Here is a 57671-nt window from a genome sequence, read left to right as displayed (position 1 = left end):
GCAGTGATTAATACATAAAACAACCCAATGATTATTACTTGATCCCAATAAGTGATAAGATGTAATAACAAAATAATGGTGCCTAGTAAAAAACTAAAAGTTGCAATAATTAGCGCATTTCTGTTAACAGGTTGTATTATTTGCATGATGTAGAAATTAAAAATGTGGTTTGTATAGTGGATAATGATTGATCTAATAGCTTTTTGAAATCTAATTGATGGAATGTGTAAGCATTGCGGCCTTTTGTATAAGATGTTCTGAACATCTTGAATTTATCTGGATAGAATAGGGTTCCAATAAAAATTACAGTATACAAGTATGAACTTTTCTTACCATTACCGAAAAGATAATACTGCATGGATATTTCTTCAGGCACAGTAATTCCTGTTTTTGTTAAGACGTGAAACACGTCATGATTTTCTAGTTTAGGTTGAGGTGTGAAATCGTGCTGTAGCAAAAAACTTCCTAGATGAAATCCAAGACTTGTTTTAGGATATTTCAACAATTGTGATACCGATATATCCCAAGGTTCATCTTTTTTGAACCATTTCTGATATGGAATTTTGCTCCACTCGTATAAAATTTCTAATAAAATTGATCTCATTTAGTTTTTTAAAAGTACTTTGAAATTCAAAGTAAGTTGATAAAAAAATATAGCTATTGCTTTAATAATTTTTCAATAGCTTCTACGTGTTTTTTAAAAGCTTCACGCCCTTTTTTAGTGGCACTATAACGTGTGTTAGGTTTTCTGCCGATAAATGATTTCTCGACTATTATATATTCCTCTTTTTCTAAAGCTTTTGTGTGGCTAGCCAAGTTTCCATCAGTTGCCCCCAAAAGTTCTTTCAACATTTTAAAATCGGCATATTCATTAACCATAAGAATAGACATAATCCCTAATCGAATCCTATGATCAAATGCTTTATTTATGTTGTTAATTATGTTTTTCATTCGGTGCCCCAAAATTAGTTTAGGATTTTATACTTGTTTTCTAGCTATTGTTTCTTTAGTGAATCATCTATGTTTTTATTTTTTGCAATAAATAGTTTTTAGATCTTTTGACAATTTCATCTTACACTTTTCGAAAGTTAAATTTGACATGGATATAGCATTTTTGCCTTTTTTATAATCTTTGTAAAAAGTATTCCAATACTCTGGAAACATTATACCTGATGCTAAAAATAAAAGACAAAATATATTATAATTACCATTTCCAAATAAATAGGCTTGCATTCTTATTTCATCAATGGATGACATACTGTATCCTAATATAATATGTTTCATGTCATGTTCTTCAAATTTTGGAATGATTTTTAGATGACGACTATTAAGCATTTTAAAAACATCTTTTCCAATTGTTCCTTCTGGTAATAAACGCAATTCATGTAATTTTACTTGACTTTTAGATTGAAACAAATATTGCAATGGTTTAATGGCAATGAATATTTTTAAATTTTCCACAAAAGTTTCTCTTGCTTTAGATTGTTTGTTTATTTCTATTTGATTGAGATCGAGTATCATCATATTATTATTATCTATTAGATTAATCATGTGTAAAGTAAATTAAACTTCCATATATAATATGCATTACACCAAAACCAAGAACCCAAAACCAAAATCCAAAACCTGGATATATTGCACAAATCAAACCTAAAATAATCTCTGCATATCCTAAATATTTTACATTACCGATAGTATATTTTGAAGCATTCACCAGCGCAAGTCCATAAAAAATAAGCATTAAAGAACCTGTTAAACCATAATGATTACTAAAGATTTTGATCATAATATAAATCCCGCCTGTAATTAATGGCACTAAAAAGGCGGTGAGTAATCTTTTAGAAGTACCATTCCACAAAGTCTCATTATTTTTTTTTGCTTTTCTACTACTCAGGATAGCCGCTGTTACAATGCTTAGAAAGGCAATGACTACTAAATCAATTAAGATGTAATTAAAAATTTTTCCGTGAAGAATTAAATATTCCCTGCCACTAATGCTCACAAGGTAATAAGCAACAGCAGCACCTATAATAGCATAGATTCCTGCTAGGATTCCGGATAACCCGCTTAGAGAAAAAAAGCGTGATGACTTATTCATCAGATCTTTAATCTCTGTAATATCTTTTAAATAATCTTCTGTGCTCATATTAAAAGTACTTTGAAATACAAAGTAAAATTAAAAATTCCATTCTCGCAAATTTTTTATAGTAAAAATGAAATTAATTTTTGCTTTTAAATTGTGATTCTAAACTGCCTTTTGCTTCAAGATCCTTAAGAGCTTTTCCTATAATACCGGTAGCAACAAGGGTGCTGTAGTTTTTCCAAAACTCAACTTCGTAGGGAAGAGGGTAGTTAAACAAGGCATTAGAAAAATTATTTCTAAAAACTTTTTCATTGGAGAAAGGAGAGGTATTCTTTGTGTTAACAGTGTTTATTATTAATTCGGACTCTGTAGTTACATTGTATGCGTCGAATAAGTCACCTGTATTATTATAGTGATTAATAGACTTAATTCTTTTGAGATACCATTTACCTTTATAGTTAGAAAAGTTGACTTGAACTATATAGTCTTTGAGACTAGTGATACGAGTAAGAAAAATCTTTTTAAATTTTTCTTCTATAATTTTTGGAGTTTTTAGTTGTGTGGCAAATCGTTGATTTAATTTTTTCTTCGCCTTTTTTGTAAGTCTATATTTATATGCAATAATCGCTTTACTGTCTTCTTCTATGGTTATTTCGCCTGTGTAGCGTATAGCTACATTGTTAGAGTCTTTAGGTTTAAAAGAGATAATATAAACAGGTTTATTGTCATATACACTTCTACCATAGAGCGTAAAAAGATATTTACTATTAATTTTTGGATCTAAAAAATCTTCTTGTCTTTTTACTTTATCAGCACCAGTTAGTCTTAAGGGACCGCCACCTATTTCATTGTTTTCTAACCATTTTAAATTAGAGGTATCTATTGATTTTAATTTTTTAGATTGCTCCATAATTTTAAAATCTTGTAAGTTGTTACTTTTCCTCAAAGCAATTATTCTAGTCTGGTCTCTAGTATCAGCAACAAACTCTTTTGGTTCCGGAAAAGGTACCTTATTAATGTTTTGTTCTAAGCGATTAAATTGTATATAATTAGTGTTGGATAATAGATAATCAAAATTGGCGTCATATGGGGTATAATAGATAGTACTTGCCGCATCAGAAAACTTGGTGTAGCTATCATCTATTTTAGTCAATTCCCTATAATATGTTTCTAGTTTTACAGGTTGTTGGGCATAATTCTCAGGAATTAAAGAAATAGCCTGATCGATCAGCTCTTTATATTTATTTTTTGTGGTAACTACAATTTCATCTAATGACGTAGAAACAGATTTTAGAAATATTTTTTTAGAAGAATCTTTTAGTTTTTTAACAGAGATACTATTGTTTTTATAGCCTACAAAAGAGACAATAACTACCGAAGATTCGTATTTTTTACTAAGTGTTAGTTCGAATTTTCCTTCTTCATTAGTTATAGTTCCTATAGAAGTTCCTTTAATCAAAACATTTGTAAAAGGTAATGGATCTTTAGTGTCTTTATCAAAAATGGTAGCTTCTATTGTGTAAGTTCCTTGTTTGTTTTTTTGAGCATAAGATTGTATGTTTCCAAATCCAAGGAAGAGTAGATAAAACAAAAAGGACTGTACTAGGTTTTGAAGTTTCAATGTGATTAGATATCTTAGGGTTACTAATTGTAAATTATCTATTCTAAAAATACCATTTTTTATTGAAACCAGCAGAAGAGTATATTTTAAATCAGACAGAACCATTTAAATCGATGTTACTTCACTTACAAGTAATTATTGAGGCTACGTTACCAGAAGTTGAGTTGTTGTTTAAATGGAGAGTGCCTTTTTATTATGTCGGTAAGAGTCCAATTTGTTATCTAAATGTAACAAAAGGATATGTCGATGTTGGTTTTTGGGGAGCTCAATATTTTACATCTCACGTTGATAAACTAGTGGCTGACAAAAGAAAGTATGTGAAATCTTTTCGTTATCGAAAATCAGAAGAGATAGATGAACAAATCTTTGTAACAATTCTTCAACAGGCATATACCTACAGAAACGAAAAATTTATAACGAATTAATAATCTCCTTGCAGCAGAGTTACTAAGATATTTCAATAATTGGAATTGGATTTTTAGCTAATTTTCTCCACTTTTTTGATACCTCTCCGGCAGTTTCTTGTAGTTTTTTATTTGTAGTGTCTTTAACCGATTTTATATAGTCGTTTCTATGTTTTTCAGCTTTGGTTTTACATTTTTTTTCTAACGCTTTTTCTCCACCTTCTCTACCGATGTCCTTAGATTGCTTTCCGGTTTTTCCGTCAATATAATGATAGCTATAAGAACAAATTAAATCTCCAATACTAGATACAGTGCAATCTTTTTTAATCTTTAAACTACCAATTTCTTTAACTCGGGACGCTACAAGTTTAGGGATCACGGCTTCCACGTGAGCTGCATATTCTATGGCTTTTTGGGATAAGGTTTTAGCATATGGAGAGGCTGAAGGATGATTAGTGTGATTAGGGTCTTGAAATGCTCTCTCTTGGAATATAGTGAGATGTGTACTTGCGGCAATTAAAAAGTTTCCTAATGCTGCATTTGCATAACGTTTATCCTGAAATATAGATAGGATTTTGGTGTACAGCGTATGATTGTAAAATTCAAGCTTAGATTGCAGTGTTTCTTTAGGGGTTTTTGGATCTTCAGCGAGATTTATATACTCACCGGAAATATAATCAAGTACTCCGCTAAGTTCTGCGTATGTATCTGTAAGTGTCTTTTTGTCCAGTTCTTCGATAATAATTTTACGGATATTATCATAAATTACTTCCCAATTGGTATTTGCGCCATTAGGCCATATCATTGCGAGTAAAGCGGCTCCTAATACATTTAGTGGAGGAGGAGCCGCTCCCATAAGTGCATCAAGTAAAACCTTTACTCCAGAGGTCCAATCAGCATCTATTGCGTAGTTTTGTCCTGATAAAAGGGGTAAGTTTATTAAATCAGAAGGTAGTTCAATGGTATCTGCAGAAATATCTTTTAGTTCTCCATTCTCGACAATCAAATCGGGGCGGAAAAAGTACAGCGTAGATTTATTAGTAATTCGTTTTACAAAAGGAGTTCCTTTTTTGTAGTTTTTCCAATCTTCTAACAAATAAGAAGAGGTTTGACCATTCGGTATTATTTGTTCATTTATGCCTAATGGTAAGATCGCGTCAGTTTCTTGAAGAAAGCAATCAATTTGCAGTTTCAGTTTTTGCTGTATCTCCAATCCGTTTGGTACATTTTCGGTGGTGGCAACCTTTGGTTCTGAAGTTGCTTTACGATCAGAAGAAAGGGTTTGTACCATCTCTTTGATTTTTAAGGTTCTGATTTGATCATCGATGTCAGAAAAAGTAGTTGTCTTAATATGCAAGGGTTTGCATATTTTTTCGTTTACGTAATCTTCAAAATTATCTTTATCATTTATAGTGTTAAATACGATATGAACTTTACTGGACATGGTGTTGTTTTTTGCTAAAAATCACCTAAAAAAAACAGGTGTTACAGCACGTTGCTTTACTATAAAAATACACTAATTTCTGACTATATTGTTGAAGATTAGTAGCAAGTTGTCTGTTGGTTGTATATTTAGTAAACGATTGAGGATCGAGATTAGCTATAATTTTTTTGATATGAAGTCGAAAGCCTATAAATACAAATTATTATATCTTGAGACGAAATGTATCTCAATGATTAATTTTTCTGGTAACATATTTAAATGAAACTGTTTTGATTTAGGTAAACAGAATAGATGCTAGAATGGTATAGTTTTAATAGAAGTAACTATAGTTTATTTACGGTCTGTCTGATAGTAACCAGATTACTTAATAGTTTTTCTAAATATTGAAGATCTAACATGTTCGCTCCATCACTTTTTGCATTGGCAGGATCAAAATGAGTCTCAATAAATAGACCATCTACACCTGTTACAACTCCTGCTCGCGCAATAGTTTCTATCATATCGGGTCTACCACCCGTTACTCCACTAGATTGATTAGGTTGTTGTAGTGAATGTGTTACATCCAGTACGGTAGTTGCATACTCCTTCATAGTAGGGATTCCTCTAAAATCTACGATCATATCTTGATATCCAAACATAGTCCCTCTATCTGTTATCATCGCCAAGTCACTACCACTATCTTTTACTTTTCTAACGGCGTGCTGCATTGCTTCAGGACTCATAAATTGTCCTTTTTTGAGATTTACAGTTTTTCCAGTTTTTGCGGCAGCTACAACCAAATCTGTTTGTCGTACTAGAAATGCAGGGATTTGCAAAATATCAACATATTCTGCCGCCAGTGCAGCATCTTCATTCTCATGAATATCTGTTACTGTTGGAACATCAAAAGTTTCTCCGACTTTACGTAAAATCTTCAAAGCCTTTTCGTTTCCAATTCCTGTAAAGCTATCAATACGACTACGATTCGCTTTCTTAAAAGAACCTTTAAAAACATACGGAATTTTTAACTTAGCAGTGATCTCTACTACTTTTTCAGCAATTCGCAATGCCATTTCTTCTCCCTCAATGGCACATGGTCCAGCAAGAAGGAAAAAATTATTTGCATCAAGGTTTTTTAGATTTTTGATCTTAGAAAGTTCCATATCTATATTTTAAAAAAGCAAAGATATGCGTTTTAATAATCGTATGAAAAGTTTAAATCATTCAATAAGAAATTTTATAATCAAAATAATTTTAGAGCTTCAATTATTGGGTGCTCAGTTAGTTGTATTATAGGTAAATAGCTTTGTCTTACAAGTATAATACTTGAAAATATGTAAAGCTTCAAAAGAGGTATTTAAGTGTCTGATTTTGAAGCTTTTTTAATATTTTTAATTTAACATACAACCTGTCGAAATATAACGTACATTTGCAGCCTTAAATTCAGGCGTATATGACTGCTATAAAAAACATTGCTATTATTGCTCACGTAGATCACGGTAAAACTACCTTGGTAGACAAAATTATGTATCACTGTCAATTGTTTCGTGAAAACGAAAATACAGGAGACTTGATTTTGGATAATAACGATCTGGAGCGCGAAAGAGGAATTACAATAACTTCTAAGAATGTTTCTGTTACTTATAAGGGAACAAAAATCAATATTATTGATACACCAGGTCACGCCGATTTCGGAGGAGAAGTAGAGCGTGTATTAAATATGGCCGATGGAGTATTGCTATTGGTTGATGCTTTTGAAGGACCAATGCCACAAACACGTTTTGTATTACAAAAAGCAATTGATCTTGGTTTAAAACCTTGTGTGGTTATAAATAAAGTAGATAAAGAAAACTGTACTCCAGACGAAGTACACGAAAAAGTGTTCGATTTGATGTTCGAATTAGGAGCAGAGGAATGGCAGTTGGATTTCCCTACGGTATATGGTTCTGCTAAGAACAACTGGATGAGTGACGACTGGCAAAATGAAACGGATAATATTGAGCCATTATTAGATATGGTAATGGAACATATTCCTGCGCCAAAGATTGAAGAAGGAACATTACAGATGTTAATTACATCTTTGGATTTCTCATCATTTACAGGTCGTATCGCAATTGGCCGTTTGCAAAGGGGTACATTGAAAGAAGGTATGCAGGTTTCATTAGTGAAACGTGATGGTTCTATTAAGAAGACTAAGATAAAAGAGCTTCATACTTTTGAAGGTTTAGGAAGAATGAAAGTTGATCAAGTAGAGGCTGGAGATATTTGTGCATTGGTTGGTATAGAAGGATTTGAAATTGGTGATACAGTTGCTGATATAGAAAACCCTGAAGGATTAAAGGCAATTGCGATTGATGAGCCTACGATGAGTATGTTATTTACGATTAATGATTCTCCGTTTTTTGGAAAAGATGGAAAATTTGTTACATCAAGACATATTAAGGAAAGATTAGAGAAAGAATTAGAGAAAAATTTAGCACTTAGAGTTAATAAAACAGATAGTGCTGATAAATTTATAGTATTTGGTAGAGGCGTACTTCACTTATCCGTTTTGATCGAAACGATGCGTCGAGAAGGGTATGAGTTACAGATCGGACAGCCACAGGTAATTATTAAGGAAATTGATGGTGTAAAGTGCGAGCCGATTGAGGAGTTAACTATTGATTTACCAGAAAATGTGTCGGGTAAAGCTGTGGAGATGGTGACTATGAGAAAAGGAGAAATGCTAAGCATGGAAGCTAAAGGAGACCGTATGGTTTGTGAATTTATGGTTCCGTCAAGAGGTATTATTGGGTTGCGTAATCAATTATTGACCGCTACTGCAGGTGAAGCAATTATGGCACACCGTTTTAAAGAATATCAACCACTTAAAGGAGATATCCCAGGCCGTATAAATGGTTCATTGGTTTCTATGGAGAAAGGTTCTGCGATACCTTATTCAATTGATAAACTACAGGATAGAGGTAAGTTTTTTGTAGATCCTGGAGAAGATATTTATGAAGGACAGGTGATTGGAGAGAATTCTCGTGGAGATGATATGGCTGTAAATATTACTAAGACTAAGAAATTAAGTAATGTACGTTCTTCTGGTGCTGATGATAAGGCTAAGATTGTTCCCGCAATCAAATTTTCCTTAGAAGAAGCTTTAGAATATATTCAGAAGGATGAATATGTAGAAGTGACTCCTAATCATTTAAGATTAAGAAAAGTATTCTTAACAGAAGTAGAACGTAAAAGAAATAAGATCGTATAATCTAATTTCCAATTAATATACAATTAAAAAATCCCGAGGAAACTCGGGATTTTTTTTGAAATTTTTGGGGTAATTATGGTTTTGGGATCAATTCGTTTTTGAGGGGGTAATTTATTTATCTTCAATATTTTTTTCTTCCGGCAAATGTAAAGACTTAAAAAAATGTAAAACTTGTAAAATCGTTTAAAATAACGGTAAAATACTTATTTTGTCGATAAAATGCATTTACTTGTTTTCTTAGATAAAAGTTTCAAAAGTAGACTAATAAGGAATTTCATGTCATTTATAGTTCTCATATCCTTTTTAATACGTAACATCAAAAACTTTATCTTATAAATACTGTAGGGTGTGACTTTTATAATTTACGAGGTGTTACTTAATTTATCGTTACTAACTTAACAATCTAAGTATAAATTTTTAGTGTCATTTTGTAAGAAAATAAACCTGATTATTATTCTTACACCTTAAAAATAAGACTAATATTCCGAATACTCAAACAAATTAAGTATTTTCACTTTCCTAAATAATTATTTTGCAAACGTATACGATTAAGAGATATCATAAAGATGATTATGCTTTATGGAATAGTTTTATTGATAATTCTAAAAATGGTACATTTCTATTTCATCGAGATTTCATGGAATATCATTCGGATCGATTTCAGGATTTTTCTTTATTAATTTATGATGAAAAAAAATTAATAGCTGTTTTTCCTTCGAATGTAAAGGATGAAAAAGTATATTCTCATCAAGGACTTACCTATGGAGGGTTGGTGTTAGGAAATAGTATAGGAGGAGAAAAGATAAGAAATATTCTTTTAGATTTGGTTTATTTTCTTCGTTCTCAAAAAATCAGTAATTTATATATTAAATCAATACCGATTTTTTATCATCAAAAACCGTCTAATGAGTATACTTTTTTCCTCTCTGATACTGGAGCAGAGCTTTATCATAAAGATCTTAATCTTGCGATAGATTATAGTATACCGGCTAGTATTCATAAAAGTAAGCTTAAGCATTATGAAAAAAGAAAAGATATTGGTTTTCAAATAGAGGAGGTTGATAATCTTACTAATTTTTGGAATGAAGTATTAACTCCAAGATTATCAAAAAAACACAATACTAAACCGGTCCATACTCTAGAAGAGATACAGTTGCTGAAAAAGAAATTTCCAGAATCCATTATACAATTCGTTATTAGTTTAGATAACAAAATTCTAGCAGGAATTACTATTTTTAAAACAAGAGATGTAGTAAAGTCTCAATATGGTGCTATTACGGATCAGGGAGAAAAACATAGGGCACTTGATTTTCTTTTTATATCCTTGATTCATAGATACAGAGAAGAAGGATATAAGTTTTTTGATATGGGTACTGTAACGGATAATAATTTTGGGTTACTTAAACAAAAAGAAGAATTAGGATGTGAAATCTATATGCAAGATTTCTATAGATTAGACCTTTAGCCCTAACAATTCGTTTTCCAGGTTTCTGTGTACTTTTTTGCAATGGAGATGTAGTGATGTTCTTTTTCTATAAATGCTCTAGCATTTTTCCCTATTTCATAAATCTGATTAGGATTAAGAATAAGCTGCTCGAGGTTTTCCGCAATTTTAGCACTATCAGGAAATGTATCGATAGCTACAATATCTTTTAAGTTATAGTGTTTTTTAAAAGCATTTCCCGCACCGGTAAAAACTACTTTTCCCATAGCCATAGCTTCTAAAGCGTTATAACCTTGGTCGTGAGCTTGTGCTTGATCCAATATGATATGAGCAGATAAAAAATGTTTTATATATTCTTTATATGCCAGATCTTTGGTAGTAATCACTTCAATTTTATTCGAATACTTTTTGGTAATGATATCTAATGCTTCTTTAAAATACTTGTTTCCTTTCTTCATGTAATTTGCACTATTAATTCCGTGTAATATTTTTATTTTTCCATTATTTACAAAGGGAACAATCTCAATTTTATCAACATTTACTGGATTAGGGATAAGAGGTAATGTTTTTAATGTGTTTACATATGCAATACGATACTCTACACTTACTGGTATAACACCTTTGATATTCTCAAATACGAAATCGTGAATTTTTTTTTGTTTTTCAGATACAAATTTTAGCGTGTACCGATATGCTTTTTTTAAAGTCGGATTATCTAATAAAGGGCTAACTGTGCTATAAGGAAATTTTCCAGAAAGTAAATATGATATATACCTATAGTCATCTCCACAAGCAAGTAAAAAGACATTTTTATTCTTTTGAAATAGAAATGTTAAGAGTTTTTTTTCAAAATATGATCCAATATTAAAAGGAGTTTCGTTAATCAATTGTACGAAATCGTAGTTCTCTAGAGATGTTTGATTTCTCTTAAATCTAATAAAAGCCTCAATCGATGCAATATCAATAGAAGTAAGTTTAAAGATTAAATGCCGGATTTTATTGAGAAGAAAATTGTTTTTTATTGATCTTCCATCAATATTAATGTCTACAGGATATTTTTTAAAAACATCCCCATTACCAACAAGAGTAACCTGATGCCCGTTTTTTATCAAGCCTTCTTTAAGCGAATTATGTAACCGACTATATTCTCCTACTAGTAATATTTTCATTAAAGCAATATTAAACCTTTACTAAAGACTCTAAAAAAATTATCTCACCTTTTTAGGGGCTTACACAAAAAAAAATATCTTTGTCGTAAAGGTATTTTTAATACTTTAATAATTAAAACAGAATCTTATCGAATCCTTTTGTGCGCAAAAGATTAATAAGTGTAGTTAGATATTTTTTGATAATGACAAACCATAAACCGTCGATTCCTTTTTTAGATCTGTATAAGATTAATGGTCGTTATCACGAAAAACTAAAAAAACGTTTTTCTGATTTCTTAGATTCAGGAACTTATATTAGAGGAGGTTTTGTAACCAAATTTGAGCATGCCTATGCCCAGTTTTGCGGTACAAAATACTGTGTTGGAGTGGGGAATGGTTTGGATGCGCTTACACTTATTCTGAGGGGGTATATAGAATTAGGTAAAATAAATACCGGTGATGAGGTATTGGTAGCAGCAAATACTTTTATAGCAACTATTTTGTCTATTAAATACTCAGGACTTAAGCCTGTACTAGTAGAACCAGATATAAAAGAATTTAACCTTGATGTTCATCTAATAGAGCATTATATTACTAATAAAACTAAAGTAATTCTTCCAACACATTTGTACGGTCAATTAGCACAGATGAAAGAAATTAATAAAATAGCAAAGAAGAATAATTTATTAGTGATTAGTGACGCAGCTCAGGCACACGGAGCAAAAAGCGACAGTGGAATATCTGTAGGAAATCTTGGAGATGCTGCTTCTTTTAGTTTTTATCCAGCTAAAAACTTGGGAGCATTTGGAGATGCAGGTGCTGTGACTACTAATGATGGAGCATTAGCAGCTATTGTAAGAAGTCTAGGTAATTATGGTTCGTCAAAAAAGTATGAGAATAATTATTTAGGCGTGAACTCTAGATTGGATGAATTACAGGCTTCATTTTTGTTAGAAAAACTAAAAGACTTAGAGCAAGATAACCAACTACGAAGACAAATAGCAAAAAAATATTTGTTAGAAATTAAAAATAAAAAAATTCAATTACCATTTTGGGATGGTTCAGAAAATCATGTGTTTCATCTTTTTGTAATAAGAGTAGCAAATCGTCTTGAATTTTGTGATTATTTAGAAAAATCTGGGATAGGATACCTTATACATTATCCAATTCCTCCGCATAACCAAAACGCCTTAAAACAGTTTTCTGACCTTTCATTACCAATTACAGAAAGAATACATGAAGAGGTAGTAAGTATTCCTCTCAATATAGGATTAGAAAATCACCAAGTCGAGCAAATAATTATGATACTAAATCAATATTAATAAAGTGAATTCCTACTTTGAAAAATTGAAAAGCAATGTCTTAATTAAAGTTAGCTCTTTTAATGCGATTGGTGTTTTTGTAAAAATGATTACTGGTGTTATAAGTCTAAAAGTGGTAGCGATATTCTTAGGTCCTGAAGGGTTGGCTTTAATGGGGAATCTTCGTAATGTTTTAACTTCAATACAATCTGTAGGTACCTTAGGATTGTATAATGGCGTTGTGAAATATATAGCAGAATTTAAAAGTAATAAAGAAGAGTTAACAGCAATGTTATCAACTACGTATTTGTTTTGTCTTACAATTACTGTGATTTTATCCGCTTGGTTATATTTCGATCCAAGTTTTTGGAATGATCTGATTTTTGGAAATCAATATGACTATAGCTTTATTTTTGAAGCTATAGCAATCGCGTTACCTTTTTATTCGATCAATACATTATGTCTGGCAATGATCAATGGCTATTCTAAATATAAGATATATATAGGAATTAATATAGCTAGTAGTCTGATAGGTTTATTAGTTACTATCTTTTTGGTATGGGAGTATAGGTTGGAAGGAGCATTTATTGCGATCATAATAAATCCAGCAGTTTCACTTATAATAACAATAATAGTTATAACTAAACTCAAAAATTTCATTAAACCTTTACAGTTTACAAAGGTTTCTTTTAAATACATGAAAAGATTAAGTTCTTATGCTATAATGGCTTTGATATCTGCTACAGTTTTACCCGCAATTCTTATTAGAATTAGAAATACCATTATTAATACAGAAGGAGCAAAAGAAGCAGGATATTGGGAGGCTATACAAAGTATAAGTAGCCAATATATGTTTTTTATAACAACTTTATTAACGATTTATCTGCTCCCTAGATTAGCAGAAATAAGGAGGAGTAAAGATTTTAGAATGGAGGTCATAAATTTTTATAAGACTATCTTACCTGTATTTGTTATTGGGTTCTTGATTATCTATTTTCTAAGAAATATTATAATAAAAATTCTTTTTTCTAATGATTTTATAGCTATGGAGCCTTTGTTCTTGTGGCAATTGTTTGGAGATTTTTTCAAAATAACTTCTTTAGTAATAGCATACCAGTTCTTGGCTAAAAGAATGTTTTGGTATTATATAATTACAGAGATCATTTCGTTTGGGTTTTTATATCTGTCAAGTGTTTATTTGATAAATCAATTTGGTTTTATAGGTGCTTCTATGGCGTATTTTTTTAATTATGTCTTTTATTTTTTATTATTGATGCTGGTATTCAGAAAATCATTTTTTGGACCAGATAGGAGCATTTAGTCGTTTATTGAGGTTGTAATTCCTCGAGGTTATCTCGAAAATAGAATTTTTTTAAACACATCTTACCAATTTACTTGGAGGTGTTAGCTATAGAATGACTCAAAAAAATAACATAAAAGTTTGCATAGTAGTTTCTTCTTTAGGAGTAGGAGGAGCAGAAAGATCCAGCGCTATTTTATCAAAGATGTTAGTAAGTTTAGGTTATGATGTAACCATAATTAGTATTCTGGATGATATTGTATATGATTATAAAGGAAACTTGATAAATCTCGAATCACTAACTTCAGCTTATAGGGGATTACGAAAACGCTGGCGTAAGTTTATTATTAGTAGAAAGCTACTGAGTAATAATCAATTTGATTATATAATTGACGCAGCATCACGGCCGTTATGGTTTAAACAATGGTTTATTAATACTTTTGTATACCAAAAAACAGATACTGTATTTGTAGTCCATAATTATAACCTAAATAGTTATTTTCCTGATAATAAGGTTTTAGGTAAATATTTATATAAAAATTCATACGAATTGGTAGGGGTTTCTAAGGATTCGGTAATTCATTTTAAAGAAAAATATGGTCTGGAGCAAGGAAGGTGTATATATAATGCATTTGATGAAGCTCATTGGGATATGTTATCAAAAGCTAAAGTTGATATATTAGAAGAACCGTATATATTATCCTATGGTAGAATTTTAGATGAGTCTAAAAATTATAGCTTTTTAATCAGGACATATGCGCAATCAGACTTACCTAAAAAAGGCATAAAACTTTTTATAGTTGGTGATGGACCAGATAAAACAAAGATTCAAAACCTGGTTAATTCATGCGGGATACAAGAATATATAGTTTTTAAAGAATTTTTAGAAAATCCTTTTCCATATGTAAAACACGCATTGTTTACTACTTTGACCAGTAATTATGAAGGTTTTCCAATGGTTCTGATAGAATCTTTGGCTATGAGGACACCTGTAGTTTCGGTGGATTGTAAATCCGGTCCTTCAGAGGTTATAGTTACAGGTAAGAATGGTATCTTAGTGCCGTTCAAAGATGAACAGGCTTATACTGAGGCTTTGAATAAAATGATAGAAGATCAGGACTTTTACAAACGGTGTAAAGAAGGAACGATCACTAGTGTATGCAAATTTAGAATAGAAAATATAATTTCAGAATGGCAAGCAATACTTCCGTGCAAAAGATAAAAAACACAAATACCGTTGAGGATTGTAAGATTATTGAGATTCCTAAGATAAAAGATCCAAGAGGAAACATAGCGGTGGTAGAGAAAGATGTTATCCCTTTTGAAACAAAACGAGTGTATTATTTGTATGACGTTCCTAGTGATGCAAGTAGAGGAGGTCACGCGCATAAAAACTTGTGTCAATTTCTTATAGCATTAAGCGGAAGTTTCGATGTGATTTTACAAGATGGTAAAAAGGAAAAGAAAGTTACCCTTAATAAACCAAATAAAGGATTATTGATTAAATCGGGAATATGGAGAGGGTTAGAGAATTTTTCTTCCGGTTCAGTTTGCCTAGTATTGGCTTCCGAAGTTTTTGAAGAAGAAGATTATATCAGAAATTTTAACGATTTTTCATTATTCAAACGCGGATAATTTGATACCCGCATTTAAAATTAGTTTGTTCCTAATAATTTTAAAAAAGTGGTAAAGAAATTTAGGAGTAGCTAATAATATTTTCTGTTTCGTATTAAGGTTTTTATAATCAATCTCTTCTTTATACTTTTTAGCAGTTTTAGAATCTCCAGCGGATTTATAGAGCAAAGAAATCGCATATCTGTTTTGATCTAAATAGTTTTTTAAACTTGGATTGGTTTTCTCTTCTTTTTTGAACTTACTTAAATCTTGAAAGTTTCTTTTAAGTGTATCTGTATTTGAAATTCTATTATTTGCATCTAAATTATATGTGGCAGTAATATAGGTCGCCAGAGCAACTTTGTATTTAAGAGCAATTCTTATCCAGAGATCCGTGTCTTCTCCAGCTCCGTGTGTAATAGAGGTGTCAAAAACTCCAATAGTGTCCAGTGTTTTTTTAGGAACAGCACAAGCAGAAGTCCAGGCAATAGTGTCAATAGTGCTGGATTCAAAAAAGTCATCAACCATTATTAAAACGTTACCGTTTGCATCGATATTTTTGAAATTAGCTAAAAAGGTAGATTGCGCATTAAATCTTTTTTCATAAGAAGTAGTAAATAAACCTGCATTTGGAAATTTTTGATATAATCGGAATATTATCTCAAGATGATTCGGATACCAATAATCATCTGCGTCAAGAAAAGCAATAAGCTTTCCTTTAGCTTTTTCTACACCTAGGTTTCTAGCTTTAGAAACACCGTTGTTTTTTGTAGAAAAGCAATGTACTCTTTTATCATTATATCCGTTAACAATCCCTTCACTACGATCTGTAGAGCCATCATTAATAATTACAATCTCATAATCGGTATAGGTTTGGTTAAGAACGGATTGTAAGGTTTTAGCAATGCTATTCTCTTTGTTGTAAAGCGGAATTATAATGGAGAAAAAAGGCACTAGGTTTTATTTTTAGTTAAACAAAAGTAACCCAAACGATAGAAATCATAACATAAAATAGATGGATAAGATGAATTGAAATTTCTTTTGAGTAGATTTCTTGAGATTCTAAAAATTAGAGAAATCATTTTATCAACTTTCATTTTATTCATTTTATAGTATAAACTAGATACCTGGTATCGGTCATATTGAAGTTTATTAGTATTGATTAACTCAATTAAATTTTCAACGGCAAATTCAGTTTTTCTTATAAAAGTTTCTGCGTCGTCATTGGCATCGTGAACTACAGGATTATTGATATATTTAATTGGAACTCCTTTTTTAACAATTGCATCAAAAAAGACAACATCCTCACATCCGTATTTTTGCAGGGATTCGTCAAACTTTATAGTTTCAAAAATTTCTTTATTGATTAAAAAATTAGAAGAACAAACAACAGGTCGTTTGTTTTCTTGATTTTGAGACAGGGACTCTCTTTTTTTGGTGTAAACCCAGCGCAGTTTAAAAGGTTTTATCGGAGGTTCTTTCAGATAAGTCATTCCTCCGGTTACTACTTTTTGATCTATATTATCTAAATAGGTCCTAATAAAGTTCTTATCCTTTGGAAATGTTCCTGCATCAATAAATAAAAGGGAATCATATGAAGAGTTAGAAGCTAATAGATTTCTGATAGCACTTCGACCTATATTTTTCGATAATTTTTTAAATGTACATCCTGATATGTTATTGATAGTATCATTTTCCTCAGAATGAAGCTCTGATTGATCGTCTAGCACGATTATTTCAAAAAGTATATTGCATGAAGAAACTTGTCGATGAATTTCCTTAATTAAAGGAATAACATTGTAATTATAAACCGGGATCAAAATTGATAACATTTAAATATGTTTTACTAGAAGTTTATAATTATTTTTAGGTCAAAATTGTAATTGGATAGATGAGTCACCTCAATAGAGATAAAATAGCCGATCTTATTTTTTTAAAACTCAAAGATAATGAAGAAGTTTTAAAGAATCACTTTCGTGAGACAAGTCGAGGTATTGGTTATTTTTATTTAGATGATCTGCTACCAGATGATTTGGTCAGAAACATATTTGATAAATTTCCAAGAACCGAAGATGTAAAAGTAAAGAAAAGTATCCGGGAATATAAGTATGTAGCTGCTCAGATGAACAAGTATCATCCATTGTTAGAAGAGATTATATTTGCTTTTCAAGATCATAGAATTGTCGACCTTATTGCTACGATTTGTAGTCATAATAACGTAGTGCCTGATAAAAACCTTTATGCTGGAGGAATTTCCATGATGGGGAAAGGGAATTACTTAAATCCGCATTTAGATAATTCTCATGATAAGGACGTAAAGCTATGGCGTGTACTCAATTTATTATATTATGTTACGCCAAATTGGGAGCATAGTAGTGGAGGGAATCTGGAATTATGGCCAAATGGATTAAAAAGCGAGCCTGTATCGATAAACTCAAAGTTCAATAGATTAGTGGTTATGGTAACTCACAAGAACTCTTGGCATTCTGTTAGTAAGGTAAAAGAAGATCAAGTACGATGTTGTGTTTCCAATTATTATTTTTCTACAGAATCTGTAGATACTAAAACATCATTTCACGTAACTACATTTAGGGGGAGACCTGGTCAATTTTTTAAAGATACAATACTAAAACTAGATTCATCTCTTCGCATGGGAGTGCGGAAAATATTCAAAAAAGGGATTCGAGAAAATCCTCATGTTTATAAGAAAGACGATTCTAAATGAGTTGGCTTACTTTATTTTTATAAATCCCAAATACAAAGGCGATTGAATTTTCTTTTAAGTATTAATCTTCAAAATTTAAAAAGCTTGTTCCAACATTGATAAATTTTTTGGTATAATTCATCAACTTTCATATTGAATATCTAATTCATTAAAAAGGCACTTTTGATTCTCTTAATATAATCTTCTATAATATTCTTTAGAATAATTAGATGTGCATGGTTTGTAATCTTAGAGAATTACCCTTTTCGTTGTACTACTTCAAAAACTTTATTCCCTTCGCATTTCAATGTTTTTGAAGGATATTTAAGTAACAAAGCATAATCGTGAGTGGCCATTAAGATGGTATTACCATTTTTATTAATATCCTGTAATACTTCCATTACTTCTACAGAAGTTTGCGGATCCAGATTTCCAGTTGGCTCATCCGCAAGAATGAGTTCAGGATCATTAAGTAATGCTCTGGCTATAGCGATTCGTTGTTGTTCTCCTCCAGATAATTGATAAGGGAACTTGAAATCCTTAGTTTTCATCCCCACTTTATCCAGTACATTATCAATCTTACTATCCATGGCTTTTTGATCAGTCCAACCAGTAGCTTTTAGTACAAATACCAAATTATCCTTTACAGTTCTATCATTAAGTAGTTTGAAATCCTGAAAAACAATTCCTAATTTTCTTCTAAGAAAAGGGATCTGATTTTCTTTTAAGGTACTTAGATTAAAATCTACAATACTTCCTTCTCCTTCTATCAAAGGGATATCCCCATAAAGTGTTTTCATAAAACTACTTTTCCCGGTACCTGTTTTTCCGATCAGATATACAAAATCCCCTTTGTTAACTTCTACGTTAACATCAGACAGGATTAGGTTTTCGCGTTGATAAATGGATGCGTTTTTAAGGCTTAAAACCGGTTCGGACATAATATGAGATTCTGAATTTATTAATTTTAGTAAAAGTAAAAAGTTTATGCAATAATGTATTTATTAAAAATGTTTTTTTATCCACGTTGATTTTAAGTACTTTTCCAAAGAATTCATATCACATACATTTTGCAATTTAATACTATCGATTTTGCGTTGTTTTTTCCAATCGTTTTTGTGTTGTATTGGTTCGTGTTTAATCGGTCGGTAAGGATTCAAAATGTTTTTCTCCTTATAGTAAGTTACCTGTTTTATTCTTTTTGGGATTGGCGATTTTTATCATTAATATTTTTAAGTTCTCTGATTGACTTTTTAGTTGCCAGACAATTGAAATCTTCGTTAGGTAATCAGAGAAAAGTATTATTTGGAATTAGTTTATTTTTTAATCTTGGTGCACTTTTTATTTTTAAATACTTTAATTTTTTTATAGAAACGTTTACAGAGACCTTTTTGTTATTCGGAAAGCCTATATCTTACAGTTCGATGCAATTTATTCTTCCTGTAGGGATTAGTTTTTATACTTTTCAGACATTGAGTTATACCATAGATGTATATAGAAGACGGATACATAATACAGATGATGTTGTTTCATTTTTTACATATGTTTCATTTTTCCCTCAATTAGTTGCTGGACCTATCGAGAGAGCTTCGAACCTTTTACCGCAGTTTCAGAAAACCAGAATATTTAATTATCATAAAAGTATAGATGGATTGCGATTAATTCTTGGCGGTTTGTTTAAGAAGATGGTAATAGCAGATAACTGCGCGTTAATCGTTAATAATCTATTCGAAAATTATACGGAATATTCAGGTAGCACTTTGTTTTGTGGCGCTATATTTTTTGGCTTTCAGATTTATGGCGATTTTTCTGGTTATTCTGATATTGCTATTGGCTCTGCGCGATTGTTAGGATTTGATCTAATGAAAAATTTTAACTTTCCGTATTTATCAAAGAATCTGATTGAGTTTTGGAGACGATGGCATATTTCGCTTTCTACCTGGTTCAGAGATTATATATACATCCCTTTGGGAGGGAATCGAGTTTCAAATTCTAGATTGATCTTTAATATTCTAATTGTTTTCTTATTAAGTGGTTTATGGCATGGCGCCAATCTTACTTTTTTATTTTGGGGATTGATTCACGGGGGTGCATTGATATGCACAGTTTTTGTAGGTAAGTATAGTAAACTTAACGTTTTTGTTGATGATCAAAAATCCGTAGTTATTGATTTTTTTAGAATAGGGGTCACATTTTTTATAGTTACCGTTGCTTGGGTGTTTTTTAGAGCGGAAACCATTACTGAAGCTTTTGGATACATAAATCGGATTTTTTCTGTATCCTTTTTTTCTATACCTCAAGGTAATAAGTTGTTTTTGGTTTTGTTGATGGGGTATTTATTAATTGAATGGTTTCAGAAAAGAAGAGAACATTTATTGGATATTCAACATATATCTTTAAAATCAGTTAGATATTTGATTTATTATACCACTGTGTTTTTAGTGTTTTATTATGCAGGAGATTTACAAACCTTTATATATTTTCAGTTTTAATTATGAGGGTTTTTATTAAAAAAATATTCGTTTTTCTAATACCTGTTCTAATCATTTGGGGAGGCTTAGAATATTTCTATAAAACTACAGAATCTAATTATTCTTATAAGCATAAGATGGTTACGCAGAATTATGAAGATATAGAAACTCTGATCTTAGGTGATTCTCATGCTTTTTTTGGGATTAATCCTATATACCTAGATGGAAAGGCATTTAATATATCAAACATAAGCCAAAGTTTATATTTTGATCAATTGCTATTCGAGAAACATAGGGATAGTCTTCCTAACATACAGAATGTTATCATTACCATTGGTTATTATAGTTTGAGTCAATTAAAAAACACTAAAGAAGATCTATGGCGAAAATACTTTTATCGCAGTCAGATGAAGTTAGATGTGCCAATTATTAGTTTATTTGATTTAAAAAAGTATAGTTTATCAATGACACGACGGTTTGATAAATCTGTTTTTTTGATTCAGGAATATTTAGAGAAAGGAACGATAATAGGATGTGATGCTAATGGTTGGGGAAGCTTTTATGAAAATACAAGCGGAGTGCTTTTGGATACAGAAAGCAAAGCTACAGCAGAACGACACGAAGATTTTTTATTCAATTTTAAAGAAAATATCACTAGACTACAATCCATTATAGCGTATTGTAAAAAGGTAAATTGTAATGTCTATTTGGTAGATATGCCTGTTTATAATGGGTATTTAGAATTACTTGATTCAAATAAACTTGATAAAATAACGAAGTCCTGCAATGATTTAGCAACTAATAATAGGAATGTGTTTTACATAAATCTTAGAAAAGATAGTAAATTAGAAGAATCCGATTTATACGATCCTGATCATTTGAATCATAAAGGAGCCAAAAAGTATACAAAAATCATAAATGCAATCATATCTGATCCGAAAAATGATGATTGATGTAATTATCTCCAAAATATTTCGTTATTAAGATGAAGATTAGGGTATCTTTAACACAAAATTTATTCACGGGAAGCGATATTTACTTTAAGAAAAATTGGTCAAGGGGTAACCTTGAGATTTCTATTAAACTGGTATTCTGGGATAATCCAGAATCTAAACTTTGAAAGAAATATATACATGAACAAATACATCACTTTGATGCTTTTTGTTGCGATCCTATCTTCGAAGATTTCTGCGCAACAATCTGCAATTTACACTAACGAATTAGTACTGTATAATCAGGCTTTAGAACTTTATAATAATAAGCAGTTTCTGGCAGCTCAGAATTTGTTTGATAAAGTTAGAGATGCTGTAGATGACGAAAATATTGATGCAGAATGCACCTATTATATAGCTAATTGCGCGGTATGGCTTAATCAAAAAGGAGCGGATACATTGATGGAAGAGTTTGTGGTACAATATCCTACCAGTATTAAGCGTAATGCAGCATATCTTGATGTAGCTAATTATTATTTTGATAACGGTAAATATGCCTATGCCCGCAAATGGTATGATAAGGTAGATGAAGGTAATATGAGCCGTACCGAAAAAGAAAAATTCAATTTCAATAATGGGTATGCGTATTTTAAAATTCAACGGTTTAATGAAGCGAAAAAGTTTTTAACTAAAGTAGAAGAGAGCGATACATATGGAGCGCAAGCAAAATATTATCTAGGTTTTATAGCCTACGAAGGAGATAATTATCAGGAAGCAGATAAACTGTTTGATGAGGTAAAGGATTTAGATAAATACAATAAAAATTTATCATATTTCCAGAGTGATATGAATTTTAAATCTGGAAAATTTCAGGATGCTATCAACGATGGATTAGGGCAACTTTCTAGATCTAAACCTTCAGAAAAATCAGAGCTTAACAAAATTATTGGTGAGAGTTATTTTAATCTTGGCCAATACGATAAAGCAATACCACATCTTAAAGCATACAAAGGTCGAAAAGGAAAATGGAACAATACTGATTATTACCAGTTAGGATATGCGTATTATAAAGGTGGTGATTATACTAATGCTATTTCAGAATTTAATAAAATAGTAGATGGCCGTAATGCAACTGCTCAGAATGCTTATTATCATTTGGCAGAATCTTATTTAAAGACAGATCAAAAACAACAAGCACTGAATGCCTTTAAAAATGCTTCGGAAATGGATTTTGAAGCTAAGATTAAAGAAGATGCATTATATAATTATGCGAAATTGAGTTATGAGATTGGTAATTCATATGAGAGTACACCAAAAGTGTTATTATCTTATGCAGAAGCCTATCCTAATTCCGAATTTAAAGAAGAAATACAAGAATTATTGATCAGTTCATATATTACCTCTAAGAATTATAAAGAGGCTATGGACTTGTTAGAAGGCAGTCGTAATTTTGACGATAAAGTAGTTTATCAAAAAGTAGCATATTTCCGTGGAATAGAATTGTATAATGAAAGTAATTATGCGGAAGCAAAAGTATATTTTGATAAATCTTTGGCGCAGCAAACAGATCCAAAATTTACAGCTAAAGCTATTTATTGGAAATCAGAATGCGATTATCTGCAGAATAATTTTCAGGAAGCCCTTATTGGTTTTAAACTGTTTAAGGGAAATGAAGGTGCTTCAGCAACCAATGAATATGCTGAAATAGATTATAATATTGGGTATACATATTTTAAACTAAAACAATACCCACAAGCGGCAGGTTTTTTTGACACCTATTCTAAGAAAAGAGGTGTTGATGAAATACGATTGACAGATACATATCTACGATTAGGAGATAGTCATTTTATTTCTAGTAAGTATTGGCCAGCTATGGAGGCTTATAATAAGGCGATCAAAAATGGTGGGCCAGATTCAGACTACGCACATTATCAGAAAGCCATCAGTTATGGCTTTGTCAAAAAGAATGATAAGAAAATAAGTGATTTGGAGATGTTTATCAAACAATATACCCGATCTACCTATCGTGATGATGCAATGTTTGCTTTAGGAAATACCTATATAGCAGAAAATGAAACCCAAAAAGGGATTGCAGCGTATGATCGGTTGGTTAAAGAAGTGCCTAGTAGTTCTTATGTGCCAAAAGCATTATTAAAACAAGGATTGATTTACTATAATGGTGATCAGGGAAATAGAGCATTAACCAAGTTTAAAAGAGTAGTTGCCGATTACCCAGGAACGGATGAGGCTGTGCAAGCAGTGAACACGGCTAGGTTGATCTATGTTGATTTAGGTAGAACCGATGAATATTCTAGTTGGGTAAAAGGGTTAAGCTTTGTGGATGTTACGGATGCAGATTTGGATAATACATCTTATGAAGCTGCAGAAAAACAATTTTTAGAGAACAACGAAAACGCTGCGATTACAGGTTTTCAGAAATATCTTGATGAATTTCCTGACGGGCTTAATGCATTAAAAAGTCATTTCTACTTAGCACAATTATTCTTCAAGAAAGGAGATAAGCAAGCTACAATTCCACATTATGAATATGTATTACAAAAAGACAGGACAGAATTCACAGAACAAGCATTAGCAAGATTATCTCAGATTCATTTGGAGAATCGTAATTATAATAAAGCTATTCCTGTGCTAGAACGTTTAGAAACAGCTGCAGATTTTCCTCAGAATATCATATTCGCGCAATCTAATTTGATGAAGTCACATTATCAATTAGTACATTATCAAGAAACTATAGCATATGCAGAAAAAGTATTGGGTAATCCAAAAATCCAAAATGACGTAAAAAGTGATGCGCAAATTTTTATTGCGCGTGCAGCGTTACAAACTGCAGATGATGCCAGAGCTAAAAGAGCATATGCCGAAGTTAGAAAAATTGCTACAGGAGAGTTAGCAGCGGAAGCTTTGTATTATGATGCTTATTTTAAAAACAAAGAAGGTGGTTATAAAATATCAAACGAAACTGTACAAAAACTAGCCAAAGATTATTCAGGGTATAAATTGTATGGAGCCAAAGGTCTTGTGCTAATGGCTAAAAACTTCTATGGATTAGAAGATGCTTACCAAGCTACCTATATTTTAGAAAGTGTTATCAAAAATTTCACTGATTATCAGGATGTGATTGACGAAGCACGATTTGAACTCAAAAAAATAAAAGCCGAAGAAGCTAAAACAAATTCATCCATCCAAACCGAACAATAATCATCAGTTATAAACTCTTAACTATTTATGTCGAGATATATCAAGAAATTAAGAAAGCCTCGCAGGTCTCTGGGACCTGTGAGGTCTAAAGTAATATTGTTTTTATGTATAAGTGTTACAATAATGAGTAATACCTTTGCACAGGAAAAAGAAGAAGAAACAATAGAAACCGAACGAGTGGTTATTGTGAAGACGTATACACCAACGATCAGTGATGCTTTTAAATTGAAATCTACACCGATACTAAATGATTCGGTTACCCAAAAGAAAAAGCAGATACGCTATAGTATTTTTTCAGTTCCTGTAGCATCTACATTTACTCCTGAAAAAGGTAGGGCGGCTAATATTGATAAGCCAAAAAAAATACCATTATACGATAATTATGCAACCTTAGGGTTTGGTAATTTTACTTCCGTATTGGCGGAATTTTATAGTAATTTTCAAGTAAATCGTACCGATAATATTGGATTGTATTTACACCATAACTCCTCCCAAGGAGGAATAGAAGATGTAGAACTAGATGATAAGTTCTATAATACATTCTTAGATCTTAATTATACATCACGTACTAAAGATTTTACATACGGAATAGAAGTAGGAGCAGAGCACCAATTATATAACTGGTATGGCTTACCAGAAACTCCTGTACTTACACAAGCAGAAATTGATGCAATTGACCCTCAACAGAATTATTTTGGGGCCAAGTTGGGGGGCAAATTGCAATTTGATGATTTATATTTCAAAAGAGCTTCCTTAAACTATCGATATTTTGGAGATGCATTGAGCACTGCAGAACATCACGCAGTTTTTACTCCTACATTCGAGTTTGAAATTGTAGATGAATTAATCACCACAGATTTTATCATTGATTATCTAGGAGGAAGTTTTGATAGACCATTGGATCAGGTATTACAAACTCCAAATGATTTTAGTATTCTTAATCTAGGAATACAACCAAGTCTTGTGGTACTAAGAGATAATTTGACTTTAAACCTGGGCGCTTCAGTTTTTTATAGCATTGATAGCCAGAATAATGATAATGACTTTTTTATCTATCCTAAGGTTACAGCGTCTTATAGATTATTAGATGAAGCCATAATTGCTTATGGAGGTTTAGAAGGAGGATTAAAACAAAATACCTATAGAGATGCAGTACAAGCAAATCCGTATGTGTCCCCAACGTTGGTATTAACACCTACGCATAATCAATTTGATGCTTATGTAGGATTAAAAGGTAAAATCTCTGATGTGGTAAGTTACAATTTTAGAGGTGGCTATGCTTCCGAAAATGATAGAGCTTTATTCGTTAATAACAGACCGCAGACACTACAATTAGAAGGCTACGATTACGGGAACTCTTTTACCTATCGCTATGATGACATACTAACATTAAGTGGATATGGAGAATTGAATTTTAATATTAACAAGAAGTTTAAATTAGGTGTCTCTGCAGAGTATTTTAATTATGATACAGAAGATGAACAGGAAGCCTGGAACTTACCAGATGTAAAAGTAGCTGCATTGTTAGATTATCAAATAACAGATAAATGGTTTGCTGGAGCTCAGATATTTCACGTTGGAGAACGAAAGGATATCAATACAGCCGTTGCTTTTACTCCGCCAACGCCAGAAGCCACCGTAACATTAGATAGCTATTTTGATGCAAACGTAAACTTTGGATATCGATTTAATGATAAACTATCTGTTTTTGTAAAAGGAAACAATCTTGCTGGTGAAAACTACGAACGCTGGTCTAACTTCCCTGTACAAGGAATACAAGTGTTAGGAGGCATAACGTATAAGTTTAATTATTAAACTTAGAAAGAGTTCATTAAGAGATTTAGTTAAAAACATTTCTGATAAGGAATTATATATTAAAAAACAGTATTTTATTCTAGTAATTGGAAATGAATTGAATATGAATAGGATTATCTTTTGGATATGTGGTCTACTATCTATATCCACCTTTGCACAGGAAAATTTTAAGGTGTATTACGAAGAAAATGAGAATGGCTATAAAATTTATGCAGATAATGGTGAGTTTTGCCCAGTTTCTGTTGAGATTGATTTTAGAATAGAGAATCTTTCATCGAGTATTGGAGACATTAAGATTATAGAAGTACCAGCGCAAATTACCAAATTTCACATAGCAGATCTTACGGTTGTAGACAGAAGAAAAGCCCTTAGACTGGGATTTAGTGTAAGATATAATCACGGTAGTCATTTACAGACTTCTTACGACAAAGATTATGCATATTATTTACCTTTTAAAAAAGGAGCCGAGTATATGGTAACGCAAGGATATAATGGGGTAGTCTCTCATCATAACGAGTATGCCTTAGATTTCAGAATGCCGATAGGAACTCCTATATATGCTGCAAGAGATGGAAAGGTAGTACTTGTAGAACAAAGCTTTAATAAAACTTGTACAGAGCAAGATTGTGCCAAATTTAATAATTACATATTAGTATATCATTCTGACGGAACTTTTGCAGAATACACCCATATTAAAAAGGGTGGCGCTAAAGTGGAACCTGGAGAAATGATAAAAAAGGGGCAACATATTGGTTATAGTGGTAATGTAGGGTGGTCTACCGGACCGCATTTACACTTTATTGTATTTCTACAACGATTCAGAGATAGAGAAACATTACCTACAAATTTTCTAATAGGCAACGGTAAGCAAGTAACTCAGTTAGAAGAAAAGAAAAAGTATTCAAAAAGTTATTAATATACGTGAACTTTTTACGATGTTTGGTTATAGAAAAATCATCAACTTCTGTATTAAGAAAATCTTAACCACTGGTACAATTAGACATCCATACGTTTCATATCAAAGTATTGGAAACAGCTGGTTTTCTAATAGAGCTCGTTTCTCAAACATTCTGAAAACTTAATCTTTAGAAGAGTAAGGTAATTCATAATGGAACAGATGATTATTATTATATTCTTATTTCTTATCAAACTTGGAATTCAATGTATTTTGTTATCTTAGAAAATCGTGAAATTTTTATATTAGATATTTGATGATATCTTAGCAAGCTTAACGAGGAATGAAAATATTAACAAAAGGAACTTATTACGGAAAACAAAACTCAGAAGTTTCTTTTAATGGTATTCTAATATCGCAGTACAAGTATACCGTGGAAAAGACGGCATGGCATTATCATGAGAATCCGTATTTCATGTTTGTGTTACAAGGTAATATGATGGATTGTAATACCAAAGTAAAAACTTTATGTCCATCAGGGAGTATTATGTTCAATAATTGGCAGGAAGCCCATTATGGTTCTAAGCACTCTGAAATAGCAAGTGGATTTCATTTAGAATTTCAGCAAGACTGGTTTCAAAACAAAGGAATTGATATTAATTTACTAGAAGGAAGTCGGTTAATCGAAAACCCTAAGGTACATTTCCTTTTTGCAAAACTATATCACGAATTTGTATTATCAGATCAATATAGTGAAGTCTCAGTAGAACTATTACTGTTGCAAATCAGTGAGGCGTTAGGGGAAATTAAAGAAAACGATAGTAAAAATATTCCCGACTGGATCATTGGACTACAAGAACTGTTACACTATGATACCTCGGAACTAAGTCTTAAATATCTTTCTGATCAATTAAATATACATCCAGTACATATATCTCGATCTGCACCAAAATATCTTTCTGCCAGTCTGGGCGAATATATCAGGCAACATAAAATTAAAAAAGCAATTCCTCTGATCTTGGACTCATCAAACTCGCTAACTGAAATTGCTTATCAAACAGGCTTTTCAGATCAAAGTCATTTTAATCGCGTTTTTAAATCTTATTTTGAAATGAATCCTAGTTTTTACAGAAAGAATCTCTATAAAAATTCATGATGTTAATCTGATACAATTTTTTGAAGGAGTAAGAAAGTACCTTTGACTTTCATAAAAAGTAGAAAAAACCATGTTTAAAAATGTAATGACAGCAGTACTTCTTTTTGTATCCATTCTAACAGGTTGTTCACAAGAGGCAGCAAACAAATATCAAGGAAACTGGGAAGGGAAACTAGCAAATACGAATATCTTAAGGTTTAGTATCGTTTTAGAAGAACTATCAACTAGTTCATATGATTTAACGATTACCAATCCTGAATCTATAATAAAAGAAAAGTTAGTAGTTACCAATAATAAGCGTCTAAAAGGAAGTATTGATGATGATATTCATTTTGATTTTTCTTTTACATCAGATAAAACAGCAGCCACAGGATATATAAAATCCGGAATTTTAATGTATCACCTTACTTTACAAAAGACAAGCGATAATGCTTATAGCGGTATTTGGAATCCATTTATGGTGGATAGCCTTCAATCACAAGCAATGTATTTAGGTGTAGAAAATAATCAAGATGGTAGTCTTGGGATGTATTCGTTTTTTGGTGATCAACGATTCACAGGAACGTGGGTCAATGGCAGTGAAAAAGAAGGAGAATCTATTGTGTTTAAGGATTACAAAACAGGCCTTAGGTTTAGAGCTAAACTTCTAGAAGATACTATTGAACTTGAAATTTTATTAGGTAAGCAAACTATAACGGTTACGGATTTTAAACGTTCTGATATTGATTTATCATCCTTAAAGCCGAGTGGTCCTAAAAATCAAAACGTACATAAACCGGTAACGCTAAATGACGGCTGGATTACAGCAAGTACTGTGGATGTTGGTGCGACAAACACTTTTTTATCCAAGTTGATTGATGAAGTGAATAAAAATGAATTACCTAATACACACAGCGTTCTTATTGCCAAAGAAGGGAAATTGGTTTTTGAAGCCTATTTTGATGGATACAATCCTCATATTTCTCACGATCAACGATCGGCATCCAAAAGTATCTCTTCTGCGATGATTGGGATCGCTATTGAAGATAAAATTCTGACAGGAGTAGATCAAAAATTATATGAATTTATACCCAAAGAATTTCAATACACAAAAGATACTTTGAAATCTAAAATAAGTTTTGAAGATTTATTAACAATGAGTTCTGGGTTGGATGTAGATGGAGACGCATCAGAAAATAACTATCAGAGTTCTGATGATTGGTTAAAAACAACGCTAGAAGCAAAAATAGTACAAGAGCCAGGAACAGGTGCTAATTATGGTTCTGCCAATCCATTTTTATTGGGTGTGAGTTTAGATCAACAATTACAATCTCCATTAGAGTTATATATGGAAGAAAAGTTGTTTGCTCCTCTTGGTATCACTAATTATATCATCCAGACAGAAAATACAGCTACTACACCTTATTTTGGAGGAGGTATGTACTTAACACCGAGAGATATGCTAAAGTTTGGACAATTATATCTGGATAAAGGTAAGTGGAAAGGAAAACAGATTCTATCAGAGAGTTGGGTAGTAGCATCCTTTAAAAAATATAGACGATTACAAGATGTACCAGACAAAAATGAATATGGATATTTATGGTGGCATAAAACGTATACAGTAGGAGAGAAGAAGGTGTCATCTATAGAAGCAAGAGGTGCTGGTGGGCAATATATTTGTGTGATTCCAGAGCTAAAATCTGTAGTAGTGATTACCTCTGGAAATTATAGAAGTCGAAAATTACTGCAACAACCAGAAAGCATACTAGAGAAATACGTACTGCCAGCAATTATTAAATAAGACTAAAACCTTGAGCGTAGTCGAAGGGTGAAATAGCAGAACCACAAAGGAACTTTAACTGCGTTCAGCCCTTGTGTACTGAATCTTGAATGCAGTCGAAAGGTGTATCAAGAACAGGTTTTTAAATCCTATTTGGTATCGTACCTTTACAAATAAGTGTGTAAAAATAAAATAGCATTAACCCAACCGAAACTCATATTGTTCCTGCGATACCTTCTCCAATTCGATTACAAGAATATGGTGTTGGTATTTTTATGGGAGCTATCACAAAATCAGCACTAAAAAAAGCGATAAAGAAACGTTTCATTACCGTTAATGATGTTATTGCTACTTCTGGTATTATGTTACAAGGCGGTGAATGCATACGCTTATGTATCCCAGATGAGGTTAGTATTCCTAATAGATTGATCTTCCCGTTAAAGGTTTTATTTGAGGATGATCACTTAGCGGTGATTCATAAACCTGCCGGTATTTTGGTAAGTGGTAATAAATTTAAAACTATTACGAATGCCTTAGTTCAAAACATTCAGCAAAGTAATCTTCCTGATGCTACAAAACCACAGCCTGTTCATCGATTAGATTATGCCACAACTGGTATTTTGTTGGTTGGGAAAACGAGTGGTAGTATTCGAATTTTAAATAAAATGTTTGAAGATAAAAAGATCGAGAAAACATATTATGCGATTACTATTGGTGAAATGAATAGTGGAGGAAAAATCACATCAGAAATTGAGGGTAAGAAATCACAATCTAATTATAGAGTGATCGAATCGGTTTTCTCCAAGAGATTTGGAAAATTGAATCTGGTCAAGTTGAAACCTCAAACAGGAAGGCGGCATCAATTACGCAAACACCTGTTCAGTATATGCAATCCAATACTGGGAGATAAAGCATATGGAATGGCCCATTTAATTTTAAAAGGCAAGGGATTGTATTTACATGCGTATTCGTTGAGTTTTATACATCCATTTACACATAAAAAGGTGTGTTTTAAAGATGAATTTACTCAAAGATTTGAAAAAATATTTACTTCTACTATACAGTAATATTTCTATGAATCATTAAACAAACCAGACTTCGATTTCACGAATACTGAGCTTGCTGAATTAGAGTTCTGGAAAATATCGAATCCTAAGTGAAGTCGAAGGGTGAATTATGTAACCACAAAATCTACCAAAATCAGTAAATACGTCTTACTGGTTTTTTATTTGGAGAAATTTACTTTTCTTTAGAAAGCATTTGGACATAGTTGTAAACGGCAATAAAATAGAAATATGGTGCGTGTGATATATGTATATGTTATGTGTCATTTTCAGAATGCCTAAAAAGTAGTATATATGAAAGCAGTAGTTTATGAAAAATATGGCCCACCAGAAGTACTTAAACTAAAGAATATAGAAAAACCCAAACCTAAAGATGATGAGATTCTGGTAAAAATATTAGCTGCTACTGTTACTTCGGGAGATGTAAAACTTCGAAGTTCTGATTTTCCACCTTTATTCTGGCTTCCTGCTCGATTAATTTTTGGACTTTTTAAACCCAAAAAGAAAATTTTGGGACATGAATTGGCTGGAATAGTTAAAGAAATAGGAAAAAGTGTTACTGAATTCAATGTTGGCGATAAGGTATTTGGTACTACTACCATGCTAAATGCAGGATCATATGCCGAATATATTTGCCTTCCTCAAAAATGGAAACATGGTGTTGTTGAATTGAAACCAGAAAACTTGAATTACCAAGAAGCAGCAGCATTACCAATTGGAGCCATGACAGCAATTTACCTTTTAGAAAAAGCCAATTTGAAAAATGGACAAACTGTATTGATTTATGGTGCTTCTGGAAGTGTTGGAAGCTATGCTGTGCAATTTGCTAATCAAAGAGGTTCAAGAGTAATAGGTGTATGTACAACTTCAAATTTTGAAATGGTAAAATCATTAGGTGCCGAAAGTTTGATAGATTATAAAAAATATGATTATTCCGAAGGCGATGAAAAATTCGATATAGTTTTTGATGCCGTAGGAAAGACAACAAAATCAAAAGCAAAAAAGATACTTAAAAATAGAGGGATCTTCGTTTCAGTGAGAATGCTAACAAAGGAGAAGGATGAACATCTTAAGTTGATAAAAGAAATGGTTGAAAAAGGAAAGTTAATTCCTTTCATTGATAAATCTTTCAAACTTGATGAAATAGTAAAAGCTCATGAATATGTTGACCAAGGACGAAAAAAGGGAAATGTGGTAATTGAAATACCAAATTAGAACGAATACATAATAATGCTTATAATTAATACGGGTTTTGTTACTTAACACAGAGTTTAGAGCTTTAAACCAAGTCCGCGAATCTTTTGATTTAATAGTAAAAGAGAAAATTAAAATAAAACAGTAGACAATATTATATAAGATTGTATTGATTAAAAAATTTGCCTCTGCTATTGCTACGCAAAACGATTTAGTTTACTGCGCTAACGCTCATCTTACACCTATCATTGTAACCAATATAAGAAACGAATGACATTGAAGAAAATAGCACCGCTATTTATACTGTACGTTTCCGCTATGACGGCTTTGGGACAATCGGAATTACAAATTCAAAATATTGAAAATTTAATAACAACTGCAAATGATACAATAAAGGATTGTAAAATTGGATATAGAACTTTTGGTAATTTGAATGAAGATAAGAGCAATTTCGTTTTTATGCCTACTTTGCATTTAGGAACAAGTGAAGATAATTTAGACTATTCGGAAAGTATTATGGGTATCAATGGAAAATATGTAATTGTGGTCGATGCTTTAGGAAATGGAATTTCTTATTAACCATCTAATTATCAATATTTTGACAAGATAAGTATTCGAGATATGGTGAGTTCTAAATACAATCTTTTAGTGAGTCATCTAAAGATTGACCATTTAGAATTATTAGTTGGAGTGTCAATGGGTGGAATACAATAGTAACGTTAATTGAAGTTGCTGGAAATGACCAAGAAGCAATGGAATATGCGATGAAAAGAGTTCAAGATATTAAATTACTGACAGGTACCTCACCTTGTTACGTGTCAAAAACCTATGAAAAAGAAAACTTTGAGGAATTCAAAACAAAAAAATATAATCAGAAGAGTTCTTCATTTAATCAATTAGTACAATCGAAAGCAATTCTCGAACACAATATTTGTAAAAACAGTAAAATACGTCCAGAAAACTTATTGTAATTAGTGAAAACAAAAATCTTTATAATTATAGCAGAACGAGACCACGTAGTTAATCCAATATATTCTAAAGAATTATCAAAAGTATTAGATTGTGATATTTTGGAGCTAAAAGGGGATTGTGGTCACGTTGCTACATTTTGTGATGTCGAATTAGTTAAAAAAGCTGTTTCTGATTTCTTGAAAAAGTGAAATATTGATTATAATAAAGTGTATAATTCATTGCTAATACTAGTCTGCTTCCGAAAATCCTCACGGATTTTCTATTTGGTTTGTATTTTCTAATTTAGTTACTGAAACACGCAACGGAATCATAAGCAAAACCGTTAACAAAATCTTGAGAAAAGAAATCGTAAATATTTAGAATGGAAAAAGAACATATACTAACACCAAGTATATGATCATAGCAATTATATCTTAGAAGGTGGTTTTTATATTTTTAGTAAGACTCAAATATTTTATGATGAATAGGTTATGGAATCTGTCCAGATAAGTGGATAGTTAGGTAAAGTTGTACCGTGTTACGACACGTATAGTAAAGGTTGTAGCACTTTACTCAAAAAACTTAGGGAATACATTTTTATATTGACTTTTGCCTAAGTCAGTAAAATAAGGATAAAGCATTCCTAACAAGTTTTCCGCTTGAGATTCTATATAATCGTTATCAATTTCTAAGTTATAAATAAAAGAATTATAAAGCCACGTATTACTAAAACCAATCATTCTTTCTATTAAAAAATGACTTTCTCTACTAAACTCAAAATTGCTCAAAATTTCCTTTTCATTTAATATTTTAAATAATAACTCATATCCTTTAAACCGCTCTTTATAAGCATTTTCGAAATGATTCTTTATCTTTACATTTAAGTTCAATAAATTGTATAAGTCAGTCCAGAAAAAACGATACTCAATCATTCTTTTTAAACTTAGAAATACATTTTCTTTTACTATTTCCAGTGTAATTTCTTTATTGTCTAATTGTTTAATTCTGATATCAAATACTTCTACCATCTCAAAATAAAGAGCTTCTAAAATATGTTCTCTTTTTTTAAAATGATAATTTAAATTACCTGAACTCATTTTTAATTTTAAAGCAATCATTCTAATTGTCACATTACTAAAGCCGTTTTCGTTAAACAAATTCCTGGAAACTGACAATATTCTTAATCTTGTTTTACTCATTAGTAAACTTGTCCTATTTTATAATTTTTAGTAAGTTTGTCCTAATATATGAATCATTTCAATCAAATAGCAATTTTTATACTTATTATAGTAACCAAAATGAAATCTATTTGAAAACAAACAATACGTATGCAATCATTATATAAGACTGAACAAGGGAAAGTTGATATTCTAAATCTCTATGATGATAAATTAAAAGATTTAAATATTAAATATGATTACAGATGTTTAAATACAAGTTTTGGAAAAACTAACATTATTGTAACTGGTAATTCTTCTAATCCACCACTTATAATTGTTCATGGTTCAAATGGATGTGCACCAATAGCGTTAGAGACTTACCCTAATCTAAACAAATCTTTTAGAGTTTATGCAATTGACGTACTATCTCAACCTAATAAAAGTGCGGAGACTAGACTAAGTATGAAAGACGAATCATATGGAAAATGGATAAATGAAATTATCAATAAATTAAACATTAAAAATGTAACAATGGTAGGTTTTTCATTTGGTGGGTTAGTTATTTTGAAAACACTTGAATTTGATGAAAGTAAAATAAAAGAAGTGTTTTTATCATCTCCAGCCTACATTGTAAATGGGAATCCATTAAAAACTTTATTCAAGGTTTTCATACCAATGAAAAGATATATGAAAACTAAAAAACGAAAGTATGTAGAGAAATTTTTATCTGAGGTCTTTACTGAACGTGACGAATTTGCAATCAAATACCTTTCAAAAGTATTTTTAGAATTCAATATGGATTTTACACCTTTACCGGTTATTGACTCTAAAGATGCAAGGATAATCGAAACACCAATTACAATTTTCGGGGCAAAAAATGACATTCTATTTCCAGGAAAGAAAATGATTAAACGAGCATCAAAAATATTTCCATCATTGAAAAAAAGTAAATTATTAGAAAACTCTAGGCATGTTCAAAATAAAGTACATAATGAAATGATTGAAAAAGAAATGATGCAATAAAAACGTGCTACAACGCGGCATAAAAAAATATAGGCTGGTTTAGTTTTAATTTAAAAATCTGTGTTTGTTTACAAAGTAGCCAAATACAAAATTTGGTATTTTCAAGAAAAAAGATAAAAGCAAAATATTATATTTAACTTAGTGCCAATTCGAAACAGATTGTTTATCATCTGCTTTACATTTCTATACGAGATGTTAAATATAAGTTTGAAAAACCAAGACGATAGATTAGAGTTTTCAATGAAATCAATAATTACTTTTTTTAAAAATTATATTAGTTTTTCAAATTTTTGGGTTAGAAATGGTTTTATACTTTTAATACTTTCTATTCTATCAAACCATCTTACTGAGCCAGAAAATTTTCCACTTAATAAAGACTATAAATTTCCTTTATTTCCTATTAGTGTTTCAATTATCTCAGGATGTGTAATAATTCTTATCGCCAGATTTAATTTTGAATATTTTAGAAACAAATACTTTACTAAAAAAATTAACATGCAAATACTATTACGTTTCCTTTTTTCAACTTTAGGATATATTACTTTACTATATTTCGCTTTATATTATGGTTTAAACGGTTTGGTTAATGGAATTGATTCATACAGTCTTTATCATTTACTAACGGGACTTTCAATCAACCTACTAATTAGCGCTCTTGGAATTACTCTTCTATTTTCAACTGATATTTATAAACTTCATAAACTTATCTCCGTAAAGGGTATACTTAAAGTTCAACAAGGTGGAAAAATAACCATAATTAAGTATCCTGAAATTGCCTTTATATACAGTGAAAATAAAATAGTATATATTGTAAAGACTGATGCAACTAGAATTATTACAGATTTCACTTTAAATGAGGTTGAAAGTAAAATCAGCGAACAAAGTTTTTTTAGAGCTAACCGACAAATTATTCTTCATTCCCATTCTATTGAACAAGTACAATCTATCGAGAATGGGAAACTATCTGTACTACTCAAACCAACAATTTTTGATCAAAAACCTTTTCAGATAAACATTAGTAGATATAAGAGACAATCGTTTATGGATTGGTTTGAAAGCAAACTGTAAGTTAGGCTGGTTATTCAGCTATTCTTTTAATACCATTCAGTAAAAATCTCTGATTCTCTATTATTTTTCTCGCTTCACTATCGTTACTTCGTTTAAAATTTAAAACGATAAAAAATGAACAAAACTTTTTTAAAAGCAAAATTGATTCCTATAATCACTATCCTTCTTTGCTGCTTTTTATACCTGTCCGGATATTTTCAAATGATTATAGTAGCTGTATTAATGATAATAGCAAGTGCTATAGAATATAGAAAAGATCTATTTAAATCTCTAGGTTTTCAACGCAAAAAAATAAGAGTAAAAAGTCTGTTAATCACGGCACCATTATTTGGAATTGTTTCTTTTGTATTTTATTCCTACATATTGGTGCCAGGTGTTACTTATCTTACAGGGCAATCTATGGACTATTCTGTGTTCGAACCCTATAAAGGTAATCTGTCTGCAATATTGAGCTTATTTGTTCTTATATGGGTAGCAGCTGCATTCGGTGAGGAAATTGTATTTAGAGGATATCTAATGAGACAGTTTACTAAGTTATTTGGATCCAGCACAATAAGTATTGTAATAAATATTTTATTATTTGGATTTATTTTTGGGTGGTTACACGCATATCAAGGCATAAGTGGTCAAATTACAACAGGTATAGTTGGTATGTTCTTAGCCATTATTTTTCATGTTCGTAAAAACGATTTGTGGTTTAATATTGCTGTTCACGGTTTTTTTGACACTATTGCTTTAGTATATATTTATTATGGATGGATTTAATAATCAAAAACGAGTAAAGCCTTTGTATAACAAAGAAATTACGTAAATCATTGTTGAAAATATAATTTGGTCATTTTGGTAAGTTATCAAACATAAAAATTCGGCTCTAAGTTAATCCGAAAAATTAGTGTCTTTTTACGGGCAATTAATCATAAACAAAAGATGAACCATAATTTTAGGTAAAAGTGTAACATATTAATTCGATATCTATCTATACATTGAAAAGATTAACTCAATAGATGAAAAAGTACCTGATATTAATAGCTGCATTAATTTTTTGTATTTCTTGTTTTTCACAAAAAGAAACCGAATTTAGAATAGGGCAAAAATCAATCACTTATGTAGATGAATCTCGAAATCGTCCTTTGGAGACAGAAATATGGTATCCGACTTATGATTTATTGACTAAAGACGATACTGTCTCGGAGCAAAAAGAACTCTTCGAAACTATCGAAACAATACCAAATGCAAGTATTGCGAATAAAAAATTTCCATTACTACTGATTTCTCACGGTACTGGTGGAAATAGATTTTCACTGACTTGGTTTGTCCAAAGAATGGTAAAAGAAGGATATATCGTTGTTTCTGTTGACCATTTTGGGAATTCCACTTTCAACAAAATACCAAGAGAATTTGTTAAATGGTGGGAAAGGGCAATTGACATAAAATATGTATTAACAGAAGTCCTTAACCACAAGGGAATTGGAATAAAAATAGACACTTCAAAAATAGGTGGAGTTGGTTTCTCATTGGGCGGTTATACAAATATTGCGTTGGCTGGAGGATATGTTGATAGATCTCCAAGGGGAAATCAGAAAGAGAATGGGAGAGAACTGCCTGCCGAATTTCCTAAAACAGACGAAATTATTGATTTAGAAAATGATAGCCTTATAGTTTCATCGTATCAGAAATACAAAAATCAAGTAAAAGACGACAGGGTTAAAGCCTTTTTCGTGATGGCTCCTGCAATTGGATTCGGATTCCATTCTCAAGAACAAACAAAAAAAATCACCGCTCCAATTTTTATTATTGCCGGGAAAGGTGATACGAATACACTAATTGAATACAATGCACTGAATTACCATAGTTTAATAAAAAGTAGCCAAATCCATCTTTTTGATGAAAACGTTGATCATTACGTTTTCCTAAACGAAGCTACAGAATTTGGGAAACAGATAATCCCCGCTTTAACCATAGACCATCCCAATGTAAACCGAAAAGAAATACACGAAAAAACGTTGGGATTGGCAATAGCTTTTTTTAAACAGAACCTCTAAAAAGCATAGCTAATATGAGGTATGGAATCATAGCGCTTGATAAGATTAGTTTGTCCGTCTTTTGATGATATGTAGATGCAATAAAACCTATTGACGCAATTGGGTCTCTTACAATTTTTATTTACTTTCTCAAGATAGATAGCAGAATGGACTTTTCGGACATATCATTTAGTATTTAAGAAGAATATGTGAGAAAGGCGCAAAACTTAGTTATATGTTCATCTGAAAATTTGTTATATTTAAGCAAACTACGTTTACATACAAGTCATTAACTAATAGTACGCTACGTCATGAAATTATCTGATTTAATTGATGAAAAAATATCAAAAATTCGATTTAATTATAAGTTCGAAAATGAAAATGGAATGCAGGAATTTCAATCTCAAATTAGATTGTCAAACGGTAAGATTGTATTATTACCGAAGTATCCTGATGATAACATTGATTTAATTGAAGATTATTCAAATAATAAAAGTGTGACCTTTGAGAAAGCTCAAAGATACGGACTAACATCAAGGTTAATGTTTAGAAATAAACAGATAAAAGATATACATTTTAGGTTTTTAGATAACGAGCATTTTAAAGATTCAAGCGCAATACTTGAGTTGGATAACGGAAAATTTATAACCGAAAACAATTATGGCCCAAATGGATTAACGGATATCAATTTAGTAATCATGAACAAGACTCAATTTCTGAAACTTGCTGATGATGACATCCAAATAAGATCACATCGAAAAGATATTTTGAATAATTAAAGATGAGTTGATTATTTTTATGTCATCTTTAATTATACGATGCTTCTTAAAGAGTATTAAATCCATATGATGAAGTTTAAATTAATAGTAGTAATGTTTAGCTTCTTTCTGATAGCTAGCTGTGGTGTCGGGAACAATAATGTTATAAAAAATAAACATTGGTTAGAGGGCCAATGGACTGGGACTGCATTTCAAATTGATCTCAGTGAGGATAATCAATGGACGATTGAATTAGAAATTAATGTGAAAAAAGAAATATATAACATCTCATATCCAAGCTTGAAATGTTCTGGAGAGTGGGAATTGATAAAGTGTTCAAAAAATCAAGCCACATTCAGGGAAATAATTAAGAATAACACAACGGTTTGTATAGAAAAAGGTGTCATAATTCTCTCCAAAATTGATAAAAATCTAGTGTTATACAGTTATTTTTATAATGATGGGATTAATAGTGACGGTAGAAAAGCCAGTGCCTTTTCTACATTAGAGAAAAAATGAACACTACTAAAAGCGTATAAAAATAATACTTCATACCACATCATTGCTCATGATTAACCCTAATCGTAAATTAAAATGAAAAAATCAACTCTTCTGCTTTTACTAGTAATTTTAGGACTTAGTAGCTGTTTTAATTCATCAAATTCGAAGTCAAATTTAAATAAATTGAATAGCGATAATTATGTTTCTAAAGTAGAACGGGTAGCAATTCTAAAAAATGAAATCAAATATTTTAGTGATTTTGAGAATGCAGAATTTGAATTATTTAACGTAAATGGGTTTTCAAATAGTAGAACTACGATTCCCGGTGCATCCTCATGGGATTATAAATTTATAGTTAAGGTTGATCCTTCAGACATCGATAAATGGACTAACGGAATGATGAGGATGAAACCTGAGTATCACGATGATCAGTGGATGAAAGATATCATTGAGAAAAGAAAAATAGATTGGAAAACAGCAAGTGATCCGGAGATATATACTCGAAATGGAGATAATGTTGTGATGGTAGTATATAGATTAGAAGGAATTATATTTAAAAGAGTGATTGATTTATAATTAAAAAGTAAAAAAAAATGTGATAATGACTGTGAAGAATACCAAAACAAAAACGGTATTAAGCTTCAGAATAAAAACATTAGAATAACCCGATACACTTTTTACAAAAGTTAAGAATGTGATAAAAACGTGATATAATCATTTTTATCTTTATTTTTATCCAGTAACACATTTCAAACTCAACACATCATGAAAAAAGTACTTCTAGGTACGATTTGTACACTTCTTTTTATTTCTTGTCAACAACCTAAAGAAACAGCAGACTTGCTAGTTTTTAATGCTAATGTATATACTGTAGATGATAGTCAGCCAAAAGTCGAAGCTTTTGTTATCAGAGATGATAAATTTATAGCAGTAGGTAGTCTGGAAGAAGTAAGTAAAACATATTCTTTCACAGATTCTGTGGATGCTAGAGGCAAAACTATTGTACCCGGTTTGATTGATGCGCATTGTCATTTTTATGGATTGGGATTACAACAACAAAAAGTAGATCTTATAGGCACTAATAGTTATGATGAGGTACTGGCACGTATTGTAGATTTTCAGAAAAAGAAGAAAGTACCATTTATTACAGGTCGCGGTTGGGATCAAAACGATTGGGAGATCAAAGAATTCCCGACTAAAGAAAAGTTAGATAGTCTGTTTCCAGAAACTCCGGTTGCAGTGACTAGAGTAGATGGTCACGCTATGTTGGCAAATCAGACAGCGTTAGATCTTGCAAAAATAACTATTGATACCAAAGTTTCTGGAGGAGAGATTTTACAGAAGGATGGAGAATTAACGGGAGTATTGATTGATAATCCGATGGAACTTATAGAAGCTATTTTTCCACAACCTACGGATAATGAAAAAGTAGCTGCATTAATGGATGCAGAGAAAATTAATTTCAGTTATGGATTAACAACCGTTGATGATGCTGGATTAAGTCCAGAGGTTATTACTGTAATTGATAGTTTACAGAAAGCAGATCAGTTAAAAATCAGAATGTATGTGATGGTAAGTAACGTTCCTGAATACGTGGACCATTACCTGAAAAAAGGAGTTCATAAAACGGATAAATTGAATGTGTCTTCTTTTAAGGTCTATGCAGATGGTGCATTAGGGTCTAGAGGAGCTGTACTTAAAAAACCATACTCTGATAAGGAAGATCATCATGGAGCAATGGTGATTGGCGTTGATGAATTTAAGGAATTAGCTAAAAGATTAGCAGGTTCTCCTTTTCAGATGAATACACATGCCATTGGAGATTCTGCCAATGCTGTAGTGATGAATACCTATTATGATGTATTAAAAGATAAATCAGATAGAAGATGGCGTGTGGAACATGCACAAGTAGTATCTCCAGAAGAGTTTGATATTCTTAATGATAATCTAGTAATGAGTGTGCAACCTACACACGCTACCAGCGATATGTATTGGGCAGATGAGCGACTGGGAGAAGAAAGAATCAAAGGAGCATATGCGTATAAACAACTCTTAGAGAGAACAGGTAAAATTGCGTTAGGAACTGATTACCCTGTGGAAAATGTTAGTCCATTTTATACATTTTATGCTGCAGTAGCCCGTAAGGATCTAAAACAGTATCCAGAAGGAGGTTTTCAAAAACAAGATGCCTTAACCAGAGAAGAAACTTTAAAAGGAATGACTATCTGGGCTGCCTTCAGTAATTTTGAAGAAAGCGAAAAAGGAAGTATTACAGCTGGTAAATTTGCTGATTTTGTAATTCTGGAAGAAAATATCATGGAAATCGAGGAAGATAAAATTCCCAATATTAAAGTAAATGCAACCTATCTTGGTGGAGAGAAGGTGTACTAATTTTGAATTTTAAGTGTTAGGTATTCAGTGGTAGGTGCGCAGTGTTTGCCCGTTTTCTTTATTGTAAACTGTAGATTGTCGATTTCTTAGTCTAACTTATTAATAATTAATAATTAATAAATTATCGTCCACCTTTAGCCTGTAAATCAGCAATGCATTGTGAGTCTAGTTCCGGGACTCCATTATTTAACATACTTATCATTCCAGTTTCGAATTCTATAGCGGCTTCCATTAAGCAGCTTTTTACATTACAATGACCTCTAGATTCCGTGTCTTCATGCTGGGATTGTAATGATGTACCAATATTTACCAGACCTAATAGATGTGCAAATTCGTGATTCAATGCGGCAGCTTCAACTGTAGATAACATCGGTGCATTAGGGTTACTACTTAATTTTCGGAGTGTATTCTCATAAATAACAATAGAAGTATTTAAGTAAGCAGTGCCTAATGTTACTCTGGTGCCTTCATCGCTGTCATTAGTTCCATCTGCAAAATAGATATATACCTTTATTTCATCTCCTTCATTAAATTCGGTTCTTGTAGTAGTTTCAATTTGTCTTACTTTTTCGATATTAAATGGAGCTAATCCCGAAGAAGAAACCGAACGTTGATTTATTGTGATTCCATCTGGTTTAAAAAGACGTTCTTCTAGAAAATTTCTAAACGTATTTATGGCAGCTGTCGTTGGTTCAAATCCCTGAACAGAAACAATTTCTATGGTTAATCCTTTAAAATTAGTATCACTTAACAAGTCACTGGCAGAACCTCCTAATGGTTGTTTGTTAGAAGACTGGCTATCCGGTACAAAAGTATTTTCATCATCATCAGAACATCCCACGAATAGTAGCGATGTAAATAAAAGTATACTTAAGAATTTTGTAATTTGCATAAAAATTAATTTTCCAGAGGTAATGGTTAGTAAATAAACGAATTTATGAGAGATATAGTTTTTGCTTTAACTTTATTTTTAACAAGTACTGTTTGCATGTCACAAAGATCGTACCAGCAAGATGCTATTCGATATTTTGAATTAAATGGAACCGAACAGCAATATGACGCAGCAATAGATCAAATGTTTACTTTGTTAAAACAACAGTATAGTACTCAGGGTATACCTGATAAAATTTGGGAAGAATTAAAAGGAGATAAAATAGCTGCATTGACTACTATTAAATCATTATTAGTATCTGCGTATCGCAGCAATTTCTCACATGAAGATATCAAACAGCTTATTGTTTTTTATGAATCTGAAACTGGGCAGCAAATGGTGAAGGATAGAACTCAGCTTAGCGATAATCAAAAAGGCAAATTATCCGCTTTCTATGATTCTGAAGTAGGGAAAAAAGTCCAAAATCAAAGTAATTCATTAAGAACAATGGTTGCTGAAGTCAGTGAACAATGGAGTAGGGATTTGTATACCGAAACGATTAATAAACTGAAAAATAAAGGATATTAAATAGATAGCTTAGCTAAATAATCATTGTTTTCTCCTTCTAGCACTAACTCACAAATAAAACCGTGGGCGTTTGCTGCATTCTGTAACGTGTTATAGTCAATATATAACCAATCAAACCAATCAGACTGAAGTTTCTTGTATTTCAGGCGATACTGCATCTCTCCGTAATATCCGGTAGATGCATCTACCCAAAAGCTTCCATCATCCTCAGCAAATAAATAGGAGATATCTGAAGAGTCAATTAGGATTTGACCGTTAGTTTTTAATAAGTTTTTTACGTCGGAAAAAAATTTATCAATATTAGCAAGTTTTCCTATGATTCCGCTTCCGTTCATTAAAAACAGTAAAGTATCGTACTGTATTTCTTTAAGATTAAAAATATCCTGAACAGATGTATTGGCAACTCCTCTTTCCTTACATATTTTAATCGCTCCTTCAGAAATATCGATTGCGTGCACATTTAGTTTTCTATCTTTCTGAAGGAATAAACTATGACTCCCGGCACCACAACCTACATCTAAAACATCTCCAAAAGCAAGATCCAATGCTTTTTGCTCAATTTTTGGCATTTCAGAATAAGTTCGAAATAAATAAGGGATCGGTATGATATCGTCATCAAAATCCGGAGCCTGTACTATAATATCTTCGCTGTACTTTTTGTTATAAAAATCTTTAATCGCTTCTCCGAAAATATCTTTGTTAATCATTATAGTTCTTAATTCGAAATTCGTAATTCATAATTCGTAATTTTGTTCTATGCAAGAATTCATAGATCAATTACCGAAACTGGCCAAAGATACACAGAACGAGAATAAAAAGTATTTTGCAAAGCTTAAAAAGAAACCACCAAAGAATTTGGATACATTCATGCAGGATTTGCATACCAAAGAATTTCAGAAAACGGATTGTTTAGAGTGTGCGAATTGTTGCAAAACCACGGGACCTTTGTTTACAGATATTGATGTAGATCGAATTTCGAAGCATTTAAAAATGAAATCTATTCAGTTTGAAGATCAATATTTGAAAAAAGATGGAGATGGTGATTTAGTCTTGAAGGAAGTGCCTTGTGCTTTTTTGGCTGCGGATAATTATTGTTTGATTTATGATGTGAGACCAAAAGCTTGTAAAGAGTTCCCACATACAGATCGAAAAAAATTTCATCAAATTTCTGATTTAACAATGCAAAATATAGCCGTTTGTCCAGCTGCTTATAATATAGTAGAGAAAATGAAGGAGTTAATGCCTTTAGAGCATAAAAGTAATAGACGCGCATAATCTCGTGTACTCCTTAATAATTATTTATTTTACTTTAAAAAAACCACCTGCTTAGCTGGTGATCATGTTATCGTTGCTTTGCCTGTTTTAGACCTGTCAGGTTTTTAAAACCTGACAGGTCTGGCCCACAATATGAAACTAATTTATATGTTGGTCATTTCCTCTTTTGGGAATTTTATAAAGCCACCTTCTTAGAAAGTGTGATTTTTACTATTATGCTGTAAAAAATTATCCCCGCACTTTTATTATTAAAATGCAGGGATACTTATAAGTGCGTTTTAGGTATTTATCTTATAATCCTTTTTTTAATTCTTCGATAGTTTTTGCCATCGCTACACCTGGTAGTTTGATAGGAGCTGCAACTTCTGCAAGAAAAGTACCTTTTACTTCACCTTTTTTATAAGTTGTGAATCCAATACGATATAAACCAATAGTTAATGCCTTAAGCGGATCGCCAATTTCACTTTTATATCTTAATAAAGAATTGTAACTACTTCCGCTAGGTTGTTTTGGCATTTCACTACTATCATCATTACGATCTAGTGTAGTCCAGTTAGCATTCTTTACAGCGTCTTCACTAATATTATCTTTGCTAATAATATCTGATCGTTCAAGAGTAATATAGGTGTCAAAATACTCATCAGAACTTGCGTTTTCTTCATAAGCTTTAGACTTAGTTGCCTTTTTTATTTTAGTTTTTCCCACTGGCGATTTCATTCTTACACCTAGTTCTGTTGCCACAGCAGGTACCCACATGTATATGTAGTAAAACTTTTTCCCATCTTTTACTTCATCTTCATTTCCAGGAGATGCATATCCAAGGTAAGATACAACTTCTGTATATGGTACTTTTATGGTTTTTGGACCAATCTTTTTTTCTATTGAACTACCGAATTTTTTTAATTTCTGTGCTTGAGAGTCAACAGAACTACCTAAAGTAAATATACTTAGTAAAAGTAAAATTTTTATTTTCATGTTTTTAGTTATTGAAGTTATTGATTAAATTAAACACACTTATTTTTTGTTAAAAAGAGTATCAAATATGAATATTTTTTAATTATAAACTGTATTTTTTTAACGTTTTTTTTGCATAATTTTTTTTAATGACTTTTTTAAAAATATTTTGGAGAGTCATTATGGTTTTAAATTCGAATTTCGAAGCATTCAAAAATGAAATCTATTCAGTTTGAAGATCAATATCTGAAAAAAGATGAGGATGTAGATTTTGTGTTACAAGAAACATCTAATGCTTTTTTTGGATGCAGATAATTATTATTTGATTTATGATGTAAGATCAAAAGCTTGTAAAGAGTTCCCTTATACCGATCGAAAAAAGTTTTATTAGATTTCTGACTTAACTATGCAAAAATATCGTCGTTTGTCCTGCAGCTTATAATATAGTAGAGAAGATAAAGGAATTGATGCCTTTGGAGCATAAAAGTAATAGACGCACATAGAGTGGCTTTTTTTCTGAGCAATTATTCTTAATATTTTTTTTATTCGTCAATTGTTGCGATAACCCAGTTTCTGTAACCTGTACGGGATTCTACTGCTATTTTCTGATTTTTGCCATCATCACTAAAAAATAATTTTCCTTCACGTTCGATGAGCATGTTAAAATTAGATTTTTGATTATTTTTCTTAGTATATGTTTCTAAAAGTAACTCTAAGCTTTCTAAACTAAATCTTCTATTCTTTTCTGCAATCCATTTTAGACGACCGTTCGATGTGTATTTTATAACTACATCCGTACTTTCTTTAGGTTCAATATTGTATAGGTGTGATTTAGTTTTTAAAAATATGTCGGAAGCACCAAAATCATTAAAGATTTCTTGAGTTTTGAAAATTGAATCGTTCGTACTTCCTGAAAGTACTTTTTTAATTTTAAAAGTAAAGACATGAGAATTATGTCTTTTTCCTGTAGAAAAAATATCAATCAGTTCGGCAACCGCGGTGACATACATCTCCGAATTTGGTTCTTGTGCTTTCATTGGATTATTCAAAATTAAGACTAGAAGAATAAATACTTTTTTAACCATATGACTATTACGATTTTGTTTCCTGCATTTTAAGTGTTTTTTAATAATTATGATCAATTTAATTTAGATCAGGTTTTACACTAGATACAAGATTATTATTAATTTTTGGTTTCTATTGTGACTCCAAAAATTAATATAATTTTATTCTCAAGTTTCTCTATTTTGAAGTCAATTGCTAATTTCAATAAATTCTTCTCGTTCTATTTTTTCACCTGATAAATCTCTCGGAAACATATCTTCTGGCATTCTTGCATAATGACCACTCAGAGTAGAGAGTACTTCTCCAGTTTCTTTATCTATCTCTTCTTTAGAAAACCCTCCTCCTAATTCAGGATCTCTTGCAGAAAAATCTACTAAGTAGTGTTTTTCTTTTTCATAAATAATCGTTGGGGACCATCTCTTTCCTTTGTTAAAAATATCAGTACGTGTTCCATCAGGATTCATTATGAAATTAATAACTTTTAAGTATTCTGATGTTGGTCGATAAAAAGTAGTGTTTTTTCCATCATTATTTACGCTGCTTTTGGAAATAAATTTAGATGGAAACTCTACCGAAATACCCGAATAATGACTAGTATTCTTGGGTAAGTATAAAACATTATAACCCAGTTCTACTAATATTCTTTGATCACTTGCTTTTACAGTAATGAAATGGAAATCCTCTTTTTTGATCTCTACTGTTTCTTGCTCTCCTATTTTTTTTAAAGCCAGTTTGATAATATGATCTCTTCCTAATTCAACTAGTCGTTTTACTTCTTCGTTTGGCTTCGTGTTTTGAGAATATGTCATTTGCATACATAATGTGATTAATAAAAGGACTGATTTCATTTTCTTGAATTAGTTGTATTACTCTTCTTCTTTTTTTCTAGCGTTGATCATAAGGATTAGAAATATACTGCTATTTCATAAAACGAATGACCTGATTTTATCAAGTATTAACTATATCTAATGTCATGGAATTTATTGATAACCATCAGGTCATTGTTATCTAGAAACTAATACCCCTAGAAATCTATATCGTCTCCAGCTCCTGCTGTAGCAAACTCCGCATTGTATTTTTCCATTAGTTCTCCCATTTTTAAAGCCATGCGGGTATCAGTTGCCATTTTTGTGGACCACTGTGCTCCGACAGAGCTCCAATCGCTAACGTTAAGTCCATATTCATTAAGTATAGAAGCAGCATCTTTTCCTTGTGCAGCACCCATGTTTTGATGACACATAATTTTTATGTATAATTCAAAATCTTCAGAAACTTTTTCTAATGAACTTCCACTTGCAGTAGCACTTGTTTCTGATGTTTCATTGGTTCCTGTTGATGCAAATTTTCCAATATCAGAATTCAGAAATGCATCACCATATACTTTTGAAATTGCAAACGTAGTATCCTGAGACATTCTAGCGGTCCACTCTGCAGAAACTTCATCCCAAATGGGTTTTTCTGTTTCAACTACTTTCAATACATCTTCAAAATCCATACCGCCTGCGATTTTTGCATTTGCAGCAGCCCAAGTTTCCATATCAATTCCGTTTATTGGATCTAGTAATCCACCTTCCGAAGCGGCTTCTATGTGAGCATCCATTTGCGAATCAAGTTTTGCCTTTTGTTCCTTCAGAAAATCATCAGCAGCATCCATCGCTTGTTCTTCTGCAGAATCTAATAGTGAAATCCCCCAAGAAAAATGTTTCTCATTAGAAAAACCATAGTGTTTAATTTGAGTATTAAATTCATCTGGATTACTATGTTGAAGTCCTTGAATAGTTGAGAGTTTTTCTTTAGCAATACTATGAGAAAGCTCTTGTACTTGTTCCGGCATTTCGAATCTGTTTGCGTATCCGTATCTCCTGATACCTGATCTAAATTGACTATTAAGATCTACCCAATGTGGCTCGTTTAGATTAGGTTTAAATGGCCATAAATCACATGCTTCATCTTTTTCGATATCGCGGAAAGATAAATCTGCACAAGGCCAGGTAGTATAATCATAACTGTGCCAATCCATTCGATCTATTACTGTTAGATATTCTTTATATTCATCTTTTTGTTTTCCAGAAACGTTTTGATATAGTTCATTTGTGTTGCTCATGATATGTTGGTTTTTGTAATTAATTTTTATTAAAATTGAGATAGTATATCTTGTTTTTTCTGTTTGTATTCTTGCTCATCAATAAACCCAGCATCAAACATTTTTTTTAGTTTTTCTAATTTTTGCATAGGATCATCTGGGTTTGATTGTGTTGGTGGAGGAGTATTTTGCTGTTGTTGTTGATTCTGACCGTTCATCATATTTCCCATCATTTGTCCCATACCAAGACCAGCACCCATTTGCATACCTAAGTTTCCACCACCTTCATTTTTTGCCATGTTCTTAAGCGCTTCGAGCTGTTGATAATCTTGATAGCTTACACCAAGTTCTTTTATCGCTTGTGCTTCAGCACTCATATCTGCTATTCTACTGATTCTAGTTCTTGTTTCCTCATCAAAACTGGTTCCTTCTATTCTAAAATCTAGTAGTTCAAAACCTAGTTCATTGAAGATGCTTTCGCATGAGGCTTTAGAAAATTCGGCAATCTCAATACGATGCTTGTCAATGTCAACATAACTAAAGGATGCTTTGGCAAGAAAATCACTTATAGGTTGTGTGATTCTTGATAAAATCACTTTTTGTATTGCTTTTACTGGGTAATAATCTTCACCTGCAATTACATTAGTAAAAAAGTCAATAGCTTTAGTAATCTTAAATGAAAAATTACCAAATGCACCTAGTCCAACCGGAAAATTATATACAGGATCTTTATAGGTTATTGGAGAAGGAGTGCCCCAACGAATATTTTGCATTTCTGCTTTTCGATAAAAATAGATTCCTACTTTATGGGCAGACTCAAATTTATACATTATATTTTTGATGGTCGTCCAGAAAGGAATATTGCCCGTTTTAAGATCATATAACCCTTCTTCTTCAAAAAAACCTTCCACCTTACCTTCATATACAAAAAGACATCCTTGTCCTGGTCCGACGATGAGTTTTGATGCATTTTTAATTTCATCACCACTTTGAGTCCATTTCTCAAAAAGAGTATCGGACGTTGGATTTTGCCACTCAATAACGGAGCGTAATTGATTACTAAATGAATTAGCCATATTTTTCTTTTTTTTGATTTATGAATAATCGATTATCAATGACATTTTAGCGTTGAGATCTTTTTCATATCTATCTTGATAATCCGGAATGATTTCGATCCTTTTCTTTAGAAAGGCTTCTACGTATTTTCGATACTGGTTTGCTAGCTCATCTTTTCCATAAACATCTCGATCATTTAGGTAGTTTTGAAATTTAAGCTCTTCATATTTTAGATAATGCTCAAGTGCTGCCGCTTGTCCTAAGGCATCAATAGCAAAATGTTCTATGTTTCTTGCTTTGGTTCCCGGTTCGAAAGTGTTTACAGTTTGGCAATAATCGCAGGTACTGTAATAAGACCTGAAAAAATTATTTTTTACAGGGAGTTTTGCTTGACATTGAGTACATGAAAAATCTTTAGACAGTGTGTCTTTTGCTATAGCCAGTAGTTTTTTTGCTGCTTCCGAGAAAATCCGAACTTCATATGATTTTAATTCTTGATCTAGGTTATGTTGAAGTTGAAACCCCTTATTTCGTTCCTTGATTAATTGAATGGAGTCATCATCTAAATCTACGTTTAAAAAGGTGTCTTCTACTTTATTATACCAAGTATCCTCTATTTTAGAAATCAAATCATAAGCTTGTGAATATATCCCTTGCCAAGCATTTTGGAAAGTTGTAGTTTCAAAATCAGTAGCTTCAAATAATAATGGTAATACAACTTCTGTTTTGCTCAGTACTTCGTGAAATCGATCTTCAATTTTGGTAAGAAAAGTATTCCATCTATTTTGTGTGACTGTAAAAGACATCTTAATAGGTTTGTTAAGTTTTAGTAAAATTGATTTTCGCAGAAATCGCAGTATTTAAGATCTGTATCGCTTGGTCTAGCAGCACCACAGTTTTTACATTTTTTCGTCTCAAGACCAGCGTTTGTTTCTTCGTATTTCTTGGTAGAAGAAATAGCATTGCCTAATATATCATCGAGAATACTCTTTTTTTCTTTTTGATTTTTTTCCGCGTCATCTTGCATAACGTAAGTGAATTAATTGTTTTAGAAAGAAGAAGTGAAAGAAAGTTATCCCTATGTTTTTGTTGACATAGGAATAACTATCCAGTTTTTGTTTGTTAAGAATGTATTATTTACTAAGTCCCGTTTTTAGGTCTTTAATGGTTTTAGCCATTACTACACCTGGTATTTTTATTGGAGCAGCAACTTCTGCTACGAAAGTACCTTTTACTTCTCCGGTTTTATATGTAGTAAAACCTATACGGTATAACCCAACAGTCAGTGCTTTTAAAGGATCATTAATATCACTTTTGTATCTTAACAAAGAGTTATAAGTACTACCACTTGGTTGTTTTGGCATTTCTCCACTATCATCATTACGTTCTAGAGTAGTCCAGTTAGCATTATCTACAGCATCTTGACTGATATTATCTGTACTAATAATATCTGAACGTTCTAGTGTAATATACGTATCAAAATAGTCTGCGGATTTAGCATTCTCTTCGTATGCCTTAGACATTGTAGCTTTTTTAATTTTATTTTTCCCCACTGGAGACATCATTCGCACTCCTAATTCTGGAGCTGCAAGTGGCACCCATACGTAAATGTAGTAGAATTTTTTTCCATCCTTTACTTCATCTTCGTTACCTGGAGCTGCATATCCAAGATATGATACTACTTCTGTATATGGTACTTTGATAGTTTTTGGACCTATTTTTTTCTCGATTGAGCTTCCAAATTTTTTTAATTTTTGCGCTTGTAATGTTGCTGAAGTTCCAAGTGCTATAATGCTTAATAGAAATAAAATCTTTGTTTTCATAATTTGATAATTTGCGTAATTTAAAATTGTTTATTTAGTTAAAAATGGTAATATGAATATTAACGTAATCAATGATAATACAAGGATAATACCGGTAAAGTGATACCAAGGAATTTTGATTTTATTGTTTTCGAAGTATTCGAAACTAGTGATCAATTCCTGGTCTTTAAATTCTTTTTTTTCAAAAACACCTTTGCAGTGACTACATACTGAGTAGATTTTTTTCCATAGTGGGAAAAACGGAATCCAGAATACATGAAAGTATTTTCTATACCCCTGAATCCACATCTGATTTTTTGTTTTGCAAAAAGGACAGCAACCTCCATCAAGTTTTGCAGGATGTATGGTAGAAGAACTTGTTCCGAATATAATCATGGCAAATCAATGTATGTTAGATATTCTTTTAGTTTGAAACTTTACTTGAGTTAGGAATAGGAGAGAGAATTCAATCTTAAAGAAAGGTTTCGTTCTCTCCCCATTCTTCAACTAACTAACATATTATGTAAAGAAAAGGAATGATGCTACAATCATCCATCCACCAACGATTAGTCCAAATACTCCAAGTTTACCTTGTTTAGGAGCTAATTTTGCTCTTAGTTCGTTAGCTTTTTCTTTTGCTGCTTCATTTTTGGATAAGAAAAATTTATTGATAAGTCCAAAACCTAACATAAATCCTAGTACTGCAGAAATAATGTTACCTGCTAATAATGTCACCCACCAGATTGGGTATGTAGTAAGCCACCCAAGATTTAAGATAGCTGAAATAATTCCCCAAACTCCCCAGAAACAAAATACAAGTCCAATCCATCCTTGGTATGGTTCGATTTTTTCTAAAAGTTCTTTGGCGTTAGGTTTTTTTGAAAGCAATAATGATGGTACTGCTAAAATACTTAATAAAATTAATGAGATTCCCCAGATCATATCTTTATGGTTTTATAGGGTTAGTAATTAGTTTAATGCTGTAAATCTTGATGTATTGTTTATCAATAACTACAGTACAAAGATGTGATATATCTGAGCTGTGCGGAACACCCTTTCTGGTGAAAATGACTACCCTGAAAACAGTGAAAAAAGTTTTGTTTTAAAAACCTATTTTAAAATCATAAATGCGTCATAACCTATTGTGAATAGTAAGAAAATATTTATTCTAATGAAGGACCTAGAAAAACATCTTACTCTTAAAGAAAATTAAAAGAGTCATTATTATTTTATTGCATCAAAAAAAAACGTACTTACTTATAAGTGCAGGAATATCCGAACAAACGGAAATAATAGAAACAAAGTATTTTGAAGATTCTAATATATTAGCTAAAGAAATAAAATATTCTTGTTTTTACTACATTGGGACAAGGATATGAAGAACATAAAAAAACCAGAGAGGTGTTCGGCTTTTTTATAACATTAGCGCAACTAAAAACAGGAGATATGGGACTGTTTGAAAGTAGAATTCTAACGTTATAGAACCTTGTAGCCACATATTATAATGAAGATAATCATTCGTTTGTTCAATTTCCTGGAGTAAAGATGATGGATGAATTTTCATAAGAATTCATTACCATTAGTTTAAAGGGGTATAAATTAATTTATCAGTATGATCATCAATAGTTTCTCCATACATTCCTTCTTTATATACAAAGGTATCCGGATCCGTATAGAGCAAACGTTTTTCAAAAAAGTATACGTGGTTTTTGTCTTTTGCGAAGCTAGCGTTTATGGTTTCAAAGGAATCAAAATCGGCATCTTTAATTACTGATGCCATATAAAAAATGTGATTTTGATCCCTTGCATATCTATCTTCGCAATTTTCGTATACCGTAAAGCTTTTATAATCAGCATCAATAATTCGGTTGGAGAAGCAGTATATCTCATTTTCAAAGAGTGTGTGACTCTCAGAGATTTTATTCAAGTTTTTTTCATCAGTAAAAATGACATGGTTTTCATCATAATTCAACCATCTTAGATTGTAGTTGTTATTTAAATGATTAATTTTTTTGGTACTATAATCTTTAGCGTTGGGATTCATTACAACGCTACCGATATAATATAAGTTATTTTTATCCTTAGAGAATAACGGATCTATAAACTTGTAACTATTTGGATCACCATTTGGTAATGCTTTGGTCTTATAGTAGAGATGGTCTTTATCTGATTGATAGTCTTTGTTAATGATTTTAAAAGTTGCAGCATCAACATCCTTAATTACTTTATTATGGAAATGGATAGCATGAGAATCTGTAGCAAAAGCTCCTTTAATAACTTCAAAACGATCAGCATTGGTAACTTTTAAAAGATGATTTTTATAATAAATAGCATTTCCAATTTTTAAATAGTTTCCAGCAGTATCATTTTTTATTGCTAATGGTATTTCATCGATATTGAGGATTTTGTTCTTGTTGTAAAAAAGAGTTTTGTCATCTTTTGAAAAATCACCGCATAAATATTGAAAAGTGCTTGGATTTGCTTCTTCTATAATGTCAAAAAAATAAAATACATGATTAGCATCTTTGGTGTAGTAGTAGGAAGTGTATTTTTCCTCAGAAACTGTATCAAGGATCGGTTCAAATGTTTTTGGATCTGCACCTATAAGAATTTTCTCGTTATAGTAAACGTAATTTTTATCTTTAGCTAAGTTATATGCTATTACTTCAAAAGATGTTCGATCTGCTTTTTCAATTTTTCTTGCTCCTAAACTAAAAAAGTTAGCATTACTTACGTATACAATTTCGTTTTCTTTATAATAATATTGATTACTAATATTGTTATTGATAGCTACGGCTCCATTGGTCGATGGAGATGAAACCCATGAAAAAAGTACTATCACTATAGTATAATAGACAAAAATAATGCCTATCAAAATTCCCAATATAATGCCAATGATTTGTAGTGTTTTCATGTATAACTCTTAGTTGTTTTATCCAAAATTTGATGTTATAAAATCTTACTAATAAAATTGTTTCTACATTTTAATTCTAAAATTAATTTACAAATATGCAATATATCTAAGATAGAATACTCACGTTTTTATGTGAAAAACTATACCCTGAAAACAGGGAGGTGCTTGTTTTTTCAAAACACTGTTTATGGTGATTTGAAATATTTATGTTCTATATAATTTTGTTCTGCTAAAATTAGAATCATGAAGAATAAGAGTATTGTCACTTTTATAATCAAGAATGTTGTTTTTATTTTTTTATGTTACTTAAATTGTTCTACTTCGCAAGCACAAAATCAATTATATCCTGCCAATTTCGATATTACTTCGTTGAATGGTAGTAATGGTTTTCGGATTCCTGGTGTAGAGGCAAGTTCACAGTTTGGGGCAGAAACTAAATTTATAGGAGACATTAATAATGATGGTTTAGAAGATATATCAATTTCTTTTAGTAGTGCTGAAAGGGGAGGAGTTGTAGGAGCTGGAGTTGTATATATCATTTTTGGATCAGATACTGGCTTTCCCTCCGTGTTCGATGTAAATATATTAAATGGTTCTAATGGTTTTGTTTTTGAAGGAATAACTCAAACAGAAGCTATTGGATTGGTTGTTGAAGGTGTTGGTGATATTAATGGAGATGGTATTGATGATGTTGTTATCGGAGCAAGTAGATTTTCACCAGGAATCGTTGTTTTATATGGGAAATCTTCTCCGTTCAATGCCGTAATCAATAGAAATGATATAGGTTTTTCCGAGGGATTTACTATTATCACCAATAGTGTTTCGACACAAATGAATGATATAGGAGCTTTGGGTGATGTAAATGGAGATGGTCGAAACGATTTTATATTAGGGAAAGCCATTGGCGGCGACGCTTGGATTTTCTTTGGGAGACCTTCAAATTTTCCAATTAGTGTTGATGCTTCTTGGCTAGACGGTATGAATGGTTTTAGGACCAGCTCATATAGCAATAGTTTACGAGAAGCATATCTTGTTGGTGGAACAGGGGATATTAATAATGATGGGTTTAATGATATTATATTAGGTGATTGGTCAATAACTTCAGGTAGTTCTTTTATAGAAAGAACTCACGTCATTTTTGGACGTAATAGCTTTGACCCACTGGTCGATGTTACTTCTTTAGATGGGAGTAATGGTTTTGTAGTAGATCATACAGGAGGCAATTTTTTGGCATTTACAGGAACATTAGGTGATATCAATGGAGATGGTATTGATGATTTCTTTTCTGAAACAGCTGCTATCTTTGGGAAAGAATCAACGGATCCTTTTCCAGCTTATATTCCATTTAGTAGTGTTCAAGATGGTACATATGGTTTTATTTTGCCAGGCGGTTTAACTTCGGCTTCTATAGGAGATGTTAATCAAGATGGTATAAATGATTTTATCTCCGTATATCGAGCAGAATCTGGGCCAGATGCTAATGCTTATATAGTATTTGGAAATACAACAGGATTTCCTAATCCTATAAACGAAAGTTCATTGAACGGAGTTAACGGGTTTGTTATTCCAGGGTTTAGAACAAGTAATATAGGGAGGCCGGTAAGTGGTGATGGAGATTTTAATGGTGATGGTATTTCTGATTTTATTGTAGGAAGTCCTGGTGAAACCCCAGAAGGGAGTACTGATAGAACAGGAGAAGCTTACGTTATTTTTGGGGGAGATCATTATGCAATGCCTTTAAATAATGGGTATCCTCAAGCAATTGATGAAACTATATCAGGGTTTACTTTACTTGTTAATGGTCCTGAAACGGGAACGATTCATTATGCAATTTTTCCAGGTAATTTTTCTGGAACTGTTGATTATGATGATGTTTTGAATGGAGTAGGAGCGACAGAAAATGGAAATTTTTTAATGGATGTAGCTAATACAGATGTAGAAGAAGTGATTTCTTCTTTGAACGCTAGTACCACATATGATATATATCTATTCTTAGAAGATGGAGTGGGAAATCAAGGGCAAATTTATCATATTAATGATGTAACTACATTGTCTAATTCTGATACAGAAAATCCTACTGCTAGCGATCCCTTGCCAATTAATATTCAATGTTCTGCAAATGTACCTGCCTCCGATATAGCGGTAGTTACGGATGAGGCCGATAATAGTGGAGTTACTCCAACAGTAGCTTTTGAAAGTGATGTTAGTAATGGGAATAGTAACCCGGAAATTATTATCAGAACCTACAGTATAACTGATGAAGCTGGTAATAGTATTAATGTTACTCAGACCATTACCATAAATGATACGACGGATCCTACTGCGAGCGATCCAACATCAATTATTGTAGCATGTATTTCTGATGTACCTGCGCCTGATATTGCAGTGGT

The 57671-nt window shown here is 31.7% G+C and carries 56 protein-coding genes (1 of these 56 running past the window's edge); 30 read left to right on the top strand and 26 right to left on the bottom strand.

Annotated features, from left to right (window positions below):
- The 6 genes from Q0921_RS06255 to Q0921_RS06230 all read right to left on the bottom strand — a co-directional run.
- Positions 1 to 146, bottom strand: partial view of a hypothetical protein gene (locus tag Q0921_RS06255; protein WP_299254979.1) — the start only. 169 nt of this gene lie to the left of the window's left edge; only the first 146 of its 315 coding nucleotides appear in the window; the start codon lies at positions 144 to 146; its stop codon lies off the left edge, out of view.
- Positions 137 to 604, bottom strand: a complete 468-nt coding sequence (locus Q0921_RS06250; protein WP_299254976.1) for a hypothetical protein — start codon at positions 602 to 604, stop codon at positions 137 to 139. The genes Q0921_RS06255 and Q0921_RS06250 overlap by 10 nt, the downstream gene beginning before the upstream one ends.
- Before the next feature lie 53 nt (positions 605 to 657).
- The gene (locus Q0921_RS06245) at positions 658 to 951 is read right to left on the bottom strand and encodes a transcriptional regulator (RefSeq protein WP_299254973.1); all 294 of its coding nucleotides are present in this window, start codon (positions 949 to 951) and stop codon (positions 658 to 660) included.
- Between the two features lie 75 nt (positions 952 to 1026).
- A complete protein-coding gene (locus Q0921_RS06240) occupies positions 1027 to 1551 on the bottom strand; it encodes a hypothetical protein (RefSeq protein WP_299254970.1) in 525 nt (174 codons plus the stop codon).
- The gene (locus tag Q0921_RS06235) at positions 1544 to 2146 is read right to left on the bottom strand and encodes a hypothetical protein (RefSeq protein WP_299254967.1); all 603 of its coding nucleotides are present in this window, start codon (positions 2144 to 2146) and stop codon (positions 1544 to 1546) included. Before Q0921_RS06235 ends, Q0921_RS06240 begins: the two co-directional genes overlap by 8 nt.
- 73 nt (positions 2147 to 2219) lie before the next feature.
- Positions 2220 to 3704, bottom strand: coding sequence for a carboxypeptidase-like regulatory domain-containing protein (locus Q0921_RS06230; RefSeq protein WP_299254964.1), 1485 nt, complete (start codon positions 3702 to 3704; stop codon positions 2220 to 2222).
- A 62-nt stretch (positions 3705 to 3766) separates the two neighbouring features.
- Here Q0921_RS06230 and Q0921_RS06225 point away from each other — a divergent pair, with 62 nt between their 5' ends.
- Positions 3767 to 4129, top strand: coding sequence for a DUF1801 domain-containing protein (locus Q0921_RS06225; protein WP_299254962.1), 363 nt, complete (start codon positions 3767 to 3769; stop codon positions 4127 to 4129).
- A 22-nt stretch (positions 4130 to 4151) separates the two neighbouring features.
- On the opposite strand, the gene Q0921_RS06220 is transcribed toward Q0921_RS06225, so the two are convergent.
- Both Q0921_RS06220 and kdsA read right to left on the bottom strand, forming a co-directional pair.
- Positions 4152 to 5552: an insecticidal delta-endotoxin Cry8Ea1 family protein gene (locus tag Q0921_RS06220; protein ID WP_299254959.1), complete on the bottom strand. Its 1401-nt coding sequence runs from the start codon at positions 5550 to 5552 to the stop codon at positions 4152 to 4154.
- A gap of 323 nt (positions 5553 to 5875) precedes the next feature.
- Positions 5876 to 6694, bottom strand: coding sequence for a 3-deoxy-8-phosphooctulonate synthase (gene kdsA, locus Q0921_RS06215; protein ID WP_299254956.1), 819 nt, complete (start codon positions 6692 to 6694; stop codon positions 5876 to 5878).
- 290 nt (positions 6695 to 6984) lie between these two features.
- On the opposite strand from kdsA, the gene typA reads away from it, so the two are divergent.
- The gene (gene typA, locus Q0921_RS06210; protein ID WP_299254954.1) at positions 6985 to 8784 is read left to right on the top strand and encodes a translational GTPase TypA; all 1800 of its coding nucleotides are present in this window, start codon (positions 6985 to 6987) and stop codon (positions 8782 to 8784) included.
- A 532-nt stretch (positions 8785 to 9316) separates the two neighbouring features.
- On the top strand, positions 9317 to 10249 hold the full coding sequence (locus Q0921_RS06205; RefSeq protein ID WP_299254951.1) for a GNAT family N-acetyltransferase: 933 nt from the start codon (positions 9317 to 9319) through the stop codon (positions 10247 to 10249).
- Between the two features lie 2 nt (positions 10250 to 10251).
- Here Q0921_RS06205 and Q0921_RS06200 read toward each other — a convergent pair whose 3' ends face one another.
- Positions 10252 to 11397 (bottom strand): glycosyltransferase, encoded by a 1146-nt coding sequence (locus tag Q0921_RS06200; RefSeq protein ID WP_299254948.1) that lies wholly within the window; start codon positions 11395 to 11397, stop codon positions 10252 to 10254.
- 182 nt (positions 11398 to 11579) lie between these two features.
- On the opposite strand from Q0921_RS06200, the gene Q0921_RS06195 reads away from it, so the two are divergent.
- The 4 genes from Q0921_RS06195 to Q0921_RS06180 all read left to right on the top strand — a co-directional run bounded on the left by Q0921_RS06195 (position 11580) and on the right by Q0921_RS06180 (position 15612).
- A complete protein-coding gene (locus Q0921_RS06195) occupies positions 11580 to 12698 on the top strand; it encodes a DegT/DnrJ/EryC1/StrS aminotransferase family protein (protein WP_299254945.1) in 1119 nt (372 codons plus the stop codon).
- Between the two features lie 4 nt (positions 12699 to 12702).
- Positions 12703 to 13998, top strand: coding sequence for an O-antigen translocase (locus tag Q0921_RS06190; protein ID WP_299254942.1), 1296 nt, complete (start codon positions 12703 to 12705; stop codon positions 13996 to 13998).
- Positions 13999 to 14092: 94 nt separating this feature from the next.
- Positions 14093 to 15199, top strand: coding sequence for a glycosyltransferase (locus Q0921_RS06185; protein WP_299254939.1), 1107 nt, complete (start codon positions 14093 to 14095; stop codon positions 15197 to 15199).
- On the top strand, positions 15196 to 15612 hold the full coding sequence (locus tag Q0921_RS06180; protein WP_299256113.1) for an FdtA/QdtA family cupin domain-containing protein: 417 nt from the start codon (positions 15196 to 15198) through the stop codon (positions 15610 to 15612). Before Q0921_RS06185 ends, Q0921_RS06180 begins: the two co-directional genes overlap by 4 nt.
- Here Q0921_RS06180 and Q0921_RS06175 read toward each other — a convergent pair.
- Together Q0921_RS06175 and Q0921_RS06170 are read right to left on the bottom strand one after the other, a co-directional pair.
- Positions 15595 to 16545 carry a glycosyltransferase family 2 protein gene (locus Q0921_RS06175; protein ID WP_299254936.1) on the bottom strand — a complete coding sequence of 317 codons (951 nt, stop codon included), beginning with the start codon at positions 16543 to 16545 and terminating at the stop codon, positions 15595 to 15597. The genes Q0921_RS06180 and Q0921_RS06175 overlap by 18 nt on opposite strands.
- Complete coding sequence (locus Q0921_RS06170; protein WP_299254933.1) at positions 16545 to 17423, bottom strand: glycosyltransferase; 879 nt, start codon at positions 17421 to 17423, stop codon at positions 16545 to 16547. Before Q0921_RS06170 ends, Q0921_RS06175 begins: the two co-directional genes overlap by 1 nt.
- Positions 17424 to 17482: 59 nt before the next feature.
- Here Q0921_RS06170 and Q0921_RS06165 point away from each other — a divergent pair, with 59 nt between their 5' ends.
- Complete coding sequence (locus tag Q0921_RS06165) at positions 17483 to 18316, top strand: 2OG-Fe(II) oxygenase (protein WP_299254930.1); 834 nt, start codon at positions 17483 to 17485, stop codon at positions 18314 to 18316.
- A gap of 236 nt (positions 18317 to 18552) precedes the next feature.
- On the opposite strand, the gene Q0921_RS06160 is transcribed toward Q0921_RS06165, so the two are convergent.
- On the bottom strand, positions 18553 to 19236 hold the full coding sequence (locus Q0921_RS06160) for a cell division ATP-binding protein FtsE (protein ID WP_299254926.1): 684 nt from the start codon (positions 19234 to 19236) through the stop codon (positions 18553 to 18555).
- 327 nt (positions 19237 to 19563) lie between these two features.
- Here Q0921_RS06160 and Q0921_RS06155 point away from each other — a divergent pair, with 327 nt between their 5' ends.
- From Q0921_RS06155 to Q0921_RS06105, 11 genes are all read left to right on the top strand, one after another.
- Positions 19564 to 20787, top strand: coding sequence for an MBOAT family protein (locus tag Q0921_RS06155; protein ID WP_367183326.1), 1224 nt, complete (start codon positions 19564 to 19566; stop codon positions 20785 to 20787).
- 2 nt (positions 20788 to 20789) lie between these two features.
- Positions 20790 to 21719 (top strand): hypothetical protein, encoded by a 930-nt coding sequence (locus Q0921_RS06150; RefSeq protein WP_299254914.1) that lies wholly within the window; start codon positions 20790 to 20792, stop codon positions 21717 to 21719.
- A gap of 180 nt (positions 21720 to 21899) precedes the next feature.
- A complete protein-coding gene (locus tag Q0921_RS06145; protein WP_299254909.1) occupies positions 21900 to 24917 on the top strand; it encodes a tetratricopeptide repeat protein in 3018 nt (1005 codons plus the stop codon).
- A 123-nt stretch (positions 24918 to 25040) separates the two neighbouring features.
- The gene (locus Q0921_RS06140) at positions 25041 to 26732 is read left to right on the top strand and encodes a TonB-dependent receptor (RefSeq protein WP_299254904.1); all 1692 of its coding nucleotides are present in this window, start codon (positions 25041 to 25043) and stop codon (positions 26730 to 26732) included.
- A 103-nt stretch (positions 26733 to 26835) separates the two neighbouring features.
- Positions 26836 to 27648: a M23 family metallopeptidase gene (locus tag Q0921_RS06135; RefSeq protein WP_299254897.1), complete on the top strand. Its 813-nt coding sequence runs from the start codon at positions 26836 to 26838 to the stop codon at positions 27646 to 27648.
- A 322-nt stretch (positions 27649 to 27970) separates the two neighbouring features.
- Positions 27971 to 28783, top strand: a complete 813-nt coding sequence (locus Q0921_RS06130) for an AraC family transcriptional regulator (RefSeq protein WP_299254894.1) — start codon at positions 27971 to 27973, stop codon at positions 28781 to 28783.
- 70 nt (positions 28784 to 28853) lie between these two features.
- A complete protein-coding gene (locus Q0921_RS06125; RefSeq protein WP_299254891.1) occupies positions 28854 to 30563 on the top strand; it encodes a serine hydrolase in 1710 nt (569 codons plus the stop codon).
- Between the two features lie 254 nt (positions 30564 to 30817).
- Positions 30818 to 31609, top strand: a complete 792-nt coding sequence (locus Q0921_RS06120) for an RluA family pseudouridine synthase (RefSeq protein ID WP_299254888.1) — start codon at positions 30818 to 30820, stop codon at positions 31607 to 31609.
- Between the two features lie 291 nt (positions 31610 to 31900).
- The gene (locus Q0921_RS06115; RefSeq protein WP_299254885.1) at positions 31901 to 32821 is read left to right on the top strand and encodes an NAD(P)-dependent alcohol dehydrogenase; all 921 of its coding nucleotides are present in this window, start codon (positions 31901 to 31903) and stop codon (positions 32819 to 32821) included.
- 249 nt (positions 32822 to 33070) lie between these two features.
- Positions 33071 to 33379: a hypothetical protein gene (locus tag Q0921_RS06110; protein WP_299254882.1), complete on the top strand. Its 309-nt coding sequence runs from the start codon at positions 33071 to 33073 to the stop codon at positions 33377 to 33379.
- Between the two features lie 395 nt (positions 33380 to 33774).
- Entirely contained in the window at positions 33775 to 33960 is a 186-nt protein-coding gene (locus Q0921_RS06105) for a hypothetical protein (RefSeq protein WP_299254879.1), read from the top strand.
- Positions 33961 to 34320: 360 nt separating this feature from the next.
- Here Q0921_RS06105 and Q0921_RS06100 read toward each other — a convergent pair whose 3' ends face one another.
- Entirely contained in the window at positions 34321 to 34950 is a 630-nt protein-coding gene (locus Q0921_RS06100) for a TetR/AcrR family transcriptional regulator (protein ID WP_299254877.1), read from the bottom strand.
- Positions 34951 to 35079: 129 nt separating this feature from the next.
- Here Q0921_RS06100 and Q0921_RS06095 point away from each other — a divergent pair, with 129 nt between their 5' ends.
- The 8 genes from Q0921_RS06095 (at position 35080) to Q0921_RS06060 (ending at position 42673) form a co-directional block, all read left to right on the top strand.
- On the top strand, positions 35080 to 35934 hold the full coding sequence (locus Q0921_RS06095; RefSeq protein WP_299254874.1) for an alpha/beta hydrolase: 855 nt from the start codon (positions 35080 to 35082) through the stop codon (positions 35932 to 35934).
- Positions 35935 to 36174: 240 nt separating this feature from the next.
- Entirely contained in the window at positions 36175 to 37002 is an 828-nt protein-coding gene (locus Q0921_RS06090; protein ID WP_299254871.1) for a LytTR family DNA-binding domain-containing protein, read from the top strand.
- 114 nt (positions 37003 to 37116) lie between these two features.
- Complete coding sequence (locus Q0921_RS06085) at positions 37117 to 37767, top strand: CPBP family intramembrane glutamic endopeptidase (protein ID WP_299254868.1); 651 nt, start codon at positions 37117 to 37119, stop codon at positions 37765 to 37767.
- Between the two features lie 239 nt (positions 37768 to 38006).
- Positions 38007 to 39044 carry a hypothetical protein gene (locus Q0921_RS06080; protein ID WP_299254865.1) on the top strand — a complete coding sequence of 346 codons (1038 nt, stop codon included), beginning with the start codon at positions 38007 to 38009 and terminating at the stop codon, positions 39042 to 39044.
- Between the two features lie 290 nt (positions 39045 to 39334).
- On the top strand, positions 39335 to 39802 hold the full coding sequence (locus Q0921_RS06075) for a hypothetical protein (RefSeq protein ID WP_299254862.1): 468 nt from the start codon (positions 39335 to 39337) through the stop codon (positions 39800 to 39802).
- 69 nt (positions 39803 to 39871) lie between these two features.
- Positions 39872 to 40300 (top strand): hypothetical protein, encoded by a 429-nt coding sequence (locus Q0921_RS06070; RefSeq protein WP_299254859.1) that lies wholly within the window; start codon positions 39872 to 39874, stop codon positions 40298 to 40300.
- A gap of 75 nt (positions 40301 to 40375) precedes the next feature.
- The gene (locus Q0921_RS06065; protein WP_299254856.1) at positions 40376 to 40858 is read left to right on the top strand and encodes a hypothetical protein; all 483 of its coding nucleotides are present in this window, start codon (positions 40376 to 40378) and stop codon (positions 40856 to 40858) included.
- A 189-nt stretch (positions 40859 to 41047) separates the two neighbouring features.
- A complete protein-coding gene (locus Q0921_RS06060) occupies positions 41048 to 42673 on the top strand; it encodes an amidohydrolase (protein WP_299254853.1) in 1626 nt (541 codons plus the stop codon).
- A gap of 121 nt (positions 42674 to 42794) precedes the next feature.
- On the opposite strand, the gene Q0921_RS06055 is transcribed toward Q0921_RS06060, so the two are convergent.
- Entirely contained in the window at positions 42795 to 43565 is a 771-nt protein-coding gene (locus tag Q0921_RS06055; RefSeq protein WP_299254850.1) for a hypothetical protein, read from the bottom strand.
- 45 nt (positions 43566 to 43610) lie between these two features.
- On the opposite strand from Q0921_RS06055, the gene Q0921_RS06050 reads away from it, so the two are divergent.
- Positions 43611 to 44132, top strand: coding sequence for a DUF2059 domain-containing protein (locus Q0921_RS06050; RefSeq protein ID WP_299254848.1), 522 nt, complete (start codon positions 43611 to 43613; stop codon positions 44130 to 44132).
- Here Q0921_RS06050 and Q0921_RS06045 read toward each other — a convergent pair.
- Positions 44129 to 44839 carry a bifunctional 2-polyprenyl-6-hydroxyphenol methylase/3-demethylubiquinol 3-O-methyltransferase UbiG gene (locus Q0921_RS06045; RefSeq protein WP_299254845.1) on the bottom strand — a complete coding sequence of 237 codons (711 nt, stop codon included), beginning with the start codon at positions 44837 to 44839 and terminating at the stop codon, positions 44129 to 44131. The genes Q0921_RS06050 and Q0921_RS06045 overlap by 4 nt on opposite strands.
- 49 nt (positions 44840 to 44888) lie before the next feature.
- Here Q0921_RS06045 and Q0921_RS06040 point away from each other — a divergent pair, with 49 nt between their 5' ends.
- On the top strand, positions 44889 to 45407 hold the full coding sequence (locus Q0921_RS06040) for a YkgJ family cysteine cluster protein (protein ID WP_299254842.1): 519 nt from the start codon (positions 44889 to 44891) through the stop codon (positions 45405 to 45407).
- A gap of 291 nt (positions 45408 to 45698) precedes the next feature.
- On the opposite strand, the gene Q0921_RS06035 is transcribed toward Q0921_RS06040, so the two are convergent.
- From Q0921_RS06035 to Q0921_RS05985, 11 genes are all read right to left on the bottom strand, one after another.
- Positions 45699 to 46382, bottom strand: a complete 684-nt coding sequence (locus tag Q0921_RS06035; protein ID WP_299254840.1) for a Lipl32 family lipoprotein — start codon at positions 46380 to 46382, stop codon at positions 45699 to 45701.
- 521 nt (positions 46383 to 46903) lie between these two features.
- A complete protein-coding gene (locus Q0921_RS06030) occupies positions 46904 to 47398 on the bottom strand; it encodes a hypothetical protein (RefSeq protein ID WP_299254837.1) in 495 nt (164 codons plus the stop codon).
- Between the two features lie 216 nt (positions 47399 to 47614).
- Positions 47615 to 48274: a hypothetical protein gene (locus Q0921_RS06025; RefSeq protein ID WP_299254832.1), complete on the bottom strand. Its 660-nt coding sequence runs from the start codon at positions 48272 to 48274 to the stop codon at positions 47615 to 47617.
- 176 nt (positions 48275 to 48450) lie between these two features.
- Positions 48451 to 49530, bottom strand: a complete 1080-nt coding sequence (locus Q0921_RS06020; protein WP_299254829.1) for a DUF6620 family protein — start codon at positions 49528 to 49530, stop codon at positions 48451 to 48453.
- 29 nt (positions 49531 to 49559) lie between these two features.
- Entirely contained in the window at positions 49560 to 50585 is a 1026-nt protein-coding gene (locus tag Q0921_RS06015) for an SPFH domain-containing protein (RefSeq protein ID WP_299254826.1), read from the bottom strand.
- 18 nt (positions 50586 to 50603) lie between these two features.
- Complete coding sequence (locus Q0921_RS06010) at positions 50604 to 51371, bottom strand: hypothetical protein (protein WP_299254823.1); 768 nt, start codon at positions 51369 to 51371, stop codon at positions 50604 to 50606.
- 20 nt (positions 51372 to 51391) lie between these two features.
- Positions 51392 to 51592 carry a hypothetical protein gene (locus Q0921_RS06005; RefSeq protein ID WP_299254820.1) on the bottom strand — a complete coding sequence of 67 codons (201 nt, stop codon included), beginning with the start codon at positions 51590 to 51592 and terminating at the stop codon, positions 51392 to 51394.
- A 106-nt stretch (positions 51593 to 51698) separates the two neighbouring features.
- A complete protein-coding gene (locus tag Q0921_RS06000) occupies positions 51699 to 52388 on the bottom strand; it encodes a Lipl32 family lipoprotein (RefSeq protein WP_299254818.1) in 690 nt (229 codons plus the stop codon).
- Positions 52389 to 52418: 30 nt separating this feature from the next.
- Positions 52419 to 52763 (bottom strand): zinc-ribbon domain-containing protein, encoded by a 345-nt coding sequence (locus Q0921_RS05995; protein ID WP_299254815.1) that lies wholly within the window; start codon positions 52761 to 52763, stop codon positions 52419 to 52421.
- A 123-nt stretch (positions 52764 to 52886) separates the two neighbouring features.
- Complete coding sequence (locus tag Q0921_RS05990; RefSeq protein WP_027393777.1) at positions 52887 to 53309, bottom strand: hypothetical protein; 423 nt, start codon at positions 53307 to 53309, stop codon at positions 52887 to 52889.
- A 637-nt stretch (positions 53310 to 53946) separates the two neighbouring features.
- Positions 53947 to 55281, bottom strand: coding sequence for a DKNYY domain-containing protein (locus Q0921_RS05985; RefSeq protein WP_299254812.1), 1335 nt, complete (start codon positions 55279 to 55281; stop codon positions 53947 to 53949).
- Between the two features lie 243 nt (positions 55282 to 55524).
- On the opposite strand from Q0921_RS05985, the gene Q0921_RS05980 reads away from it, so the two are divergent.
- The coding region (locus tag Q0921_RS05980) for an integrin alpha (RefSeq protein WP_299254809.1) at positions 55525 to 57671 on the top strand (2147 nt) is incomplete at its 3' end.

This window comes from uncultured Aquimarina sp., assembly GCF_947496855.1.
Taxonomy (GTDB): domain Bacteria; phylum Bacteroidota; class Bacteroidia; order Flavobacteriales; family Flavobacteriaceae; genus Aquimarina.
This window is presented reverse-complemented; position numbering and strand designations above follow the sequence as displayed.

Bases quoted from the DNA above. Each gene is read 5' to 3' on its own strand.
- Q0921_RS06080 (WP_299254865.1), top strand. From the start codon at position 38,007: ATGAAAAAGTACCTGATATTAATAGCTGCATTAATTTTTTGTATTTCT.
- Q0921_RS06025 (WP_299254832.1), bottom strand. From the start codon at position 48,274: ATGAAATCAGTCCTTTTATTAATCACATTATGTATGCAAATGACATAT.
- Q0921_RS06185 (WP_299254939.1), top strand. From the start codon at position 14,093: ATGACTCAAAAAAATAACATAAAAGTTTGCATAGTAGTTTCTTCTTTA.
- Q0921_RS06170 (WP_299254933.1), bottom strand. From the start codon at position 17,423: ATGTTATCAATTTTGATCCCGGTTTATAATTACAATGTTATTCCTTTA.
- Q0921_RS05995 (WP_299254815.1), bottom strand. From the start codon at position 52,763: ATGATTATATTCGGAACAAGTTCTTCTACCATACATCCTGCAAAACTT.
- Q0921_RS06095 (WP_299254874.1), top strand. From the start codon at position 35,080: ATGCAATCATTATATAAGACTGAACAAGGGAAAGTTGATATTCTAAAT.
- Q0921_RS06140 (WP_299254904.1), top strand. From the start codon at position 25,041: ATGAGTAATACCTTTGCACAGGAAAAAGAAGAAGAAACAATAGAAACC.
- Q0921_RS06235 (WP_299254967.1), bottom strand. From the start codon at position 2,146: ATGAGCACAGAAGATTATTTAAAAGATATTACAGAGATTAAAGATCTG.
- Q0921_RS06195 (WP_299254945.1), top strand. From the start codon at position 11,580: ATGACAAACCATAAACCGTCGATTCCTTTTTTAGATCTGTATAAGATT.
- Q0921_RS06160 (WP_299254926.1), bottom strand. From the start codon at position 19,236: ATGTCCGAACCGGTTTTAAGCCTTAAAAACGCATCCATTTATCAACGC.
- Q0921_RS06115 (WP_299254885.1), top strand. From the start codon at position 31,901: ATGAAAGCAGTAGTTTATGAAAAATATGGCCCACCAGAAGTACTTAAA.
- Q0921_RS06020 (WP_299254829.1), bottom strand. From the start codon at position 49,530: ATGAGCAACACAAATGAACTATATCAAAACGTTTCTGGAAAACAAAAA.
- Q0921_RS06245 (WP_299254973.1), bottom strand. From the start codon at position 951: ATGAAAAACATAATTAACAACATAAATAAAGCATTTGATCATAGGATT.
- Q0921_RS06055 (WP_299254850.1), bottom strand. From the start codon at position 43,565: ATGCAAATTACAAAATTCTTAAGTATACTTTTATTTACATCGCTACTA.
- Q0921_RS06035 (WP_299254840.1), bottom strand. From the start codon at position 46,382: ATGAAAATAAAAATTTTACTTTTACTAAGTATATTTACTTTAGGTAGT.
- Q0921_RS06090 (WP_299254871.1), top strand. From the start codon at position 36,175: ATGAAATCAATAATTACTTTTTTTAAAAATTATATTAGTTTTTCAAAT.
- Q0921_RS06030 (WP_299254837.1), bottom strand. From the start codon at position 47,398: ATGAAAGCACAAGAACCAAATTCGGAGATGTATGTCACCGCGGTTGCC.
- Q0921_RS06200 (WP_299254948.1), bottom strand. From the start codon at position 11,397: ATGAAAATATTACTAGTAGGAGAATATAGTCGGTTACATAATTCGCTT.
- Q0921_RS06150 (WP_299254914.1), top strand. From the start codon at position 20,790: ATGAGGGTTTTTATTAAAAAAATATTCGTTTTTCTAATACCTGTTCTA.
- Q0921_RS06125 (WP_299254891.1), top strand. From the start codon at position 28,854: ATGTTTAAAAATGTAATGACAGCAGTACTTCTTTTTGTATCCATTCTA.
- Q0921_RS06085 (WP_299254868.1), top strand. From the start codon at position 37,117: ATGAACAAAACTTTTTTAAAAGCAAAATTGATTCCTATAATCACTATC.
- Q0921_RS06040 (WP_299254842.1), top strand. From the start codon at position 44,889: ATGCAAGAATTCATAGATCAATTACCGAAACTGGCCAAAGATACACAG.
- Q0921_RS06050 (WP_299254848.1), top strand. From the start codon at position 43,611: ATGAGAGATATAGTTTTTGCTTTAACTTTATTTTTAACAAGTACTGTT.
- Q0921_RS06045 (WP_299254845.1), bottom strand. From the start codon at position 44,839: ATGATTAACAAAGATATTTTCGGAGAAGCGATTAAAGATTTTTATAAC.
- Q0921_RS06015 (WP_299254826.1), bottom strand. From the start codon at position 50,585: ATGGCTAATTCATTTAGTAATCAATTACGCTCCGTTATTGAGTGGCAA.
- Q0921_RS06250 (WP_299254976.1), bottom strand. From the start codon at position 604: ATGAGATCAATTTTATTAGAAATTTTATACGAGTGGAGCAAAATTCCA.
- Q0921_RS06065 (WP_299254856.1), top strand. From the start codon at position 40,376: ATGAAAAAATCAACTCTTCTGCTTTTACTAGTAATTTTAGGACTTAGT.
- Q0921_RS06220 (WP_299254959.1), bottom strand. From the start codon at position 5,552: ATGTCCAGTAAAGTTCATATCGTATTTAACACTATAAATGATAAAGAT.
- Q0921_RS06070 (WP_299254859.1), top strand. From the start codon at position 39,872: ATGAAGTTTAAATTAATAGTAGTAATGTTTAGCTTCTTTCTGATAGCT.
- typA (WP_299254954.1), top strand. From the start codon at position 6,985: ATGACTGCTATAAAAAACATTGCTATTATTGCTCACGTAGATCACGGT.
- Q0921_RS05990 (WP_027393777.1), bottom strand. From the start codon at position 53,309: ATGATCTGGGGAATCTCATTAATTTTATTAAGTATTTTAGCAGTACCA.
- Q0921_RS06005 (WP_299254820.1), bottom strand. From the start codon at position 51,592: ATGCAAGATGACGCGGAAAAAAATCAAAAAGAAAAAAAGAGTATTCTC.
- Q0921_RS06135 (WP_299254897.1), top strand. From the start codon at position 26,836: ATGAATAGGATTATCTTTTGGATATGTGGTCTACTATCTATATCCACC.
- Q0921_RS06120 (WP_299254888.1), top strand. From the start codon at position 30,818: ATGGGAGCTATCACAAAATCAGCACTAAAAAAAGCGATAAAGAAACGT.
- Q0921_RS06240 (WP_299254970.1), bottom strand. From the start codon at position 1,551: ATGATTAATCTAATAGATAATAATAATATGATGATACTCGATCTCAAT.
- Q0921_RS06100 (WP_299254877.1), bottom strand. From the start codon at position 34,950: ATGAGTAAAACAAGATTAAGAATATTGTCAGTTTCCAGGAATTTGTTT.
- Q0921_RS06075 (WP_299254862.1), top strand. From the start codon at position 39,335: ATGAAATTATCTGATTTAATTGATGAAAAAATATCAAAAATTCGATTT.
- kdsA (WP_299254956.1), bottom strand. From the start codon at position 6,694: ATGGAACTTTCTAAGATCAAAAATCTAAAAAACCTTGATGCAAATAAT.
- Q0921_RS06000 (WP_299254818.1), bottom strand. From the start codon at position 52,388: ATGAAAACAAAGATTTTATTTCTATTAAGCATTATAGCACTTGGAACT.
- Q0921_RS06130 (WP_299254894.1), top strand. From the start codon at position 27,971: ATGAAAATATTAACAAAAGGAACTTATTACGGAAAACAAAACTCAGAA.
- Q0921_RS05985 (WP_299254812.1), bottom strand. From the start codon at position 55,281: ATGAAAACACTACAAATCATTGGCATTATATTGGGAATTTTGATAGGC.
- Q0921_RS06010 (WP_299254823.1), bottom strand. From the start codon at position 51,371: ATGTCTTTTACAGTCACACAAAATAGATGGAATACTTTTCTTACCAAA.
- Q0921_RS06165 (WP_299254930.1), top strand. From the start codon at position 17,483: ATGAGTCACCTCAATAGAGATAAAATAGCCGATCTTATTTTTTTAAAA.
- Q0921_RS06060 (WP_299254853.1), top strand. From the start codon at position 41,048: ATGAAAAAAGTACTTCTAGGTACGATTTGTACACTTCTTTTTATTTCT.
- Q0921_RS06145 (WP_299254909.1), top strand. From the start codon at position 21,900: ATGAACAAATACATCACTTTGATGCTTTTTGTTGCGATCCTATCTTCG.
- Q0921_RS06110 (WP_299254882.1), top strand. From the start codon at position 33,071: ATGACATTGAAGAAAATAGCACCGCTATTTATACTGTACGTTTCCGCT.